At 70.0% G+C, this 56,257-nt stretch carries 50 protein-coding genes, 1 pseudogene and 1 riboswitch (1 of these 52 running past the window's edge); of the genes and pseudogenes, 29 read left to right on the top strand and 22 right to left on the bottom strand.

Annotation, left to right across the window (positions count from 1 at the left end; translation table 11 throughout):
- On the top strand, positions 1-372 hold the end of the coding sequence (locus JI739_RS13490) for a hypothetical protein (protein WP_201684432.1). It extends 987 nt beyond the left edge of the window; the window shows 372 of its 1,359 coding nt (coding positions 988-1,359); its start codon lies off the left edge, out of view; it ends in the stop codon at positions 370-372.
- A gap of 10 nt (positions 373-382) precedes the next feature.
- Here the strand turns inward: JI739_RS13490 and pyrF are convergent, their stop codons facing one another.
- Positions 383-1,210, bottom strand: coding sequence for an orotidine-5'-phosphate decarboxylase (gene pyrF, locus JI739_RS13485; RefSeq protein ID WP_201684431.1), 828 nt, complete (start codon positions 1,208-1,210; stop codon positions 383-385).
- 112 nt (positions 1,211-1,322) lie between these two features.
- Between pyrF and JI739_RS13480 the strand changes: the two genes are divergently transcribed.
- The 3 genes from JI739_RS13480 to JI739_RS13470 all read left to right on the top strand — a co-directional run bounded on the left by JI739_RS13480 (position 1,323) and on the right by JI739_RS13470 (position 3,744).
- Positions 1,323-2,006, top strand: a complete 684-nt coding sequence (locus tag JI739_RS13480; RefSeq protein WP_201684430.1) for a response regulator — start codon at positions 1,323-1,325, stop codon at positions 2,004-2,006.
- Positions 2,003-3,331 (top strand): sensor histidine kinase, encoded by a 1,329-nt coding sequence (locus tag JI739_RS13475; protein WP_201684429.1) that lies wholly within the window; start codon positions 2,003-2,005, stop codon positions 3,329-3,331. Before JI739_RS13480 ends, JI739_RS13475 begins: the two co-directional genes overlap by 4 nt.
- Positions 3,332-3,420: 89 nt before the next feature.
- Entirely contained in the window at positions 3,421-3,744 is a 324-nt protein-coding gene (locus JI739_RS13470) for a hypothetical protein (protein WP_201684428.1), read from the top strand.
- A 4-nt stretch (positions 3,745-3,748) separates the two neighbouring features.
- On the opposite strand, the gene JI739_RS13465 is transcribed toward JI739_RS13470, so the two are convergent.
- A complete protein-coding gene (locus JI739_RS13465) occupies positions 3,749-6,316 on the bottom strand; it encodes an ATP-binding protein (RefSeq protein WP_201684427.1) in 2,568 nt (855 codons plus the stop codon).
- Positions 6,317-6,497: 181 nt separating this feature from the next.
- Between JI739_RS13465 and JI739_RS13460 the strand changes: the two genes are divergently transcribed.
- Both JI739_RS13460 and JI739_RS13455 read left to right on the top strand, forming a co-directional pair.
- The gene (locus JI739_RS13460) at positions 6,498-7,274 is read left to right on the top strand and encodes a pseudouridine synthase (protein WP_201684426.1); all 777 of its coding nucleotides are present in this window, start codon (positions 6,498-6,500) and stop codon (positions 7,272-7,274) included.
- Positions 7,247-7,885, top strand: a complete 639-nt coding sequence (locus JI739_RS13455) for an MBL fold metallo-hydrolase (RefSeq protein ID WP_201684425.1) — start codon at positions 7,247-7,249, stop codon at positions 7,883-7,885. The genes JI739_RS13460 and JI739_RS13455 overlap by 28 nt, the downstream gene beginning before the upstream one ends.
- A gap of 18 nt (positions 7,886-7,903) precedes the next feature.
- Here the strand turns inward: JI739_RS13455 and JI739_RS13450 are convergent, their stop codons facing one another.
- Positions 7,904-8,827, bottom strand: coding sequence for a M48 family metallopeptidase (locus JI739_RS13450; RefSeq protein ID WP_201684424.1), 924 nt, complete (start codon positions 8,825-8,827; stop codon positions 7,904-7,906).
- A 32-nt stretch (positions 8,828-8,859) separates the two neighbouring features.
- Between JI739_RS13450 and JI739_RS13445 the strand changes: the two genes are divergently transcribed.
- From JI739_RS13445 to JI739_RS13435, 3 genes are all read left to right on the top strand, one after another.
- Complete coding sequence (locus tag JI739_RS13445; protein WP_435531610.1) at positions 8,860-10,212, top strand: AmpG family muropeptide MFS transporter; 1,353 nt, start codon at positions 8,860-8,862, stop codon at positions 10,210-10,212.
- A gap of 100 nt (positions 10,213-10,312) precedes the next feature.
- Positions 10,313-11,026: a response regulator gene (locus JI739_RS13440; protein ID WP_435531607.1), complete on the top strand. Its 714-nt coding sequence runs from the start codon at positions 10,313-10,315 to the stop codon at positions 11,024-11,026.
- Positions 11,027-11,045: 19 nt separating this feature from the next.
- A complete protein-coding gene (locus JI739_RS13435; protein WP_236589555.1) occupies positions 11,046-12,350 on the top strand; it encodes a sensor histidine kinase in 1,305 nt (434 codons plus the stop codon).
- Here the strand turns inward: JI739_RS13435 and waaF are convergent.
- The 5 genes and pseudogenes from waaF to radA form a co-directional block, all read right to left on the bottom strand.
- A pseudogene (gene waaF / locus JI739_RS13430) lies at positions 12,289-13,146 on the bottom strand (lipopolysaccharide heptosyltransferase II); the annotation flags it as partial. The gene JI739_RS13435 and the pseudogene waaF sit on opposite strands and share 62 nt — an antisense overlap.
- A gap of 223 nt (positions 13,147-13,369) precedes the next feature.
- Positions 13,370-13,591: a zinc-finger domain-containing protein gene (locus JI739_RS13425; protein WP_201684421.1), complete on the bottom strand. Its 222-nt coding sequence runs from the start codon at positions 13,589-13,591 to the stop codon at positions 13,370-13,372.
- Positions 13,592-13,594: 3 nt separating this feature from the next.
- On the bottom strand, positions 13,595-14,530 hold the full coding sequence (locus tag JI739_RS13420; RefSeq protein ID WP_201684420.1) for a branched-chain amino acid transaminase: 936 nt from the start codon (positions 14,528-14,530) through the stop codon (positions 13,595-13,597).
- A 38-nt stretch (positions 14,531-14,568) separates the two neighbouring features.
- Complete coding sequence (locus JI739_RS13415) at positions 14,569-15,012, bottom strand: glycerate kinase (RefSeq protein WP_201684419.1); 444 nt, start codon at positions 15,010-15,012, stop codon at positions 14,569-14,571.
- A 220-nt stretch (positions 15,013-15,232) separates the two neighbouring features.
- Complete coding sequence (radA, locus tag JI739_RS13410) at positions 15,233-16,612, bottom strand: DNA repair protein RadA (RefSeq protein ID WP_201684418.1); 1,380 nt, start codon at positions 16,610-16,612, stop codon at positions 15,233-15,235.
- A 504-nt stretch (positions 16,613-17,116) separates the two neighbouring features.
- Here radA and JI739_RS13405 point away from each other — a divergent pair.
- The 11 genes from JI739_RS13405 (at position 17,117) to JI739_RS13355 (ending at position 27,804) form a co-directional block, all read left to right on the top strand.
- Positions 17,117-17,569, top strand: coding sequence for a hypothetical protein (locus tag JI739_RS13405; protein ID WP_201684417.1), 453 nt, complete (start codon positions 17,117-17,119; stop codon positions 17,567-17,569).
- Positions 17,570-17,772: 203 nt separating this feature from the next.
- The gene (locus JI739_RS13400; protein WP_201684416.1) at positions 17,773-18,897 is read left to right on the top strand and encodes a hypothetical protein; all 1,125 of its coding nucleotides are present in this window, start codon (positions 17,773-17,775) and stop codon (positions 18,895-18,897) included.
- Positions 18,898-19,258: 361 nt separating this feature from the next.
- Positions 19,259-19,693, top strand: coding sequence for a homoprotocatechuate degradation operon regulator HpaR (gene hpaR, locus JI739_RS13395; protein ID WP_201684415.1), 435 nt, complete (start codon positions 19,259-19,261; stop codon positions 19,691-19,693).
- 87 nt (positions 19,694-19,780) lie between these two features.
- The gene (hpaE, locus tag JI739_RS13390) at positions 19,781-21,241 is read left to right on the top strand and encodes a 5-carboxymethyl-2-hydroxymuconate semialdehyde dehydrogenase (protein WP_201684414.1); all 1,461 of its coding nucleotides are present in this window, start codon (positions 19,781-19,783) and stop codon (positions 21,239-21,241) included.
- 2 nt (positions 21,242-21,243) lie between these two features.
- Positions 21,244-22,170, top strand: a complete 927-nt coding sequence (gene hpaD, locus JI739_RS13385; protein ID WP_201684413.1) for a 3,4-dihydroxyphenylacetate 2,3-dioxygenase — start codon at positions 21,244-21,246, stop codon at positions 22,168-22,170.
- Between the two features lie 5 nt (positions 22,171-22,175).
- On the top strand, positions 22,176-22,577 hold the full coding sequence (locus JI739_RS13380) for a 5-carboxymethyl-2-hydroxymuconate Delta-isomerase (RefSeq protein WP_201684412.1): 402 nt from the start codon (positions 22,176-22,178) through the stop codon (positions 22,575-22,577).
- A 25-nt stretch (positions 22,578-22,602) separates the two neighbouring features.
- The gene (gene hpaH, locus JI739_RS13375; protein ID WP_201684411.1) at positions 22,603-23,403 is read left to right on the top strand and encodes a 2-oxo-hept-4-ene-1,7-dioate hydratase; all 801 of its coding nucleotides are present in this window, start codon (positions 22,603-22,605) and stop codon (positions 23,401-23,403) included.
- A gap of 7 nt (positions 23,404-23,410) precedes the next feature.
- Entirely contained in the window at positions 23,411-24,226 is an 816-nt protein-coding gene (locus tag JI739_RS13370) for an aldolase/citrate lyase family protein (RefSeq protein ID WP_201684410.1), read from the top strand.
- A gap of 10 nt (positions 24,227-24,236) precedes the next feature.
- Positions 24,237-25,961 carry a dihydroxy-acid dehydratase gene (ilvD, locus tag JI739_RS13365; protein ID WP_201684409.1) on the top strand — a complete coding sequence of 575 codons (1,725 nt, stop codon included), beginning with the start codon at positions 24,237-24,239 and terminating at the stop codon, positions 25,959-25,961.
- A gap of 31 nt (positions 25,962-25,992) precedes the next feature.
- A complete protein-coding gene (locus tag JI739_RS13360; RefSeq protein ID WP_201684408.1) occupies positions 25,993-26,763 on the top strand; it encodes a class II aldolase/adducin family protein in 771 nt (256 codons plus the stop codon).
- 54 nt (positions 26,764-26,817) lie between these two features.
- Entirely contained in the window at positions 26,818-27,804 is a 987-nt protein-coding gene (locus JI739_RS13355) for a 2-dehydropantoate 2-reductase (RefSeq protein ID WP_201684407.1), read from the top strand.
- 21 nt (positions 27,805-27,825) lie between these two features.
- On the opposite strand, the gene JI739_RS13350 is transcribed toward JI739_RS13355, so the two are convergent.
- Both JI739_RS13350 and JI739_RS13345 read right to left on the bottom strand, forming a co-directional pair.
- Positions 27,826-29,250 (bottom strand): FAD-binding oxidoreductase, encoded by a 1,425-nt coding sequence (locus JI739_RS13350; RefSeq protein ID WP_201684406.1) that lies wholly within the window; start codon positions 29,248-29,250, stop codon positions 27,826-27,828.
- 77 nt (positions 29,251-29,327) lie between these two features.
- Positions 29,328-29,954, bottom strand: coding sequence for an EF-hand domain-containing protein (locus JI739_RS13345; RefSeq protein WP_201684405.1), 627 nt, complete (start codon positions 29,952-29,954; stop codon positions 29,328-29,330).
- A gap of 151 nt (positions 29,955-30,105) precedes the next feature.
- On the opposite strand from JI739_RS13345, the gene JI739_RS13340 reads away from it, so the two are divergent.
- The gene (locus tag JI739_RS13340; protein ID WP_201684404.1) at positions 30,106-30,681 is read left to right on the top strand and encodes a cob(I)yrinic acid a,c-diamide adenosyltransferase; all 576 of its coding nucleotides are present in this window, start codon (positions 30,106-30,108) and stop codon (positions 30,679-30,681) included.
- On the opposite strand, the gene JI739_RS13335 is transcribed toward JI739_RS13340, so the two are convergent.
- Both JI739_RS13335 and JI739_RS13330 read right to left on the bottom strand, forming a co-directional pair.
- Positions 30,678-32,006, bottom strand: coding sequence for a solute carrier family 23 protein (locus JI739_RS13335; protein WP_435531606.1), 1,329 nt, complete (start codon positions 32,004-32,006; stop codon positions 30,678-30,680). The genes JI739_RS13340 and JI739_RS13335 overlap by 4 nt on opposite strands.
- 56 nt (positions 32,007-32,062) lie before the next feature.
- Positions 32,063-32,971, bottom strand: coding sequence for a DMT family transporter (locus JI739_RS13330; RefSeq protein WP_201684403.1), 909 nt, complete (start codon positions 32,969-32,971; stop codon positions 32,063-32,065).
- Between the two features lie 79 nt (positions 32,972-33,050).
- On the opposite strand from JI739_RS13330, the gene JI739_RS13325 reads away from it, so the two are divergent.
- Together JI739_RS13325 and fghA are read left to right on the top strand one after the other, a co-directional pair.
- Entirely contained in the window at positions 33,051-34,157 is a 1,107-nt protein-coding gene (locus JI739_RS13325; protein ID WP_201684402.1) for an S-(hydroxymethyl)glutathione dehydrogenase/class III alcohol dehydrogenase, read from the top strand.
- 141 nt (positions 34,158-34,298) lie between these two features.
- Complete coding sequence (fghA, locus tag JI739_RS13320) at positions 34,299-35,153, top strand: S-formylglutathione hydrolase (protein WP_201684401.1); 855 nt, start codon at positions 34,299-34,301, stop codon at positions 35,151-35,153.
- 9 nt (positions 35,154-35,162) lie between these two features.
- Here the strand turns inward: fghA and JI739_RS13315 are convergent, their stop codons facing one another.
- On the bottom strand, positions 35,163-35,585 hold the full coding sequence (locus JI739_RS13315) for a MarR family winged helix-turn-helix transcriptional regulator (RefSeq protein ID WP_236589553.1): 423 nt from the start codon (positions 35,583-35,585) through the stop codon (positions 35,163-35,165).
- A 21-nt stretch (positions 35,586-35,606) separates the two neighbouring features.
- Positions 35,607-36,116, bottom strand: a complete 510-nt coding sequence (locus tag JI739_RS13310; RefSeq protein ID WP_201684510.1) for a flavin reductase family protein — start codon at positions 36,114-36,116, stop codon at positions 35,607-35,609.
- Between the two features lie 66 nt (positions 36,117-36,182).
- Between JI739_RS13310 and JI739_RS13305 the strand changes: the two genes are divergently transcribed.
- Positions 36,183-36,953, top strand: a complete 771-nt coding sequence (locus tag JI739_RS13305; RefSeq protein WP_201684399.1) for an alpha/beta fold hydrolase — start codon at positions 36,183-36,185, stop codon at positions 36,951-36,953.
- Positions 36,954-37,109: 156 nt separating this feature from the next.
- Here JI739_RS13305 and JI739_RS13300 read toward each other — a convergent pair whose 3' ends face one another.
- The 3 genes from JI739_RS13300 to JI739_RS13290 form a co-directional block, all read right to left on the bottom strand.
- Positions 37,110-37,532, bottom strand: coding sequence for a universal stress protein (locus tag JI739_RS13300; protein ID WP_201684398.1), 423 nt, complete (start codon positions 37,530-37,532; stop codon positions 37,110-37,112).
- 67 nt (positions 37,533-37,599) lie between these two features.
- Positions 37,600-38,427: a metallophosphoesterase gene (locus tag JI739_RS13295; RefSeq protein WP_201684397.1), complete on the bottom strand. Its 828-nt coding sequence runs from the start codon at positions 38,425-38,427 to the stop codon at positions 37,600-37,602.
- Positions 38,424-39,422, bottom strand: a complete 999-nt coding sequence (locus JI739_RS13290; RefSeq protein WP_201684396.1) for a LysR family transcriptional regulator — start codon at positions 39,420-39,422, stop codon at positions 38,424-38,426. The genes JI739_RS13295 and JI739_RS13290 overlap by 4 nt, the downstream gene beginning before the upstream one ends.
- Before the next feature lie 117 nt (positions 39,423-39,539).
- On the opposite strand from JI739_RS13290, the gene JI739_RS13285 reads away from it, so the two are divergent.
- Complete coding sequence (locus tag JI739_RS13285) at positions 39,540-39,956, top strand: hypothetical protein (protein ID WP_201684395.1); 417 nt, start codon at positions 39,540-39,542, stop codon at positions 39,954-39,956.
- A 224-nt stretch (positions 39,957-40,180) separates the two neighbouring features.
- Here JI739_RS13285 and JI739_RS13280 read toward each other — a convergent pair whose 3' ends face one another.
- The 3 genes from JI739_RS13280 to JI739_RS13270 all read right to left on the bottom strand — a co-directional run bounded on the left by JI739_RS13280 (position 40,181) and on the right by JI739_RS13270 (position 43,829).
- Positions 40,181-42,031 carry a phosphoenolpyruvate carboxykinase (GTP) gene (locus tag JI739_RS13280; RefSeq protein WP_201684394.1) on the bottom strand — a complete coding sequence of 617 codons (1,851 nt, stop codon included), beginning with the start codon at positions 42,029-42,031 and terminating at the stop codon, positions 40,181-40,183.
- A gap of 341 nt (positions 42,032-42,372) precedes the next feature.
- Positions 42,373-42,552 carry a hypothetical protein gene (locus tag JI739_RS13275; RefSeq protein WP_201684393.1) on the bottom strand — a complete coding sequence of 60 codons (180 nt, stop codon included), beginning with the start codon at positions 42,550-42,552 and terminating at the stop codon, positions 42,373-42,375.
- A gap of 74 nt (positions 42,553-42,626) precedes the next feature.
- Positions 42,627-43,829, bottom strand: a complete 1,203-nt coding sequence (locus tag JI739_RS13270; protein ID WP_201684392.1) for a threonine ammonia-lyase — start codon at positions 43,827-43,829, stop codon at positions 42,627-42,629.
- A gap of 114 nt (positions 43,830-43,943) precedes the next feature.
- Here JI739_RS13270 and JI739_RS13265 point away from each other — a divergent pair, with 114 nt between their 5' ends.
- Both JI739_RS13265 and JI739_RS13260 read left to right on the top strand, forming a co-directional pair.
- A complete protein-coding gene (locus tag JI739_RS13265; RefSeq protein WP_201684391.1) occupies positions 43,944-46,238 on the top strand; it encodes an ATP-binding protein in 2,295 nt (764 codons plus the stop codon).
- A gap of 22 nt (positions 46,239-46,260) precedes the next feature.
- Positions 46,261-46,521 carry a DUF3297 family protein gene (locus JI739_RS13260; protein WP_201684390.1) on the top strand — a complete coding sequence of 87 codons (261 nt, stop codon included), beginning with the start codon at positions 46,261-46,263 and terminating at the stop codon, positions 46,519-46,521.
- Positions 46,522-46,545: 24 nt separating this feature from the next.
- On the opposite strand, the gene recQ is transcribed toward JI739_RS13260, so the two are convergent.
- A complete protein-coding gene (gene recQ / locus JI739_RS13255; RefSeq protein WP_236589551.1) occupies positions 46,546-48,408 on the bottom strand; it encodes a DNA helicase RecQ in 1,863 nt (620 codons plus the stop codon).
- 57 nt (positions 48,409-48,465) lie between these two features.
- On the opposite strand from recQ, the gene JI739_RS13250 reads away from it, so the two are divergent.
- Positions 48,466-49,512 (top strand): homocysteine S-methyltransferase family protein, encoded by a 1,047-nt coding sequence (locus JI739_RS13250; protein ID WP_201684389.1) that lies wholly within the window; start codon positions 48,466-48,468, stop codon positions 49,510-49,512.
- Positions 49,513-49,526: 14 nt separating this feature from the next.
- Here the strand turns inward: JI739_RS13250 and JI739_RS13245 are convergent, their stop codons facing one another.
- The gene (locus JI739_RS13245) at positions 49,527-53,201 is read right to left on the bottom strand and encodes a response regulator (RefSeq protein WP_201684388.1); all 3,675 of its coding nucleotides are present in this window, start codon (positions 53,199-53,201) and stop codon (positions 49,527-49,529) included.
- Between the two features lie 89 nt (positions 53,202-53,290).
- Positions 53,291-53,374: riboswitch (S-adenosyl-L-homocysteine riboswitch) on the top strand.
- 40 nt (positions 53,375-53,414) lie between these two features.
- Here JI739_RS13245 and metH point away from each other — a divergent pair.
- Positions 53,415-56,144 (top strand): methionine synthase, encoded by a 2,730-nt coding sequence (metH, locus tag JI739_RS13240; protein ID WP_201684387.1) that lies wholly within the window; start codon positions 53,415-53,417, stop codon positions 56,142-56,144.
- Positions 56,145-56,257 lie beyond the last annotated feature (113 nt).

Here is a 56,257-nt window from a genome sequence, read left to right as displayed (position 1 = left end):
AAGTTCAAGGCACTGCGCCTGGCCGAGCTCAAGGCCTTGCAGGAAGCTGCAGCCCCGAGCCCGCAGGCCCGCCTGTTGTTGTTGGGGCAGCTGTGCGAAGCGCGTACGCTGCCGGCCCCGTCGGCACCCGGCTGGGCCGATGCGCTGGACATGCGCGGCCTGCAGCTCGACGCCTTCTGGTCCCAGGTCCCGCCGGAGCAGCTCATCACCTACTTCGACCGGGCCGTGCAATGCGGGGTCCAGGCTGTGAGCCAGGCTGGCGAGGAAGCCCTCAAGAAAAGATCGCTGGCCCAGGTGCAGGTGCGCTCGCTCGAGCCGCTGGTGCAGGCCAGGCTGAAAGCCCTGGCCCCGACGACCCGCGCCGCCAGATAGCCCTGCAGCTTCAGCCGCCGCGTGCCGACTGCAGCAGCTCCCGCGTGCGCAGCGCCTCGCTGCGCGCGGCGTCGGCGAAGTCGTCACCGGCCGAGGCGTAGAGGATGGCCCGCGAAGAAGCGACCACGATCGGCGCATCGGGGCGCCAGCCGGCCTTGACGGTGGCGGCGGCGTCACCGCCCTGCGCGCCCACGCCGGGGATCAGCAGTGGCACCTTCGCCGCCACCTGCCGCACCCGCTCGATCTCGGCCGGATAGGTGGCGCCGACCACCAGGCCGAGCTGTCCGTTGAGGTTCCAGGGGCCTTGCGCCAGCCGGGCGATGTGCTCGTACAGCAGCGGCTGGCCATCGACGCTGGCCAGCCGCTGGTTCTGCAGGTCGTCCCCCCCGGGGTTGGACGTGCGACACAGCAGGAAGGCCCCCTTGCCCTCGTAGCGCAGGTAGGGCTGCACCGAATCGAAGCCCATGAAGGGCGAGAGCGTCACCGCATCGGCCCCGTAGCGCTCGAAGGCCTCGCGCGCGTACTGTTCGGCCGTCGAGCCGATGTCGCCGCGCTTGGCGTCCAGGATCACCGGCACCTGCGGCGCCTGCCGGCGCATGTGGGCCATCAGCCGTTCCAGCTGGTCCTCGGCGCGATGGGCCGCGAAATAGGCGATCTGCGGCTTGAAGGCGATCACCAGGTCGGCGGTGGCGTCGACGATGCGGGCACAGAAGTCGTAGATGCGCCCGGCGTCGCCCTGGAGAGCGCCAGGAAACCGCGCGGGTTCAGGGTCCAGCCCGACGCAGAGCATGGAGCCGTTGCGCTGCTGGGCCTGCAGCAGCATCTCGATGAAGGTCATGGCGGGGCATTGTAAGAACGCGGGTCGGACCTTCTTCTCGCATGGGCGGCTGTGCTTGCAGCCGGGGGTGGGTGTGGGCATGCTGCATTGCGACACAGCTCCGGAGCCGGTCATGCGCGTGCTGCTGATCGAAGACGATCCCATGATCGGCCACGGCCTGTGGCGGGCGCTGGAGGCGCACGGCTTCTCGGTGGACACCCTGCGCGAGGGCCAGCTCGCGCAAGGTGCGCTGCGCGATGGCGACTACGCCTGCGTGCTGCTGGACCTCGGGTTGCCCGATGGCGACGGCCTGGGACTGCTGCGCCGGATGCGCGGACAGGGCGACGCCACGCCCGTGGTGGTGCTCACCGCGCGGGACGGCGTGGGCGACCGCATCCTCGGGCTCGATAGCGGCGCGGACGACTACCTGGTCAAGCCCTTCGATTTCGGCGAGTTGCTGGCGCGCATGCGGGCGGTGATCCGGCGCCGGGACGGCAGCGCGCACTCACTGATCGGGCATGAGGAACTGGCGCTGGACCTGACCACCCGCGAGGTGGTGCGGCAGGGCCGGCGCGAGCAGTTGTCGGCGCGCGAATTCGCCCTGCTGCATGCGCTGCTCGAGCGCCCCGGCGCCATCCTGTCGCGCGAGCAGCTGGAAAGCCGCATCTATGGCTGGGGCGAGGAGGTGAGCAGCAACGCCGTGGATGTCCTGATCCATGGCATGCGGCGCAAGCTGGGCGCCACGGCCATCCGCAACGTGCGCGGCCTGGGCTGGCGGGTCCCGATGCCGGGGACGGCACCGCCGGCACGCGAATGACGCCCGCGGCGCGAGGCGGCGGCCGCTCCATCCACTGGATCCTGCTGTCATCGCTGGTCCCGCTGTTCGTGCTGGTCGGGGCGGCGTCCGCGTGGATCGCCTACTCGAGCAGCAGCCGGATGGTGCACGAGTACATGGACGAGCAGATGCGCCAGCTGGCGACCTCGATCGCGAGCCAGCCCGACCCGACGCCGCCGATGCCGCCTTCACTGGCGCGCGCGCACGAACGCGGCAGCCTCGTGGCCGTGGTCATCGGCCCGGGCCGCCCGGCGTCGCCGGCGCTGCCGCCCCTGCCCGGCGAGCCCGGCTTCCACACGCTCCAGGACCGCGGGGTGCCCTGGCGCACCTATGTCACCCCCGCGCGCGAGGTCGACGGGCTGCAGGTCTCGGTGCTGCAAAGCGGCGCCTTCCGCAACTCCCTGGCGGCCGGCCACACGCGGGAGGTGGTGCTGCCGGTCCTCGTGCTGCTGGTGGCGGCGCTGCTGGCGCTGTGGGGAGTGGCGCGCCGCATCACCCGGCAAGTGCAGGAAGTGGCGGCGCAGGCGGCGCGTCGGGACGAAGAGCACCTGGGCGAGCTGCCGCTCGAACAAGTCCCCCGGGAGATCGTGCCGTTGGTGGCCGCCTTCAACCTGCTGCTGGGCCGCCTGCGGGACGCCTTCGCGATCCAGCCGCGCTTCGTGCAGGATGCGGCCCACGAGTTGCGCACGCCGATCGCCGCCATCGCCCTGCAGGTCGAGAACCTGCAGGGCGACATGCCGGCCGGCGCCTGTACCGAAAGCCTGCGCCACCTGCAAGCCGGCGTGCGGCGCGCGCAGCGGCTCGTCAACCAGCTGCTCAAGCTCACCCGGCGCGAGGCCGACCACCCGGTGCCGCTGACGACGGTGGACCTGCGCGACCAGGCCAGCGAGAGCATCAGCTCGCTGATCGCCCTGGCTGACCAGCGCCGCATCGACCTCGGCCTGGTCGCGCCCGCCGGCGCCCTGCCGTTGCCCCTCACCTGCAACAGCGACGACCTGCGCAGCGTGCTGGACAACCTGATCGAGAACGCCCTGTACTACACGCCGGAGGGCGGCGTGGTGGACGTGCGGCTGTTCACCCTGGACGGCCGGGCGGGTTTCGAGGTGGTCGATACCGGCCCGGGCATTCCGCCGGCCCTGCTGGAGCGGGTGTTCGACCGCTTCGTGCGACTGCCGGGCTATGGCGCCCACGGCAGCGGACTGGGCCTGTCCATCGCGCGCGGCGCCGCGCAGCGCTGCGGCTTGCGCATCGTGCTTGGCAACCGGTCCGACCGCACGGGGCTGGTGGCGCGCGTCGAGCCGCTTTGAGCGGCGCCACTCATTCTTCGCTAAGTCGGTGCTCACCGTCGCCTAAGCCTGCGCGCCTACGGTGTCGTACCGATCGAAGGAGCCACCCCATGACCCGCTTACTAGCCCTCACCCTCTCCGCCGCCGCCATCAGCCTGCCGGGCGCGGCTTCCGCAGACATGTTCTTCGGTGGCGACAAGGTGCAGCCGCCGGTGGAAAGCAGCCGCACCCGCAGCGAGGTTCGTACCGACGTCATGGGCGCTGGCGCCGATTACCGCAACCTGATCGTCGAGCGCTACCCGTTCCCGCTGGAGCGCCCCCGCGGCACCCTGCAGCGCAGCGACGTGCGCAATGAGACCCGCCCGGCCGTGCGCAGCGGAATCCTTCCGGAGGGCGAGGCGGACCCGTACCTGCCGAGCAGCAGCCATCAGTGAGCGCCTACAGGCTCGCCAGCGTGCGCTCGAGGATCTGGATGTCCGCCGGCTTGGCCAGGTGGACGTCGAAGCCCGCCGCGCTCGAGCGGCGCCGGGCTTGGTCGTTGGCGTAGCCGGACAGCGCAATGAGGCAGGTGTGGCGCAGCGCATCGGATGCGCGAAGCGCCTGCGCCACCCCGTAGCCGTCGATCTCGCCCGGCAGCCCGATGTCGGAGATGACGACGTCGGGCCTGAACTGGTGGGCGGCCACGACGCCCGATTCACCGTCGAAGGCGAGCTTCACCTCATGGCCGTTCATCTCCAGCAGTTCGCCCAGGGACCGGGCGGCGTCCTCGTTGTCCTCGATCACCAGCACCCGCAAGGCCTTCTGCCCGGGTAGCAGGCGGTCGACCGCCTGTGCGCAGTCCAGCTGCTGTGAATGGGCCAGCGGCAGGCGCAGCGTGAAGGTCGAGCCGTGCCCGACCCCGTCGCTGTCGACGGCCACGCCGCCGCCGTGCAACTCGACCAGGCCCTTGGTGAGCGCCAGGCCCAGGCCCAGGCCGCCCTTGGAGCGAGCCAGGTCCTGCCGCGCCTGGCTGAACGGATCGAACAGGCGCTGCATCAGCTCCGCATCCATGCCGACTCCGGTGTCGACCACGCGGACCATCGCCATGCGGCGGCCCGCATCGGCCTCGACGTGTACCTCGACCTGGCCACCGCGCTCGGTGAAGCGGCCGGCGTTGTTCAAGAGGTTGCCGATCATCTGCGCCAGCCGCACCGGGTCGCCATCGACCCAGATCGGCTGCGGCGCCGTCCGCACGTGCAGGCGCAGGCCGGCGGTCTCGAGGCTGGGCCGGTAATCGTCGGCCGTCTGCCGCGCCACCGCGGCCAGGTCGCAACGTTCCTTCTGCAGGGCGAGCTTGCCGCGGGCGATGCGGGAGACGTCGAGCAGGTCGTCGATCAATCGGGCCATATGGCCCACCTGCCGCTCGATCACCGCCCGCGCTCGGTCATGGCGGGGCTCGTCGCCACCCAGTCGGCGCAGGATCTCCACGGCGGTGCGCACCGGCGCCAGCGGATTGCGCAGCTCGTGCGCCAGCAGCGCGATGAACTCGTCCTTGCGCCGGTCGGCCTCGTGCAGCGCCTGCTGCGCATCGAGCTGCTCGGTGATGTCGGTGTTCGTTCCGAACCAGCTCACGATGCGGCCGGAGGGATCGCGCAGCGGAAAGGCCCGCGAGAGGAACCAGCGGTAACTGCCGTCGCGCCCCCGCAGCGGGAAGGTGTCCTCCCACGGGCTGCCGCTTTCCACGTGGCGCCGGAACTTCTCCAGCGCCCGGTCGCGATGGTCCGGATGGTGGTAGCGGCCCCAGCTGCCGGCTGCGGCTTCCCCGACACTCATGCCGGTGAACTCGAACCAGCGCCGGTTGAACCACTGGAAGGCGCCGTGGCGGTCGGTCATCCAGGCCAGCTGGGCGATGTTGTCGGCCAGGGCCTTGAACCGCATCTCGCTCTCGCGCAGGGTGGCCGAGCGCTCACGCAGCAGACGCGAGGCCGAAGACAAGGCCGTGGCCACGGCGTCGGCCTCGCGGATGTGCATATCGGGCACGTCGATCTCGTGGCCGGCACCCAACTCACCGGCGGCATCGCTCAGCGCCTGGAAGGATCGGCTGATGCCGCGCCCGATCAGCCGGGCCAGCATCAGGCCAGCGCCGAACAGCACCACGATGCCGGCGCCCAGCAGCGCCGAAGTGCGGGCCATGTCATCGATCAGGGCGGCACGCGGGATGCCGATGGCCACGCCCCAGCCGGTCTGCGGCGAACGGCTGAAGTACGAGAAGACCGGCACGCCATCCAGCGTGGTGAACTCGCCGCTGCCCTCGGCCCCCTGCTCCAGCTGCCGCGCCAGGCCGGCGGCGACCTTGCGGCCGACGAACTCGTCGGGCGCCTGGGCCCGCGCGACCAGCGTGCCTTGGCCATCGAACACCGCGGCGAACCAGTCCGGCGGCAGCCCTTGCGACTGCAGCATCTGCTGGAAGCGCTGCACCGGGACCTTGATGCTCAACACGTAGCGCAGTTCGCCGGCCACGTGCACGGGCACGTCGACGCTCATGCCGCTCAGCGGCAGCTCGGACCCCGGCTGCAGGTTGGAGATGGCGGGCTGGCCGGTGCCAAGCACCGCCTCCACGCGCGCCGGTTCGGGCGTGTCCGGCAGCGCGACATCCCGCGCCAAGGCGGTGTTCAGCAACTGCCGACCCTGGGCGTCGCGCAGCACGAGATGGCTGCCCAGGCCGACCTGGCTCAGCACCTCACGTCCCTGCTGGTGGAAGCGCGCCAGGTCGCCCGAGGGCAAGGCTGCCGAGGTCGCCAGCGACTGGGCCACCGCCTGCACCTTGAGCAGGTGGTTGTCGGTCGCCTGCGCCAAGGCGCGGGCCGTGAGCATGGTGCTCTTGTCCAGCTCGGCGCGGCTCTGCCGGTACTGATGCCCGAACAGCGCCAGCGCGCCCAGCACGCCAGGCAGCAGGCAGGCCAGCACCAGCCAGATCAGGTAAGTCCGCACGGTCCAGCGACCGGAACGGCTCGTCGTCAAACTCATCGGGTCCTTCTCGCTCCTCGCGAAGCGGCGGACTGTGGCAGCACCTGCCGGCAGAGGCAAATCGGACGGGCTTACCCCTATGGCTGAGCAAGGGAAAACCCCGGTCGACCACCCCGCTGCGGGACCCCACCGGGGCACAATTTGCCGCCCACAAACCTTGCCGGCACGACCTTCCCGACGCATGAGCTCGCTCCACCTGCCGCTGATCCACCTCGACGCCGAGCTGGTCGCGATTGACAAACCGCCCGGCCTGCTGGTGCATCCGAGCCAGCTGGATGCGCACGAGCAGGTCACGGCCGTCCAGCTGCTTCGGGCCCAGCTCGACGCCCCGGTCTGGCCCCTGCACCGGCTGGACAAGGCGACCAGCGGCGTGCTGCTGTTCGGCCGTTCGGTCGAGGTGGCGCGGACCTGGGGTCGGGCCTTCGAGGCGGGCCGCGTGCGCAAGCGCTATCTGGCGCTGGTGCGGGGCTGGCCGGCGGAGATCGGCTGTACGCAGCAGCCGCTGGCCCGCGACCCCGAGCGTCCCTCGGCGGGGCAGCCGCACCTGCCGGCATGCACCCGCTGGCGCCGGCTCGCCTGCTTCGAGTGGCCCTTCCAGGTGGACGCGCGGCATGCGTCCAGTCGCTATGCATTGGTCGAGGTCGAGCCGACGACTGGCCGACGGCACCAGATCCGCCGGCACTTCAAGCAGCTGGGGCATCCGCTGGTGGGCGACAGCACGCACGGCAAGGGCGCCCACAACCGCGCGGTCGCCCGCTGGCTCGGGCATTCCCGGCTGTGGCTGCATGCGCTGGCGCTCGAGTGGACCGACGGTCCGAGGCCGCTGCGCCTCGCGGCGCCTTGCGGTCCCGAATGGCAGGGCCTGCTGCCGGCCGGGGCCGCCACGCACAATCTCCCGCCCATGCCCGACCTTCCGACGGACTCCCCACGATGCTGCGATACCTCACCATCCCCGTGACCGCCTTTGCCCAGAACTGCTCCCTGGTCTGGGACGAAGACTCCCGGCAGGCCGCGGTGATCGATCCCGGCGGCGACCTCGACCGCCTGCTGGCCGAGGTGCAACGCCTGGGACTCTCGCTGGAGCAGATCTGGCTGACCCACGGCCACATCGACCATGCCGGCGGCGCCGGCGAACTGGCACGGCGACTGTCGCTGCCCATCATCGGCCCACATCCGGCCGACCGCTTCTGGCTCGACGGGCTGGCACAGCAAAGCATGATGTTCGGCTTCGCGCCGGCCGAGCCGGTGGCACCCACCCGGTGGCTGCACGACGGCGACACCGTGAGCGTGGGCGCCCACTCACTGAACGTGCGGCACTGTCCGGGGCACACGCCGGGGCACGTGGTGTTCCACTCACCCCAGATCGACCGGGCCTTCGTCGGCGACGTGCTCTTTGCCGGCAGCATCGGGCGCACCGACTTTCCGCAGGGCGATCACGACACGCTGATCGCCAGCATCACGCAGCGCTTGTGGCCCCTGGGCGACCAGACGGTGTTCATCCCCGGCCATGGTCCCGAAAGCAGCTTCGGCCGCGAGCGGCGCAGCAACCCCTACGTGCGGGGCACCTAGGAGCCTGGGCCCCCGGCCTCAGCGAATGATGGGGATGCCCGCGGAGGCGGGTGGGCGGCGGCCGGCGTCGCCCACCGCGGCCCCCCCCGAGCGCACGGCCTGCTCGTAGAGGCCGCGCACGCGCGGAATGTTCTGCCGCAGCCGCGCCATGCGCTCGGGCCCGCTCGGATGGGTGGACAGGAACGCCGGTCCCTGGCTGCCGCCCGAGGCCCGGCCCATCTTTTCCCACAGGCTGAGGGCAGCCTCCGGGTTGAAGCCCGCGCGGGCAGCGATTTCCAACCCGACCAGGTCGGCCTCGGTCTCGTCCTCGCGGCTGAAACGCAGCGACAGCAGCTGGGTGCCCACGTCGGCGGCCATGTTGCCCAGTTCCCCGAGCCCCAGGATCTGCGCCAGCACCGACAGGCCGATGCCGGTGCCCTGGGTCTTGGCGATGCGCTCGCGCGCGTGCTCGCGCAGCGCGTGCGCCATCTCGTGCGCCACCACCATGGCCAACTCGTCGTCGGTCAGCTGCAGCTTCCAGGGCAAGCCGGTGTAGACGGCCATCTTGCCGCCCGGCATCACGAACGCGTTGATCTGGTCGCTGCGGATCAGGTTGGCTTCCCAGCGCCAGCCGCGGGCCCGCTCGTTCCAGCTCACGGCATGCGGAATCAGCCGACGGGTGATCTGGCGCAGCCGCTCCAGCGTGGGTTCGCCGTCGGGCGCCAGCACGCCCTTGGCACGGGCCTGCTGGATCAACTGGGCGTACTCCTGCGCGGCCGCCTGCTCCAGCTCGGCCGCCGGCACCAGGTTGCGCAGCCGCGACGACTGGCCGACGTCGACCTGCCCCAGCGCGGGCGCCGCGACGGCGGCCCCGGCCATCAACAGGAAGGCGCGGCGCGGCTGCCACGCGCCGCCTCCGTGGAGAGTGGACGAGTTGGCCTTGGCGTAGCAGAGCTGGCACATGCGGCCCATGATAATGAGCCGTGTCCAAGCCCCTGTCAGACAACATCACCGCCCCCGCGCGAACCGGGCGATTCGACGAGTGGGTCAGCGCCCTGCGCGTGTACCTGGAACCGGCCACCTGGCGCATGCTGTTCCTCGGCTTCTCGGCCGGCCTGCCGCTGCTGCTGGTGCTGGGCACGCTCAGCTTCCGCCTGCGCGAGGCGGGCATCGATCGCACCACCATCGGGTATCTGTCGTGGGTGGGCCTGGCCTACGGCTTCAAATGGGCCTGGGCGCCGCTGGTGGACCGGCTGCCGCTGCCGGGCCTGACGCGCTGGCTGGGACGCCGGCGCAGCTGGCTGCTGTTGTCGCAGGCGGCGGTGGCCGCCGGCCTGGTCGGCATGGCGCTGGTCGACCCGCGCACCCAACTGCAGGCGGTGGTGGGCTTCGCGCTGCTGGTGGCCTTCGCCTCGGCCACGCAGGACATCGCCCTGGACGCGTTCCGCATCGAATCGGCCGACACCGAACGCCAGGCGGCGCTGGCGGCGGCCTACCAGACCGGCTACCGGCTGGCCATGATCTGGTCCGGCGCCGGCGTGCTGTGGCTCGCCGCCAGGGCCGAGCTGCCCGCCGCGGCGGTGGGCGCCGCCGGGCACCAGCAGGCGGCCTGGCAGCTGGCGTACCTGGTGATGGCCGCGTCCATGGCCGTGGGCCTGCTCACGGTGCTGCTCTCGCCCGAGCCGCTGCGCCGCGCGCTGCCGCCGCCGCGCAACCTGGCCGGCTGGATGCGCGAGGCCGTGGTCGAGCCCTTCGCCGATTTCATCCGCCGCTACCGCTGGCAGGCCGCCCTCATCCTGGCGCTGATTGCCGTGTACCGCATCAGCGACGTGGTGATGGGCATCATGGCCAACCCGTTCTACGTCGACATGGGCTATTCCAAGGACGAGGTCGCCGCGGTGTCCAAGGCTTATGGCGTGGCCATGACCCTGCTGGGCGCTTTCGTCGGCGGCGTGCTGGCGCTGCGCCTGGGGGTCATGCGGGTGCTGATGCTGGGCGCGGTGCTCAGCGCCGGCAGCAACCTGTTGTTCGCCTGGCTGGCCGGGCACGGCCACGACCTGCGCGCGCTGGTGCTGGTGATCTCGGCCGACAACCTGGCCTCGGGCATCGCCTCGGCGGCCTTCATCGCCTATCTCTCGGGACTGACCAACGTGAGCTACTCGGCCACGCAGTACGCGCTTTTCAGCTCGATCATGCTGCTGCTGCCCAAGTGGCTGGCCGGCTTCTCGGGCCAGTTCGTCGACCACTTCGGCTACGGCAGCTTCTTCATCACCACCGCCTGCCTCGGGCTGCCGGTGCTGGTGCTGGTGGCGCTGGCGGCGCGGGTGCGGCCGGCCGCGCCATCCTGAGGCGCAGCACGCCGGGTTTACCTTTCTTTACGGTGGCGACAAGCGCGCGTGCCTGCCGGCCCGCAGCATCGGCGCGATACCCGTCGCTACCATGCCCGACATGCCGAACCTGCTGATGATCGAAGACGACGCCCGCCTGGCCCAGATGGTGGGCGAGTACCTGCAGAAGTCGGGCTTCGGCATCACGCATGCGGCCGACGGCCGGGCCGGGCTGGCACTGCTCGACCCACCCCCGGCCACCGGCCTGCCGGACCTGGTGATCCTCGACCTGATGCTGCCGGACATGGACGGCCTGGAAGTGTGCCGGCGCCTGCGCGCCCTGCCCCACGAGGCGAGCCGGGTTCCCGTGCTGATGCTCACCGCCAAGGGCGACCCGCTGGACCGCGTGATCGGGCTGGAGCTGGGTGCCGACGATTACCTGCCCAAGCCCTTCGAGCCGCGCGAGCTGCTGGCCCGCATCCGCGCCGTGCTGCGCCGACGCGGCGAGAGCGCACCGGCGGCGAACCGCGTGATGCGCTTCGGCTCGCTGGAGATCGACCGCGACGCTCGCACCGTCGCCCTCGCCGGCAGGCCCTGCGAGCTCACCTCCTACCAGTTCGACCTGCTTGCAGCCCTGGCCGAGCGGGCCGGCCGCGTGCTCACCCGCGACCAGATCATGGAAGCGGTGCGCGGGCGTGAGCTGGAGGCCTTCGACCGGTCCATCGACGTGCACATGGGGCGCATCCGGGCGGCCATCGAGGACGACGCCAAGAACCCGCGCCGCATCCTCACCGTGCGCGGCGTGGGCTATGTCTTCGCCAAGCAGCAAGACTAGAAAAACCACCGAGGACGTGATGCCCATCACGCGGTTTCCGCTCTACCTGCGCATCTGGCTCGCCGTGGTGGCGGCCGTGGCCCTGATCAGCGGGGTGGTGGGCTGGTGGTGGCAGGCCGCGCGCGACGAGCGGCCGGCGCGGGAGATGATCATCCGCAGCGAGTCGGGCGAGGTGCTGGGACAGTCGCGCGGGCGGCCGTTGTTCGTTCCAGGCGAGGGGCTGGAATTCCGGGTGCCGCTGGACGACGGCAGCACCGTGTACGTGCAGCTGCCGGTGCGGCCGCGCCCTCCCGGAGGCGGGCCGCCGCCGCGGCCCTGGTTCCGCGGCACCACCGGCTTTTTCTGGATGCTGGCCTTCACCGCCCTGGCCGTGGCCATCGGCAGCTACCCGGTGGTGCGACGCCTGACCAGGCGGCTGGAGGCCCTGCACAGCGGGGTGGAGCGCTGGGGCGCCGGCGACCTGAGCGCACGGGTGGACGAATCCGGCTCCGACGAGGCCGCCCACCTCGCGCGCCGCTTCAACCACGCGGCCGCGCGCGTCGAGCAGCTGGTGCAAAGCCAGAAATCCCTGCTGGCCAACGCGTCGCACGAATTGCGCTCGCCCCTGGCGCGTATCCGCATGGGGCTGGAGCTGATGAACGGCGGCGGTGACCCGCGGGCCGCGCGGTCGGAGATCGCCCGTGACATCGCCGAGCTGGACCAGCTGATCGACGAGATCCTGCTGGCCAGCCGGCTGGACGCGCGCGACCTGGACCTGGGGCCGACCGAGCCGGTGGACCTCACCGGCCTGGCGGCGGAAGAATCCGCCCGCACCGGGGCCGAGCTGCTGGCGGCGGCCGAAGAGCGGCCAGTGCTGGTGCAAGGGATTCCCCGCCTGCTGCGGCGACTGGTGCGCAACCTGCTGGAGAACGCGCGCCGCTACAGCGACGGCCCGGTCACCGTCGAGGTCGGGCAAGAAGGCGGCGATGCCGTGCTGCGGGTTCGCGACCAGGGCCCCGGCGTGCCGCCCGCGCTGCGGGAACGCATCTTCGAGCCGTTCTACCGGCTGCCCGGCGCCAGCGAACGGGCCGGCGGGGTGGGCCTGGGGCTGGCGCTGGTCAGGTCGATCGCGCAGCGGCACGGCGGCAGCGTGCGCTGCGACGGCCAGCCCGGCGGCGGTGCGTGCTTCAGCGTGCGACTGCCGGCGTTGGCGAGCTCGCAGCCAGGGCCGCCAGCGCCCGCTGCGAATCCAGGTCGACCAGGCAGCGGTGGTGACCCAGCGGGCACTCGCGCTCGAAGCACGGCGCGCAATCGAGCGGCGGCTGGTAACCCGGGTCCTGCTTGAGCCAAAGCACCCGTGCCCGCTCGTTCAGCGGTGGCGTGTGCAGCGGGCTGGTGGACCCGAACAAGGCCACCTGCGGCACGCCGAAGGCGGCGGCCACGTGCATCAGGCCCGAGTCGTTGCTGACCATGGCCCGGGCGGCGGCGATCAGGGCGAAGGCCTCGGCCAGTGCGGTGCGCCCGGCCAGGTTGCGGCAGCGCCCTGCGGCGGCCTGCGCGATTTCCTCGCACAAGGCCGACTCCTTGCCCGAGCCGAGCAGCAGCACCGGCGCGTCCAGCGCCGCTGCGAGCTGCGCGTAGTGCGCGGCCGGCCAGCGCTTGGAGCCGCCGAACTCGGCGCCCGGCGCGAAGGTGTAGAAGCCCTGTGCCGGCAGGCCGTGCGCGTTCAGCACCCGCTCCAGCTCGGCAGCCGGCAGGCTCAGCTGCGGCCGGTCGGCCGCCACATCGGCCTCGCCGCTGAGCGCCGAGTAGAAGGCCACCATGGGCGGCTTGCTGGCCGGGTTCTTCAAGCGGTGCGTCAGCAGGCCCACCCGCGCCTCGCCCAGGTAGCCCACGCGGCGGGGAATGCCCGCCAGCAGCGGCAGCAGCGCGCTCTTGAACGAGTTGGGCAGCACGTAGGCCGTGTCGAAGCGCCCGTGCAGCTCGCGCCCCAGCCGCCGCCGCGCCGCCCACTGCAGGCCGCCGTGCTGGAACGGAAACTCGATCACCTCGGACACCTGCGGCATGGCGCGGTAGACCGGTGCCACCCAGGGGAGCGCGCCCACCGTGAGGCGCTCGCCGCGCGCGGCCAGGCGGCGCATGAGGGGTTCGGTCATCACCGCGTCCCCGATCCACTGGGGAGACACGACGAGCGTCCCCCCCGGAGTGGCCTTGCGGCCAGGCCCCGTGAATCCCCCCGAGGGGGGCGCCACCGATGGCCCGGCGAAGCCGGTTCCATGGTGGCCGCTGGAAGCGGGCGCGCGGGCTGCGTCCGCGGTGGACGGAGATGCCTTCATCCGACTGGCCTTCTCCGGCCCATCCCGGTCAATGGCCTGCCGCGTGTTCGCCAGGCTTGAGGGCGTACACGGTGCCGCAGTACGGGCACTTGGCCTCGCCGCTGCTCGCCAGGTCGAGGTACACGCGCGGGTGGGTGTTCCACAGCTTCATGTGGGCCTTGGGGCTGGGGCAGAAGACGCCGCCGTTGCCGTTGAGGTCGGTGGCCAGCAGCTCGATGACCGTTTCCTTGCGTGGGACGGTGGTGCTCATCGCCTAAACCTTGGTCAACCAGTGGGCGTACTTGGGGTTGCGGCCGTTGACGATATCGAAGAAGGCCGACTGCAGCTTCTCGGTGATGGGGCCGCGCGAGCCGGCGCCGATCTGCACGCGGTCGAGCTCGCGAATGGGCGTGACCTCGGCGGCGGTGCCGGTGAAGAAGGCCTCGTCGGCGATGTAGATCTCGTCGCGCGTGATGCGCTTCTGCACGATCTCGAAGCCCAGGTCGGCGGCGATGTGGAAGACGGTGTTGCGGGTGATGCCGTTGAGCGCGCCGGCCGACAGGTCGGGCGTGTAGATGCGGCCGTCCTTGATCACGAAGATGTTCTCGCCCGCGCCTTCGCTCACGAAGCCCGACGAATCGAGCAGCAGGGCTTCGTCGTAGCCGTCGTCCACGGCTTCCATGTTGGCCAGGATGGAATTGGAGTAGTTGGACACCGCCTTGGCCTGCGTCATCGTGATGTTCACGTGGTGGCGGGTGTAGCTGGAGGTCTTGACGCGGATGCCGCGCTTGATGCCCTCTTCGCCCAGGTACGCGCCCCAGGCCCAGGCCGCGACCATCAGGTGCACCCGGTTGCCCTTGGGGCTCACGCCCAGCTTTTCCGAGCCGTACCAGGTGAGCGGGCGCAGGTAGCAGCTTTCGAGCTTGTTGGCCCGCACCACCGCACGCTGCGCCTCGTTGACCTCCTCCTTGGTGAAGGGGATGGTCATGCGCAGGATCTTGGCGCTGTTGAACAGGCGGTCGGTGTGTTCCTTCAGGCGGAAGATCGCGGTGCCCTGCTCCGTGTTGTAGGCCCGCACGCCCTCGAAGGCGCCGCAGCCGTAATGGAGGGTGTGGCTCAGCACATGGATCTTGGCGTCGCGCCAGTCGACCATCTCACCGTCCATCCAGATCTTGCCGTCACGGTCGGCCATGCTGGGAACAACGCTCATGCTTCGTCCTTGGGGATCGTTGGGAAAAGTGTTCGATTTTAGGGGGCGGCCGGGGTGTCGCCCGCCGGCGCCGGTGCCGGCTCGGCCTCGACGGGCGGCCGGTAGAGGGACCACTTCACCAGCCGGCCATCGAGAAATTCGCAGGTGACGCTCGAGCCGCCGGGGTCGGTCCAGCGATAGACCTCGGGCTGCTGGTCCTTGGGCGAAAGCAGTTCGCCCAGGGACCGGGTCATGGCCATCACGTGCATCAGCGTGACCTTGGGCTTGAGCTTGACGTTGAGCATCACCGCGCTGGCCACATAGCCGATGGGCCGCTCGGCCGCCTGCTTGAGCACGTGCATGAGTCGGGTGAAATGCAGCAGCAGCCACATCAGCAGCGCACCACTGGCGACGGCGAAGCCGGGCCAGCCGTAACGGTCCCAGGCGAAATAAATGACGGCGATCCCCGCCAGGGGGATCAGGAATCGTTGGAAGCGGTTCATGGCCGGAATTGTCTCGCGCCCTCCGCCGGCCCCGACTGCGGATGCTGCGTAGCCGGCCTACGCACGGTCTCGCAAGCGGCAGGAACTCGACGTCCGCCTGGAGAAGAGAAGGCCAGGCCGCCGCGCAGCGGCAGGCCCTTCCAGCAGCTACCGCGGAACCGGCTTTGCCGGGCCGCTGGTTGCGCCCCCCGGGAGGAGGCGCCGCAGGCGCTTCGGGGGGTCAAGTGATCCCCCGCACGACCTCCATCGCCTCCTCGATCCGCTCGACCGGGTGGATCGTCAGCCCCTCCAGTTCGCGGCTGCCCTTGCGCGGCGCGTTGGCCTTGGGCACCACGGCCACCGAGAACCCCAGCTTGGCCGCCTCGCGCAGCCGCTCCTGGCCGCGCGGCGCCGGCCGCACCTCGCCCGCAAGCCCCACCTCGCCGAAGGCGATGAAGCCGCGCGGCAGGGCCCGGCCGCGCAGCGAGGAGGTGATGGCCAGCATGGCCGCCAGGTCGGCCGCCGGTTCACTGATGCGCACGCCGCCCACCGCGTTGACGAACACGTCCTGGTCCATGCAGGCCACGCCGGCATGCCGGTGCAGCACCGCCAGCAGCATGGCCAGCCGGTCACGCTCCAGGCCCACCGACAGCCGGCGCGGGCTGGGGCCGCCGCTGTCGACCAGCGCCTGGATCTCCACCAGCAGCGGGCGCGTGCCCTCCAGCGTCACCAGCACGCAGCTGCCGGGCACCGGTTCGCTGTGCTGCGACAGGAAGATGGCGCTGGGATTGGCCACGCCCTTGAGGCCTCGTTCGGTCATGGCGAACACGCCGATCTCGTTGACGGCGCCGAAGCGGTTCTTGATGGCGCGCACCAGGCGAAAGCTCGAATGCGTGTCGCCCTCGAAGTACAGCACCGTGTCCACGATGTGCTCCAGCACGCGCGGGCCGGCCAGCGCGCCTTCCTTGGTCACGTGGCCCACCAGGACCACGGTGGTGCCGCCGGCCTTGGCCGCGCGGGTGAGGTGGGCGGCGCATTCGCGCACCTGGGCCACGCTGCCCGGCGCGGAGCTGAGCTGGTCGGAGTAGACGGTCTGGATCGAGTCGATCACCGCCACCGCCGGCTGCGCCGAAGCGAGCGTGGCCAAGATCTTCTCCAGCTGGATCTCGGCCAGCACCTTCACTTGCGAGCGGTCCAGCCCCAGGCGGCGCGAGCGCAGCGCCACCTGGGCGCCGGACTCTTCGCCGGTGATGTAGAGCGTGCTCACGCCGGAGCGCTGCAGGCCGTCCAGCGCCTGCAACAGCAGGGTGGACTTGCCGATGCCCGGATCGCCCCCGATCAGCACCACCCCGCCTTCGACCATGCCGCCGCCCAGCACCCGGTCGAGCTCGTCGATGCCGGTGGGCGTGCGCGCGACCTCGGCCGCCTCGATGTCGGCCAGCACCGCCAGCTCGGCGCTCTTGGCCAAGGGCGCGAAGCGGTTGCGCACGGGCGCGGCGGGCGCCTCGGCGATGCCCTCGACCAGGGTGTTCCAGGCCTCGCAGTGCGGGCATTTGCCCAGCCAGCGCGGGCTGGTGCCCCCGCACTCGGAGCAGGTGTAGACGGTTTTTTCCTTGGCCATCGGGCGATTGTCGGCGGCGCGCGCTGGCGCTTGCCCGCACTGGTCAGGCCAAGCCGCCATCGAAGGCCATCTGCACCTGGCAAGGTACTGCCCACCAAGCTGAGACTGCGGATCCCCTGGTAAACGCTGACCGTGTCAGCTTCGGCAGGGGTTCGATCTCGAAAGCCAACTACAACCTGCCCCGGCAGGAGACCGCCCCCACCAACCAAGCCAACCTAGGCCTCGGAAACCCTGTCATCCGGAACGCGACAAATCCCGCGCCCACATCCGTCCGCACGCGTCCACGCAGGAATCCACATGCAACCGATCCACTTCCCACCCGTTCGCGCCCGCGATACCAAACACCCGCACGGCCGCGACACCAAAGCCCCCTTGTTGCCACGCGGTGCGGCAGTCTCCCGCCGGACCGCCCTTGCGGCGCGCTCTCTTCCAGAGCCAGGCCGTCTTCTCACCACTCGGCGCCCGGCTCAAGGCAGCCGGGGCTTGGCCAGGGTCCTGGAGCACATGGCGCTCGAAATGCCCGAAGCGCGCGGCGCCATCGAGCAGTTCTATGTGCGCATGGCGACCGCCGACGACGAATCCGACCTGTCGCACGTTTTATTCGCCCTCGGCCGCGAGCTCGGCGGAGCGCAGATGCCGGACCGCATTCGAGACCAACTGCTCGATCAGGTCCCGCTCCTCGTACTTGCCTGGCGGGAGACTCGGCCTGACCTCGAAGCGCGGCGGGTGGGGGTCAGCTTCACACGTAGGCTGCTGATACTGGCGGATCCGGTCCTAGTTGCCCGACAAGCATCCGCACTTATCGAGCGGGTACTGGACCGTACGCGCTGGACCAGGTCGCCTCAATCCATGACCCTCGAGCTCGACGACCTGTTGTTGAGTTTGCACTTTGCGGATGGGCCCTACGTGACCAGGCTGCGAGAGCGACTCGAGCCGTTCTCAGGGAACTTCCACTGACCGCCTATCGGGCGGCCATTGGCATTGCAAATTTGCTTGGCAAACAACAGAGGCACTACCTGGGCCGGATGCTGGCTGGCACAGACGAAGCAAGATTCGCCGCCACGTGGCTCGGGTTGACCGACCGGCTGCACCCAGCACCTTGGCGCGGTCCGGAGTGCCGCTTCGAGTTAACCAGTTCGGCCCTACAGGAGACGATCGACTTGCTGGTCACCGTCCTCGACACAGTGGCGGCGCAGCGCAGCACGAGCTCGGCACCGAACGCCCGAACCCGGACTTGGTGTGCCGGAATGGCACTGGCAATGCAGATACAGCGGCACGGTCGGTGGCCCGGCTGGCCTGAAGAGCACGTCCCCTCCTGGTTTCCCGAGTCGGACCCGGCGACCTGGCCCGCCGGCGACCGGCAGGCGGACACACCGCCATGGCGCATTGAAATCGCCCGGGGTTACAACTTGATGGACTGGCGCGCCCCTGCGCCGCGATTGAACGCTGCGCTCCTGCCCCAGGACGAGGCGGCCCGCGCCGACCTGCACCGAGCCTTCCGCATGCTGCTGACCGGTGCGGAAGAACTCCACCAAGACCCACGGGTGTTCGCCACTGAACTGCTGGAGCCACAAGAGCGCATCGAAGCACTGATCGAGTGGGCCGGCCAGCCGCGAAATGCCGAGGACCCGTGGCGGTTCACGCCGGCGCGCGCTCTGCTGTGTCAGCAACTTTTGTTGCTGGCCCCGGGCGCTCCAGCGGCACCGGCGACTTCCAGCACGGGTCGGCCCGCCAGCGCCAGCGCGTCCCGAGCGGACGGCTTGCAGCTCGGCGCTGGCTCGCTGCGCTCGATGACGCTCGCTTGCGCCCCTGGCCGAGCCAGCGCCATCGAGTCCCTGGACGACGACGAGACCGATGCGCCGCGCCTGAGGGCACCCGACTCCAAGCACGGGCACAGCGCTACGGTCCCGCTTCCGCAGCTGTTCCGTGGCGAGCAGGCGGCCGACCGGTGGCAGAGGACAGCACGCGTCGCGGCCGCCACGGAGCTGCTGCGCTTTTATGACGCCTTTATCGAGCGCGCGCACGCGGCCGAAGGCCAACCGGGCTCCCTCAGCCCGGGCTTCGCCCTGCGCACGCTCAAACGTGAGCTGTTTTACCTGTCGGCTGCCGCCCAGCAGCGCGCCGCCATCGCGCAGCTGCTCGGGCCCCATCTGGAGCTGGTGCGGCAGCGATTGCGCGTCGGCGCGCAGGGCCTCGAAAGCGGCGCAAATGCGTCGCGATCAACGGGCATATCCCTGGCCACCCCACCCATGACCAGCCGTTCACCGGCCACCGGCATGGATTGAGGCTCGAGGCGAGCCCTTGGCGGCGCGCCACATCGAGACGGGTCGGCGCGCAGCACGCTACGCCGCGAACGGCGGGTCACTGCAGGCCATCGAGCGCCTGCAGCAGCAGGGTGGACTTGCCGATGCCCGGATCGCCCCCGATCAGCACCACCCCGCCTTCGACCATGCCGCCGCCCAGCGCACTCGGAGTAGGTGTAGACGGTTTTTTCCTTGGCCGTGGGGACGATTGCCCAGGGTGGCCGTGGCCTTCAGGACTTGCGCACGGGACGCGACCCCGGGACGCGACATGAGGGAAACGTCGCGCTTGCCGCGAATCCTTTTTCATTTAACATGTTAAGCAATTCAGTCCGGACCCCACCGCATGTCAGCGCGCTTCACCCACCGCAACCTGCCGCGCCTGCTGCTGCAGGCCCGCGAGGCCGTGATGGCCCACACCCGGCCCAGCCTGCGCGAGCACGGCCTGTCCGACCAGCAGTGGCGGGTCTTGCGCGTGCTGGGCGAGCACGGCACGGTGGAGACCGGGCGCATCGCGCGCGAGGCCTTCATCCTGGGCCCCAGCCTCAGCGGCGTGCTGGCGCGCATGGAGCGCGACGGGCTGGTGCAGCGCGAGCGCGACCCGCAGGATCAGCGGCGTACCGTGGTCGAGGCCACGGCGCGAGGAAAGGCGCTGGTGCAGGCACTCAGCGATGGCATCGAGGCGCACTATGCCTGGATGGAAAAGTCGCTTGGCCGGCAGAACCTGCGGCAGTTGTATGAGTTGCTCGATCGGCTGATCGAGCTGGAGCAACCCGGATGAAGACGCCCTCCCCCCGGCAAGGTGTTCTTGCCCTGACCCACCCCACCGAGGGCGCTGGCGCCCTCCGCGCATCACCAAAGGCCACGCATGACACGCATCGACCACCTGATCGCCGGCAAGCGCGTTGCCGGCCGCGATTATTTCGAGACGCTGAACCCGGCCACCCAGGAGGTGCTGGCCGAGGTGGCCGCCGGCGGCGAAGCCGAGGTCGATGCCGCGGTCGCCGCCGCGAAGGAAGCCTTCCCCCGTTGGGCCGGGCTGCCCGCGCCGCAACGGGCCAGGCTGGTGCGCCGGCTGGGCGAGCTGATCACGCAGCACGTGCCCGAGCTCTCGCGCACCGAGACTGACGACACCGGCCAGGTGATCGCGCAGACCGGCAAGCAGCTGGTGCCGCGCGCGGCCGACAACTTCCAGTACTTCGCCGAGATGTGCACCCGGGTGGACGGCCACACCTACCCGACCGACACGCACCTGAACTACACGCTGTTCCATCCCGTGGGCGTGTGCGCGCTCATCTCGCCCTGGAACGTGCCCTTCATGACCGCCACCTGGAAAGTGGCGCCCTGCCTGGCGTTCGGCAATACCGCGGTGCTGAAGATGAGCGAGCTGTCGCCGTTGACGGCGGCCCGCCTGGGCGAGCTGGCGCTGGAGGCGGGCATTCCGCCCGGCGTGCTGAACCTGGTGCACGGCTTCGGCAAGGACGCGGGCGAGCCGCTGGTGCGGCACCGGGACGTGCGCGCCATCTCCTTCACCGGCTCCACCGCCACGGGCAACCGCATCGTCAAGGAGGCGGGGCTGAAGAAGTTCAGCATGGAGCTGGGCGGCAAGAGCCCGTTCGTGATCTTCGACGACGCCGACCCCGCGCGCGCACTGGATGCGGCGGTGTTCATGATCTTCTCCAACAACGGCGAGCGCTGCACCGCCGGCAGCCGCATCCTGGTGCAGCAATCCATCTACGCCGAGTTCGTGCAGAAGTTCGCCGAGCGTGCGCGCCGCATCACCGTGGGCGACCCGCAGGACGAGCGCACCATCGTCGGCCCCATGATCTCGGCCGGCCACCTGGCCAAGGTGCGCGGCTACATCGAACGCGGCGTGCAGGAAGGCGCCACGCTGGTCTGCGGCGGGCTGGACACGCCGCAACTGCCGGATCGGGTGAAGAAGGGCCACTACGTGCTGCCCACGGTGTTCGCCGACGTGGACAACCGCATGGCCATCGCCCAGGACGAGATCTTCGGGCCCGTGGCCTGCCTCATTCCGTTCAAGGACGAAGCCGACGCCATCCGCATCGCCAACGACATCGACTACGGGCTGTCCAGCTACGTCTTCACCGAGAACATCGGTCGCGCGCACCGCGTGGCCGCCGCCATCGAGGCCGGCATGTGCTTCGTCAACAGCCAGAACGTGCGCGACCTGCGGCAGCCCTTCGGCGGCACCAAGGCCTCGGGCACCGGGCGCGAGGGCGGCACCTGGAGCTACGAGGTCTTCCTCGAACCCAAGAACGTCGCGGTGTCCCTGGGCTCGCACCCCATCCCCCACTGGGGAGCCTGACCATGGGCACGCTCGCACTCGCCGCCAAGATCACGCACGTGCCCTCGATGTACCTGAGCGAGCTGGACGGCGCGCGCAAGGGCTCGCGCCAGGACGCCATCGACGGGCACGTCGAGATCGGCCGCCGCTGCCGCGAACTGGGCGTGGACACCATCGTGGTGTTCGACACGCACTGGCTGGTCAACGCCAACTACCACATCAACTGCGCGCCCCGCTGGAAGGGGCTGTACACCAGCAACGAGCTGCCGCACTTCATCAGCAACCTGCCCTTCGAGTTCCCGGGCAACCCGACGCTGGGCCGGCTGCTGGCCGAGGTGGCCAACGAGATGGGCGTGGAGACGCTGGCGCACGACGCCACCACCCTCAATCCCGAGTACGGCACGCTGGTGCCCATGCGCTACATGAATGCCGACCAGCACTTCAAGGTGGTGTCGGTGTCGGCCCTGTGCATGGCCCACTACCTCGATGACAGCGCGCGCCTGGGCTGGGCCATCCGGCGCGCCGTGGAAGAGCGCTACGACGGCACGGTGGCGGTGTTCGCCAGCGGTTCGTTGTCGCACCGCTTCGCGCAGAACGGGTTGGCCCCCGAGTACGGCTTCAAGATCTGGAGCCCCTTCTTGGAGACGCTCGATCGCGACGTGGTGCGGCTGTGGGAACAGGGCGAGTGGAAGACCTTCTGCGGCATGTTGCCGGAGTACGCGGCCAAGGGCCACGGCGAAGGCTTCATGCACGACACCGCCATGCTGCTGGGCGCGCTGGGCTGGTCCGACTATGACGGCCGGGCCGAGGTGGTCACGCCCTACTTCGGCGCCTCGGGCACGGGGCAGATCAACGCCGTGTTCCCGGTCACGCCGCAGTCCGGCGGCGCCATCCCCAAGGCGCGCGCCTCCTCGGCCGAGGGCTACACCGCCATCAGCAGCCGGCTCTGAGCCCCATGCCGCACCTGGTCATCCTCTACACGCCCAACCTCGAGGGCAAGACCGATCTGGACGCGCTGTGCCGCAGCCTGGCCGACGCCATGCTGGCGCTGCGCGACGAAGCCGGAAAACCCGTGTTCCCCACCGGCGGCACCCGCGTGCTGGCCTACCCCGCGCGGCACTACGCGGTGGCCGACGGCCGGCGCGACTATGCCTTCATGTACCTCAACCTGCGCATGGGCCAGGGCCGCAGCGACGCGGTGAAACGGGCGGCAGGCGACACGCTGCTGGCCACCGTCAAGCGCCACTTCGCGCCCATCTTCGACGACGAGCCGATCGGCATCACCGTGCAGGTCGACGAAAGCCCGGGGCAGGTGTACGACGGCAAGCACAGCTCGCTGCACGGCTTGTTTCCTTGATCTCCTTTTTCCCACCCCCCCGTCCATGCTCACTCCCGACCAGATCCAGGCCCTCGCCGCCGAACTCCACCAGAGCGAACGCACCCGCGTGCAGGTGGAGCACTTCAGCAAGCGCTTTCCCGGCATGACGCTCGAGGACGGCTACGCCATCTCGCGCGCCTGGGTGGCGATGAAGCGGGCCGAGGGCCGGCAGGTGCGTGGGCACAAGATCGGACTGACCTCGCGCGCCATGCAGCTGTCCAGCCAGATCGACGAACCGGATTACGGCACCCTGCTCGACGACATGTTCTTCGAGCCGGGCGCCATTCCCACCAGCCGCTTCATCGCGCCGCGGGTGGAGGTCGAACTCGCCTTCGTCCTCAAGCGCCGGCTGCAGGGCGAAGGGCTCGGCGTCGATGACGTGCTCGACGCCACCGAGTACGTGCAGCCGGCCATCGAGATCATCGACTCGCGCATCGAGCAGTTCGACCGCCATACCCGCGCCATGCGCCGGGTGCAGGACACCATCAGCGACAACGCCGCCAATGCCGGGGTGATTCCCGCCGGCCGCAAGGCGGCGCCGCGCGAACTCGACCTGCCCTGGTGCGGCGCCATCCTGCGCTGCAACGGCGTGGTCGAGGAGACCGGGCTGGCCGCCGGCGTGCAAGGGCACCCGGCCATCGGCGTGGCCTGGCTGGCCGGCAAGCTCGCCCCCTGGGGCGAATGCCTGGAAGCGGGCGAGCTGGTGCTGGCCGGCTCGTTCACGCGACCCGTGGCGGCGCGTGCCGGCGACCGGTTCGAGGCCGACTACGGCACGCTGGGCCGCTTCGAGTTCCATTTCGCCTGAGACCACCATGCAGACACTCGTGAACCCCTTCAAGGCGGCGCTGGCCGCCAAGCGCCCGCAGATCGGCCTGTGGCTGGGCCTGGCCAACGCCTACACCGCCGAGATCTGCGCCGGCGCCGGCTTCGACTGGCTGCTGGTGGACGGCGAGCATTCGCCCAACGACCTGCAGACGCTGCTGGGCCAGGCCCAGGCGATCGCCGGCTACCCGACGACGCACGCCGTCGCCCGGGTGCCGGTGGGCCACGGCCACGCCGGGCAGGCGCTGATCAAGCAGTACCTGGACATCGGCTACCAGACGCTGCTGGTGCCCATGGTGGAAACGCCCGAGCAGGCGGCGGCCATCGTGCGCTGTGCCCGCTACCCGGGCGACGGACTGCGCGGCATGGCCGGCGCCCGCGCCTCGCGCTGGGGGCGCATGCCGCGCTACGCGCAGGAAGCCAATGCGCAGGTCTGCATGCTGCTGCAGATCGAAAGCCAGGCGGGCCTGGACCACCTCGACGCGATCGCCGCGCTGGACGGCGTGGACGGCGTGTTCATCGGCCCCACCGACCTGGCCGCGTCCCTGGGCCACGGCGGCAACGCCGGGCACCCGGCGGTGCAGGAGGCCGTCGAGGACGCCATCGGGCGCATCGGGCGCTCGGGCAAGGCCGCTGGCATCCTCACCGCCGACGAGGCGCTGGCACGGCGCTACCTGTCGCTGGGCGCCACCTTCGTCGCCGTGGGCCTGGACACCAACCTGCTGGCACGCAGCACCAGCGCGCTGGCGGCGCGGTTCAAGAGCGATGTGCCGGCGCCCGCACCCGTCGCCGGTTCGACCTACTGAGGACCCGGCCATGAGCGGATCGGATTCGAGCACCCCGCGCCGGCTGCGGTCGGCCACCATGCACGAAGGCCTGCTGCGTGCCAGCTCGCGCGGCTTCCTGCATGCCCTCGGGCAGGACGACGACGACATCGCGCGCGCGCACATCGGCGTGTTCCACACGGGCGGCGAGATGAGCCCGTGCAACGCCAACCTGCGCGAGCAGGCGCAGCATGCCAAGACCGGCATCTACGCCGCCGGCGGCATGCCGCACGAATGCCCGGTGGTGTCGGTCTCCGACGGCCTGACCATGGCGCATTCGGGCATGCGCTTCTCGCTGATCTCGCGCGAGCTGATCGCCGACAGCGTGGAGGCGTCCACGCGCGGCCACCAGTGGGACGGCATCTTCGCGATCGGCGCCTGCGACAAGAACCTGCCCGGGCTGATGATGGGCATCGTGCGCTGCAACGTGCCGGGCGTGTTCGTGCACGGCGGCGCGGCGCTGCCCGGACGGCTGCACGGGCAGGACATCAACGCCGTGCACAACTACGAGACCATCGGCCGCGTGCTCACCGGCGACGCCACGGCCGAGGACCTCGCGGCCGTGACCCACGCCTGCATCCCGACCGCGGGCGCCTGCGCCGGCCAGTTCACGGCCAACACCATGGGCATGGTGTCCGAGGCGCTGGGGCTGGCGCCGATCGGCTCGTCCATGATCCCCGCCGTCTACAGCGAACGCGCGCCGATGCTGAGGCGTGCCGCGCGCATCCTGATGCGCGCGGTGTCGGGCGACGCCCCGCTGCCGCGCGAGGTGGTGACGCGCCAGGCGCTGGAGAACGCCTGCGCCGTGGTCTCGGCCACCGGCGGCTCGACCAACGCGGCGCTGCACCTGCCGGCCATCGCGCACGAGGCCGGCATCCGCTTCCACCTGGACGACGTGGCCGAGGTGTTCGCCCGCACGCCGCTGATCGGCGACCTCAGCCCCGGCGGACGCTTCCATGCGCGCGACGTGCACGAGATCGGCGGCGCCGGGGTGATCCTGCGCGAGCTGCTGCGCGGCGGCTTCCTGCACGGCGACGCGCTCACCTGCACCGGCCGCACGCTGGCCGAGGAACTCGCCCACGCCCCCGATCCCGACGGCGAGGTGGTGCGCCGCGTCGAGAACGCCCGCGCCGCCGAAGGTGGGGTGGCGGTGCTCAAGGGCAACCTTTGCCCGGACGGCGCCCTGCTGAAGACCGCGGGCCTGGCCACCTTGGTGTTCAGCGGCCCGGCCCGTGTCTTCGAGTGCGAGGAAGACGCGCAGGAGGCGGTGCAGCACCGGCGCTACCAGGCCGGCGACGTGCTGGTGATCCGCAACGAAGGCCCGCGCGGCAGCCCGGGCATGCGCGAGATGCTGGGCATCACCGCGCTGCTCTATGGCCAGGGCATGGGCGACCGGGTGGCCCTGCTGACCGATGGCCGCTTCTCCGGCGCGACCCGCGGCCTGTGCATCGGCTACGCCGGGCCCGAGGCCGCCGACGGCGGGCCCATCGCCGCCCTGCGCGACGGCGACCGCATCCACATCGACGCCCGGCCACAGGCCCGGCGCATCGAAGTGGACCTCACCCCCGAACAACTGGCCACCCGCCTGGCCGAGCGCCTGCCGCGTGCGGCGCCGCGCGGCGGCCTGCTGGAGAAATACGCCGCCACCGTCCGCCCCAGCCACCAGGGGGCGGTGACGCACTCCGGCGGGGTGGTCTGGCTGCGCGACGAAACCTGATCGATCCCGGCACACCAAGGAGTACAAGCCCATGAACGCCGCCGACAAGCCCGCCGCCGCACCTGCCGGCATGCACCCCGACGAGTGGCAGGCCCGCGTGCAGCTGGCCGCCTGCTACCGCGTGTTCGACATGCTGGGCTGGGTGGAGATGATCTACAACCACATCACGGTGCGGCTGCCCGACAGCGTCACCGGCGGCCAGAAGCACTTCCTGATCAACCCGTTCGGCCTGCATTACAGCGAGGTCACGCCGGACAACCTGGTCAAGGTCGACCTGCAGGGCAACAAGCTGCAGGACACGCGCTGGTCGGTGAACCCGGCCGGCTTCACCGTGCACGCCGCCATCCACGAGGGCGTGCCCGAGGCCCACTGCGTGATGCACACGCACACCACCGCCGGCGTGGCCGTGGCCTGCACCCAGGGCGGGATGGCGCAGAACAACTTCTATTCGGCGCAGCTCGGCGGCCTGGTGGCGTACCACGACTTCGAGGGCATCACCATCCACGCCGACGAAGGGCCGCGCCTGCTGGCCAGCATGGACGGCAAGCCGCTGGTGATCCTGCGCAACCACGGTCTGCTCGCCTGGGCACCCACGTTGCCGCTGGCTTTCGTGCGGCTGTGGACGCTGCAGCGCGCCTGCGAGATCCAGGTGGCGCAGGCGGCGCTCGGCCCGGCCATTCCCATTCCCGAGGCCGTGGTGCGCAAGACCTCGGCCGACGCACTGCAGTGGGACGTGCGACTGGGCGCCGGACAGGACGTGTTCGACGCCATGGTGCGGCGCCTGCCGCGGCCTGTCCTCTAGGACCCTGGGCCGGCGAGGTATCGTCGGGCGATCATCGGACGGAGGTCGGAATCCATGAAGGTCTGCATTTACGGGGCTGGGGCCATCGGCGGCTGGATGGGCGTGAAGCTGGCGCAGGCCGGCGCGCAGGTGAGCGTGGTCGCACGCGGCGCCACGCTGCAGGCCCTGCGCACCCAGGGACTGCGCCTGGAGTCGCAGTCGCAGCTGCTGGGTGCGCCCGTGCGCGCCAGCAACCAACCCGCCGAGCTGGGTGAGCAGGACCTGGTGGTGATCGCCGTCAAGGCGCCGGCCATGCCGGAAGTGGCGCGCGGCATCGGGCCGTTGCTGGGGCCGCGGACCCTGGTGCTCACCGCGATGAACGGTGTTCCCTGGTGGTTCTTCGAGGGCTTCGGCGGCACGCTGGCGGGGCACCGGCTGCAAAGCATCGACCCCGGGGGCGAGATCGCGCGACGCATCCCCGGCTCGCAGATCATCGGCTGCGTGGTGCATGCCAGCTGCGCCCTGCTGGAGCCGGGCTTCGTCAAGCACCACTTCGGCAACCGCCTGATCATCGGCGAGCCCTCGGGCGACCGGACACCGCGCCTGCGGCTGCTGCACGAGTGGCTGGTGAAGGCCGGCTTCGAGACCGACCTGTCCGCGCAGATCCAGAAGGACGCCTGGTACAAGCTGTGGGGCAACATGACCGTCAACCCCGTGAGCGCGATCACCGGCGCCACCACCGACAAGATCATGGCCGACCCGCTGGTGCGCGACTTCATCTCGCGCGCCATGCTCGAAGCGCGCGAGATCGGCGCGCGCATCGGCATCCCGATCGAGCAGGAGCCCGAGGACCGGCACCAGATCACGGCCAGGCTGGGCGCCTTCAAGACCTCCATGCTGCAGGACGTCGAGGCGGGCCGGCCGATCGAACTGGACGCGTTGCTGGGCGCGGTGCGCGAGCTGGGGCAGCTCACGGGCGTAGAGACGCCCTTCATCGATGCGTTGCTGGGCCTTGCGCGCCTGCATGGCCGTGAGCGCGGGCTGTACGAGCCGGCCGGTTAGCGCGGCTCTCGCCGCAAGCGGCTAGAGCGAGAAGATCTTCCCCGGGTTCATGATGTTGTGCGGGTCCAGCGCCCGCTTGATGGTGCGCATCAGAGCCACCGCGCCTTCGCCGGCTTCCTGGGGCAGAAAGGCCATCTTGTGCAGCCCCACGCCGTGCTCGCCGCTGCAGGTGCCCTCCATGGCGAGCGCGCGGGCGACCAGCGCGCGATTGAGTGATTCGGCCCGCTCGCGCTCGCGCGCATCGTCGGGGTCGATCAGGTAGCCGAAGTGGAAGTTGCCGTCGCCCACGTGCCCCACCAGGAAGTACGGCAGCCCGCTGGCGTCGGCTTCGCGCACGGATTCGAGCAGGCAATCGGCCAGGCGCGAGATCGGCACGCAGGTGTCGGTGGCGATGGCGCGGCAGCCGGGGCGTGACTGGATGGCGGCGAAGTAGGCGTTGTGGCGCGCGGTCCACAGGCGGGTGCGCTCCTCGGGCGTGGTGGCCCATTCGAAGGACTGGCCGCCGTGGCCGGCCGCGATCTCCTGCACGGTGCGGGCCTGCTCCTCGACGCCGGCGGGCGAGCCGTGGAATTCCATCAGCAGCATGGGCTCTTCGCGCAGGGTGAGCTTGCTGTGCGCGTTGACCATGCGCACGGTCTGCGCGTCGATCAGCTCGACGCGGGCGATGGGCACGCCCAGCTGGATGATCTCGATGGTGGTGCGGACCGCCTCCTCGATGCCCGGAAAGGAGCAGATCGCCGCCGACACCGCCTCGGGCAGCGGGTAGATGCGCAGCGTGGCCTCGGTGATCACGCCCAGCGTGCCTTCGCTGCCGACGAACAGGCGCGTGAGGTCGTAGCCGGCCGAGGACTTGGGCGCGCGGGTGCCGGTGCGCACCACCTCCCCGCTGGCGGTGACCACTTCCAGTGCCAGCACGTTCTCGCGCATGGTGCCGTAGCGCACGGCGTTGGTGCCGCTGGCGCGGGTGGCGCACATGCCGCCCAGCGTCGCGTCGGCGCCAGGGTCGATGGGGAAGAACAGGCCGGTGCTGCGAAGCTCCTCGTTGAGCTGCTTGCGGGTGACGCCCGGTTGCACGGTGACGGTGAGGTCGTCGGGCTGGATGGCCAGCACCCGGTTCATGCGACCCAGGTCGATGCTGATGCCGCCCTGCACCGCCAGCAGATGCCCCTCCAGCGAGGAGCCGACGCCGAAGGGAATGACCGGCACCTGCCACCGGGCGGCCAGGGCCACCACGTCGGCGACATCCTGGGTGGACTGTGCGAACACCACCGCCGCCGGTGGCGGCACGCTGAAGGACGACTCGTCGCGGCCGTGCTGTTCGCGCACGGCCATGGCCGTGCTCAACTGCTTGCCGAAGCGGTCCTGCAGGGCGGTGACGAAATCGGGCGGGACCTCGCGCGGGCGGATCTCGGGGACGAAGGGCTGGGAGTGGGTGGCAGCGGTCATGGCAGCGTCCGGCGGGGAATGAAGGACGGCCGGCAGTGTATGCCCGGCCGCGGGGCGCCGCCGCCAGCAGCCGTTGTTCAGCGGGGGATCAGGGCGTCCTCGTACTCGAAGCGGCTGACGCGGCCGTCGCCGTTGCGATCCATCTGTTCGAAGCTCAACGGCGACACGCGCAGGAACTGCGCTTCGGCCCGGGTCAGTTCGCCGTCGCCGTCACGGTCCGCGGCCATGAAGGAGGCGGCTACGTCGGTGGGCGTGATGGGACCCGCCAAACCGCCCGGAGCAGGTGCGGCGCGGCCGGGCGCAGGCAGGACACCGCCCGCGCCCGGCACGACGGGGACCACCGGGGCACCACCCGTGCCGCCGCCGATGTCCACGGCGCCGGGGGTGGGGATGCTCGGCGAGGGGATGCCGCCAGGGAACGGCAGCGGAGAGGGCAGGTTGCCGGGCGCGGGCGAGGGAAGCGTGCCCTGCACAGGGGACGGCAAGCCGCCGGGGAACGGCGACGGCGATGCGAGTCCGCCGCCGGTCGCGGCGCCCGGATTGACACGGCCGATGCCCGCGCTCGCGCCGGCCGCACCGCCAGCGGCACCGCCGCCCCCCGCTCCGCCCGCGCCGACTCCGCCGACGGCCTGGGCCAGCGCGGCCACGGTGAACAGAGGGGCCAGGGCAGCCCCGAGGGCAACAGTGAGTCGGCGCGCACGCATGCAGGTCTCCCGCCCGGACGCCGGGCCAGCTCCGATCCTGGCGTCGCCCGCGCGCCGGCCGTATCCGCTGACCTTGCAAGCCCGCGTAGGACGCCGACCCGCCGCGCCAGCCCGCCACAATCGGCCGATCGACCACGCATCGGAGAGTCCCATGGGCCAACGCCTCACCCAGATCGCCACCCGCACCGGAGACGACGGCAGCACCGGGCTGGGCGACAACACCCGGGTGCCGAAATCGAGTCCGCGGGTCCAGGCCATGGGCGACGTGGACGAGTTGAACTCGCACATCGGCGTGCTGCTGTGCGAGACCATGCCCGAGTCCGTGCGCGAGCTGCTGGTGCAGGTGCAGCACGAGCTGTTCAACCTCGGCGGCGAGTTGTCGATCCCGGGCTTCGAGCTGCTCAAACCCGAGGCGGTGGCGGCGCTGGACCGGGCGCTGGCCGAGCACAACGCGCAACTGCCGCGCCTGCAGGAGTTCATCCTGCCGGCGGGCACGCGCGGCGCGGCCCTGGCGCACGTCTGCCGCACGGTCGCCCGCAGGGCCGAACGCAGCGTGGTCGCGCTGGGGGCGGTGGAGACCGTGCGCGAGGCCCCCCGCCAGTACCTCAATCGCCTCTCCGACCTGATGTTCGTGCTGGCCCGCGTGCTCAACCGCCTCGACGGCGGCGACGACGTGTACTGGCGCAGCGAGCGGCTCGCACGCGCGCAGGACCCGTCGGTCGGTTAACGCACCGGCGCGTCACCCGCCGCGGCCGTGGCGGCCGACGGCCGGCTGCGGCCGAACAGGGCCCACAGCAGGATCGCGCCGAAGGTGGCGGTGCCGATGCCGCCCAGGGCGAACTGGCCGAAGCGCAGCGTGAAGTCGCCCGTGCCCAGCACCAGGGTGATGGCCGCCACCATCAGGTTGCGGTTGTCCGAAAAGTCGACCTTGGCGTCGACCCAGATCCGGGCCCCGGCCGCGGCGATGAGGCCGAACACCACGATGGAGACGCCCCCCATCACCGGCAGCGGGATGGCCTGGATCACCGCGCCGAACTTGGGCGAGAAGCCGAGCACCAGCGCGATCAGCGCGGCCACCAGGAAGACCGCGGTGGAGTAGATGCGCGTGGCCGCCATCACGCCGATGTTCTCGGCATAGGTGGTGACGCCGGTGCCGCCGACCGAGCCGCTCAGCGCGGTGGCCACGCCGTCGCCGATGAAGGCCCGGCCCATGTAGACGTCGAGGTTGCGCCCGGTCATGGCGGTGACGGCCTTGATGTGGCCCAGGTTCTCGGCCACCAGGATCACCGCGACCGGCGCGATCAGGAGCATGGCCTGCCCGCTGAATGCCGGTGCCGCGAAGTTGGGCATGCCGAACCAGGCGGCGCTGGCCACGCCGGACAGGTCCAGCGGCTTGCCCAGCCCCAGTCCGTTGGTGAGGACGGCGTACAGCACGCTGGCCAGGATCAGGCCCACCAGGATCAGCAGGCGCTGCAGCATGCCGCGCGCGAACACGGCGACCAGCGCCACCGAGAGGAAGGTCAGCGCCTGCATCCAGGCGTCGAAGCCGCTCTGGGCCATGTTCTTGATGGGGATGCCGGCCAGGTTCAGGCCGATCACCGCCACCACCGAGCCGGTGACCACCGGCGGCATGAAGCGCTCGATCCAGCCGGTGCCGATGGCGTGGACCACGGCGCCGATCAGCGCGTAGAGCACGCCGCAGGCGATGATGCCGCCCAGGGCCACGCCGATGTTCGGGTTGAGCCCCTTGCCCGCATAACCGGTGGCCGCGATGACCACGCCGATGAAGGCGAAGCTCGATCCCAGGTAGCTGGGCACGCGCCCGCCGGTGACGATGAAGAAGATCAGCGTGCCGACGCCGCTCATGAGGATGGCGACGTTGGGATCGAACCCCATCAACAGCGGCGCCAGCACCGTGGCGCCGAACATGGCGATGACGTGCTGCACGCCCATCACCGCGGTCTGCGGCCACGGCAGCCGCTCGTCCGGCGCGATCACCCCGCCCTGCGCGATCACGCCCATGGGCCGCGCGGTCCAATCGAACATCCCCATCGTCCTGCTCCTCGCTACAAAAAGAGAAGCAATGGTAGAGCCGGCCGCGCGCCGCCTCAAGTGCGACGCGTCGGCGCCCGGTTCACCAGCACGATGCCGATCGCGACGCCGGCCAGGGCGACCACCAGTTGCCCGGTGAGCGGTTCGTCGAGCAGGACCACGCCGAGCACCAGCGCGAACAGCGGCGCCAGGAAGGTGAAGGCCGACAGGCGGGTGGCCGGGTAGTGACGCAGCAGCCACATCCAGGCGAGATAGCTGGCGAAGGCACCGATCAGCGTCTGCAGGGCGATCGAGCCCCAGGCCCAGGCGGGGTACGACAGCGACCAGCTCTCGCCCCAGGCCAGCGACAACAGCGGCACCACCGCCGCCGTGACGCCGCCCTGGTAGAACAGCATCTTCTCGGCCGAGGTCGATGCCAGGCGGGTGCTGCGGATCACCAGCGTGGTCAGGCCCCAGAACAGGCCCGCGAGCAGCGCCAGGGCGTCGCCGCGCAGTTGGCGCGGTCCGGCCACCGGCTGCGTGAAGCCTTCGGCGAAGGCCAGGGCCACGCCGCCGAACGCCAGCGCGAGCCCCGTCCACTGGAGCGTCCCGAGCCGCTCCACCGGCACCAGGCGCGGCAGCAGCAGCGCCACCACGAAGGGCGCCGTGTACACGAACACCGTGAGGCGCGAGGCCGTGGTGTCGCGCAGCCCGAGATAGATGCAGACGAACTCGGCAGCGAACAGCGCGCCGGCCAGCAGGCCCGCGCCCAGGGTGCCGTCGCGATTGAACAAGGGCACGCCACGCCAGCGGCACCACAGCCACAGCACCGCGGTGGCGCCGGCGAAGCGCAGGCTGGCCTGCCACAGGGGGGGCACGGCCGGGAGCGTGGCCTTGATCAGGATCTGCTGGAAACCCCAGAACAGGCAGCAGGCGAGAACGACGGATACGGCGAAAGTGTCGAGGTGTTCCTGGCGGGTTCTCATCTGGAAATGGCGGTGCGGACGAGTTCATCATGATGCGACACTTCGCGTTTTCCCGAAGCAACCCGAAGAGGCCACACCCATGAAGACCCGAGCCGCCGTCGCCTGGAAGGCAGGCGAACCCCTGACCATCGAAACCGTCGACCTCGAAGGCCCACGCGCGGGCGAAGTGCTGGTCGAGATCAAGGCCACCGGCATCTGCCACACCGACTACTACACGCTCTCGGGTGCCGATCCCGAAGGCCTGTTCCCCGCCATCCTCGGGCACGAGGGTGCCGGCATCGTGGTCGACGTGGGGCCCGGCGTGACCACGCTGAAGAAGGGCGACCACGTCATTCCCCTGTACACGCCCGAGTGCCGGCAGTGCAAGTTCTGCCTGTCGCGCAAGACCAACCTGTGCCAGGCCATCCGCACCACGCAGGGCAAGGGCCTGATGCCCGACGGCAGCAGCCGTTTCAGCCTGGACGGCAAGCCCCTGCTGCACTACATGGGCACCAGCACCTTCAGCAACTACACCGTGGCGCCCGAGATCGCGCTGGCCAAGATCCGGCCCGACGCGCCTTTCGAGATGGTCTGCTACATCGGGTGTGGCGTCACCACCGGCATCGGCGCGGTGATCTTCACCGCCAAGGTGGAGGCCGGCGCCAACGTGGCGGTGTTCGGCCTGGGCGGCATCGGCCTGAACGTGATCCAGGGTGCCAAGATGGTGGGCGCCGACAAGATCATCGGCATCGACCTGAACCCGGCGCGCGAGGCGATGGCGCGCCAGTTCGGCATGACGCACTTCATCAACCCCAGGGAGGTGGAGAACGTGGTCGATGCCGTGGTGCAACTGACCGATGGCGGCGCCGACTACAGCTTCGAGTGCATCGGCAACACGCAGGTCATGCGGCAGGCGCTGGAGTGCACGCACAAGGGCTGGGGCCAGAGCGTGATCATCGGCGTGGCCGAGGCGGGCAAGGAGATCAGCACCCGGCCCTTCCAGCTGGTGACCGGTCGCCAGTGGAAAGGCTCGGCCTTCGGCGGCGCCCGCGGCCGCACCGACGTGCCACGCATCGTCGACTGGTACATGGACGGCAAGATCAACATCGATGACCTCATCACGCACAAGCTGCCGCTGGAACGGATCAACGAAGGATTCGACCTGATGAAGCGGGGTGAGTCGATTCGCAGCGTGGTGGTGTATTGACCCCCCCGAAGCGGCCTGTCGGCCGCCTCCCCCCAGGGGGCGCCGCCAGCGGCCCGGCGAAGCCGGTTCCGCGGCGGCACTGGAAGGGCCTGGCGCTGCGCGCCGCCCTGTCTTGCCGCTGCTTCGTTCTGGAGGATTGAGATGGAAGTCTTGAGCGAGCACCGCTGCTTTGGGGGCACGGTGCGCTTCATGCGGCATGACTCGCGGGTGATCGGGTTGCCGATGCGGTTTTCGGTGTTCCTGCCGCCGCAGGTGGCCGAGGGGCGGCCGTTGCCGGCGCTGTTCTACCTGGCGGGTCTGACCTGCACCGAGGAGACGTTCATGGCCAAGGCGGGCGCGCAGCGGGTGGCGGCGGAGCTGGGGCTGGTGCTGGTGGCGCCGGATACCAGTCCGCGTGGCGCGGGGGTGCCGGGGGAATCAGACCATTGGGATTTCGGCGTGGGGGCCGGCTTCTACCTGGACGCGACTCAGCCCGCGTGGCGCACGCACTACCGCATGGAGAGCTGGATCTGCGACGAGCTGGTGGAGCTGGTCACGCGCGAATTGCCGGTGGACCGTTCGCGAATCGGGATCTTCGGCCATTCGATGGGTGGTCATGGGGCGCTGACGCTGGCGCTGCGGCACCCCGGCTTGTTCCGCACGCTGTCGGCGTTCGCGCCGATCAGCGCACCCAGCGCCTGCCCCTGGGGCATCAAGGCCTTCAGTGGCTATCTGGGCGAAGACCGCGCGGCCTGGGCGGCGCACGATGCGAGCGAGCTGATGGCACGCCAGTCGGCTGCGCCCTACCCCGGTGGGATCCTGGTGGACCAGGGACTGGCCGACAAATTCCTCGGTGACCAGCAGTTGCTGCCCGAGCGCCTCGAGCAGGCCTGCAACCAGGTGGGGCAGCCCTTGCAGCTGCGACGCCACGCGGGCTACGACCACGGCTACTACTTCATCTCGACCTTCATGGAGGAGCACCTGCGCTTCCATGCGCAGGGCCTTCGCACGGCTTGAGCCGGGTGGCTACAGCGCGGCGAGCCGCGAAAGCAGCCGGCGCAACACGCGGGTCTCGCCGGCGCCCAGCGCACGCAGGATGCGCGCTTCGTGCAGGCGCGCTTCCTCTACCAGGGGTCTGACCACGCGCCGCCCGGCGGCGGTGACCGCGACGCGCGTGCATCGCTGGTCATCGGGGTCCGCGCGCAGCAGCACCCAGCCCTGCTCGGCCATGCGTTGCACGAGCTTGGTGACGGTGGGTTGCTTGGACATCACCTCGCGTGCGAGCTGGCCGACGGTGAGCGCCTCGCCGTCATGAAGGGCGGCCAATACGCGCCACTCGATCGAGCTCAGCCCGGCAGCGCGCACGTGCTCGTCGAAGTCGCGGTACAGCGCATGGTGGGCCTGCCCGAGCAGGTGGCCCAGGTAGTTATCGACGAATCGCTCCGCCATGGACACCCCCCATGCCCGCCACTACAGCGGAAGTTCAGTGAAGAAACGCCCGCCGTGGAACAACAGCGGGGCCGCGCCTTCGCGCCAGGTGCAGCGCTCGACTTCGCCAACGAAGATGACGTGGTCGCCTTCGTCGTAGCGGCTGCGGTTGAAGCATTCGAAGGTGGCGGCGGCGCCCACGATCAACGGCGCGCCGCCCGCGCCGGGGACCGACTGCACGCCGCTCCAGCGGTCCGCTCCTTTGGCGGCGAAGCGTTCGGCCAGCGGCTTCTGGTCGGCCGCCAGGACGTTGATGGCGTAGTGCGACCCGGCCCGGAACGCAGCCAGGGAAGCCGCGGCCTGCGAGAGGCTCCAGAGCACCAGGGGCGGATCGAGCGATACCGAGTTGAACGAGTTGGCCGTCAAGCCGATGGGCAGCCCATCGGGCGTGCGCGTGGTGACGATGGTCACGCCGGTGGCGAACGTGCCCAGCGCCGCCCGGAATTCGTGAGCCGAGAACGAGGGCGTCTGGGCGCGGCGGGAGGGACTCATGGCAGGGCTGACTTGCATGAAATTTCATGTAGTATGCCCCGAAGCAGAGGACTGCGGGGGGACTCCATGAGCTTGCCTACCTTCACGACGCTGGGCGCCGGCCATACCGTGCTGATGCTGCACGGAATAGCCGCCACGCACCTGGCGTTCGCGCCGCAGGTCGAGTCGCTGGCCATCGCCGGCTACCGGGCCGTGGCCTGGGACATGCCCGGCTACGGCGTGAGCCCGCCGATCGAGCCGTACACGTTCAAGGGGCTGGCCGAGCGCTGCATCGCGCTCATCCAGGCCTTGCAATGCCGCGGCGTCACGCTGATCGGCCACGACATGGGCGGGATGGTCGCGCAGGAGGTGGTGGCGCGCAGGCCCGAGCTGGTGGATCGGCTGGTGCTGTGTGGCACCAGCGCATCCTCTGCCGGCTTCAATGCCCAGCTGGTGCAACATCCCGCGACCGCGCTCGATCATGGCGGCAGCATGGGCGACGTGGCGCAGATGCTGGTGCCGCAGATGGTGGGCCCCAGTTCATTGCCCGAAGGCGTGCGGCTGGCCCAGCATGCGATGAGCCAGGTTCATCCCTCGACCTTTCGCCGCGCACTGCAGGCGCTGGCGAACTTCGACCGCGGCGCCAGCTTGGATCTCATCCATGTACCGACCTTGCTGGTCGCTGGTGAGCAGGACCGGCACGCACCGCCGCGGGTCATGAAACAGATGGGCCAACGCATCGCCAGCAGCACCTACTACGAGATGCGCGGCATCGGCCACCTGCAGAACCTCGAAGCACCCGACGACTTCGACGCCGCCGTGCTCAACTTCCTGGCTCTGCCGCGTCTTTTGCATTAGGCGCACCGAGCGAGCACCCCGGCACGAAAAGCGTTGTCCTGACGCAAGTGCCAACACAAAGCGGTAGGCCGCTCCAGTGCCACCGCGGAACCGGCTTTGCCGGGCCGCCGAGTGGCGCCCCCCAGGGGGGCGGCGCCGAAGGCGCTTCGGGGGGGACTATCTCACCAGCAGCACGGGCACCGTGCAGTGGGCCAGCACGCGATTGGCCACCGAACCCATCACCAGCCGACCGAGCGCGCCGTGGCCGTGCGAGCCCATGATGATCAGGTCGTAGCCGCCCTTTTCCGCGAACTCGGCGATGGTCTCGCCGATGGAGCCGGGCTTGTAGGTACCGGAGGCGCGCAGGCCCGCCGTGGTGAGGCGCTCCACCACCGGGTCGATGACCTTCGCGCCTTCCTCGGCGTAGTAGTCATGCGTGGCCTGGCTGCCCACGACCGAGGCGGCGTGATTGGGCAACGGGATCTGGGCGTTGAAGACGGTGTATTCGTGCGAGGGGTCGAACAGCGTGCGCTGGTTGACCACGTACTCGACCATCTTCTGGGTGTATTCGCTGCCGTCGGCGGCAAGCAATATTTTCATGGGATACCTCCAACAGTCAGGGCCACCGAGGCTAGCACGGTCTCCCGGCGCTCTGGCTCTGTGGCGCTCAGGCCTCGACGCCGCTGGACAGCCGGGCCGTGTCGATGACCCACTGCTCCCGGAATCCGTCCTGCTCCCCCTTGCTGGCATAGCCCAGCGTGTTGGCGACCACGCGACAGCCCTGCACCACGTAATCGTGCGGGCAGTGCAGGTGGCCATGCAGCCAGAGGTCGGCGTGCGGGAACAGCTCATCCAGGGAGTTGCAGAACGCCGCTGTGCCGGGCGTGAGCCCGTAGCGGGGGTCGGCGCTGCGCAGGCTGGGCGCGAAATGCGTCACCACCACCGTGGTGCCGTCGAACGACCGGGCCAGTGCGTCGCGCAGCCAGGCCTGGCACTGCAGCCCAAGGTCACGCCAGGCATCGGCCAGCAGCGGCTGTCCCCGGTAGGTGCCGCTGTAGCGCTGCAGGTAGAAATTGGCCGCCCGCATGGCCTTGGCCCGGGCCTTCTCGCGGGCTTCTGGCGGCAGCGGCCCGGTGAGCGCTTCGAAGTCCGTCCACAAGGTGGTGCCGACGAAGCGAATGCCCTGGTGCACGAGGACCTCGCGCTCCAGCCAATCGATCCCCAAGCGGTCGCAGGTGTCGCGCAGGCGCTGGTGGGTCTCGTCGAAATCGAGGCTGTCGTACTCATGGTTTCCGGGCACGAACAGCACCGGCGTCGGCCAGCCATGCCGGGGCGAAAAGCGCTCGAGGCCGAAGTCGTCCCCGGTCAAGCCGCTGCCCGGCTGGTAGGACCCGATGTCCCCGGCCAGCACCAGCAACTCGGCCCCGGGAGCCGGGCGGGCTTGGAACTGCGGATGAGCCTCCAGGTGGAGATCGGACAGAAGCTGGATTTTCACGGCGCGATTGTCGGGGCGCGTGGCCGCTCCAGCGTGTCGCCCAGCATCGCCAGGCCCCGTGCCGCCGCGTCCGACACCGCCTGGCGCAGCCAGCGATGGTCCGCGCGGGCGCTCATGCGCCGGTGCCACAGCGAATCGACGTGCACGCGCGGCACCTCGAAAGGCAGGTCGCGCCAGGTCAGCTCCTGGATGCTGCCGGTCACCCGCAGGAAGTGCAGTGGCAGCACGGTGAGCAGGTCCGAGCGTGCGACGACCTGGCCGGCGGTGAAGAACTGGTTGACGGTCAGCACGATGCGGCGCTTGCGGTTCAGGGCTGCCAGCGCCTCGTCGATGAAGCCGTACGGACGGCCCGAGAAGCTCACCAGCAGGTGGTGGGCCTGGCAGTAGGCGTCCAGCGAGAGCTCGGCCGTGGCCAGGGGATGGTCGCGGCGCATGACGCACACGTACTGGCCGGCGTACAGCCGCTGGTGCTCGAAGGCGGCGATGGTGCCCGCCTGCGCCTGGGCCGTGAGGTCTGCCAGCACCGCACGGAAGTAGCCCACGGCCAGGTCGAGATGCCTCTCGTCGAGCAGGCGCCGCGGATCGCGCGTGGTCAAGGGCAGCACCCGCATGGAAATGCCGGGCGCATCGCGCTCCATGATCTCGACCAGTCCGGGCATGAGCTCGGCCGCGGTCGCGTCGGCCATCGCCAGCAGGAAGGTGTTGTTCGCCTCGGCCGGCACGAACTCACCCGGGGCGATGCTGTTCTCCAGCTGGCGCAAGGCATCGCTGACCGCCGGCCACAGCGCCAACGCCCTCGGCGTGGGCTCCACCCCGTACCCGCTGCGCACCACCAGGCGGTCGCCCAGGAAGTCGCGCAGCCGGGTCAGCGCGTTGCTGACCGCCGGTTGCGTCATGGACAGATTCCGTGCCGCGCGGGTCAGGTTGCGCTCGGCCATCACTTGGTCGAAGACCCGCAGCAGGTTCAGGTCAAGGGTGCGAAAGTTGAGATCCATATGTCGCGTGAATGGAATTCATCACCAATCTAAAGTTTGAGAATATCAGGGGCAACCCTAATATCCCGTCCATGCGCACCGGCACCCGCCGTTGGCGCTTCAAGAGAGGAAAGCCACATGTCGAGTTTTGTACAAGTCGATTACCCCGCCGAGCACCCCGGCCTCGTCCGCCTCGGTAACGCCTACACCTTCTTCAACCGCGCCTGGCGCGGCGCCGCGCACGGCAGCCTGGCGCTCACGGCCATGGTCGCCGCTGCCCTGGTCCTGGCGAATCATGTCGTGGACACCTGGACCGACGGTCACCTGCTGGCGGCCTGGATCCTGATGTGGCTGATCGCCTTCGGTGCGCTGGCGCTGTTCGCGGCCCCGACCAAGCGGGCCCGTCGCGCTGCCAGCTCGGCCGTTGCGCGTTGGCGCGCCGAGCAGGCGCAAGCTCAGGAAGACCGCCAGACGCTGGAGCTGGCGATGACCGACGCCCGCGTGATGGCCGACATCAGCCGCGCCATGGACGCCCAGGCTCGCGTCGGCCACTGAGCAAGCGGCCATGGTGATTGCATGGCTGGCTCTGCCAGGGTGGTTGCTGCGTGGGTTGTTGCGCCGTCTGCCGCGCCCCCTGCTGGCGCGGCTGGACGCCTGGTCGCATCGCAAGGCCCAGCAGCGCGCCGCTCGCCGCAAGCGAACGAGCGCCGCGCGCTGAGTGCAAGAGAAGAAAAAGCCACCTTGAAGGTGGCTTTTTCGTTGGCTTCCTGGCGATGCGATCAGGCCGCCAGGCGCTCCTCGATCCGGGCCTTGGTGGCCGTCAACTCGGATGGCAGGTGGTAGGCCAGCTGCTCGAACAGTTCGGTGTGCAGCGCCAGTTCAGCTTGCCAGGCGGCCTTGTCGATGTCGGTGACCGTCTTGAACTGCTCACGGCTGAAGTCCAGGCCCGTCCAGTTCAACTCCTCGTAGGCCGGGCTGACGCCGAATACGTGGTCGTTGCCCTGCGCCTTGCCTTCGATGCGGTCGATCATCCACTTGAGCACGCGCATGTTCTCGCCATAGCCGGGCCAGACGAACTTGCCGTCGGCGCCCTTGCGGAACCAGTTGGTCGTGTAGATGCGCGGCAGGCGAGCGCCGCTGGCCTGCAGCTTCTTGCCGAGGTTCAGCCAATGCTGGAAGTAGTCGGACATGTTGTAGCCGGCGAAGGGCAGCATGGCGAAGGGATCGCGCCGCACCACACCCTGCTGGCCGAAGGCCGCGGCCGTGGTTTCGGACCCCATGGTGGCCGCCATGTAGACCCCTTCGACCCAGTCGCGCGCCTCGGTCACCAGCGGCACGGTGGTGGAGCGGCGGCCGCCGAAGATGAAGGCGTCGATCGGCACGCCGCGCGGGTCGTCCCAGGCCTCGTCCAGCGCCGGGTTGTTGGTCGCAGCGACCGTGAAGCGGGCATTGGGATGGGCCGCCTTGGCGCCGGTTTCCTTGGCGATGGCCGGGGTCCAGTCCTTGCCTTGCCAGTCGAGCGCATGCGCCGGAGCCGGGCCCATGCCCTCCCACCACACGTCGCCGTCGTCGGTGAGCGCCACGTTGGTGAAGATCACGTCACGGCCGAGGCTGGCCATGCAGTTCGGGTTGGTCTCGAAGTTGGTGCCCGGGGCCACGCCGAAGTAGCCCGCCTCGGGGTTGATGGCATACAGGCGCCCGTCCGAACCCGGCTTGATCCAGGCGATGTCGTCGCCGACGGTCGTGACCTTCCAACCGTCGAAGCCCTTGGGCGGGATCAGCATGGCGAAGTTGGTCTTGCCGCAGGCGCTGGGGAAGGCGGCCGCCACGTGGTACTTGCGGCCTTCGGGGCTGGTCACGCCCAGGATGAGCATGTGCTCGGCCAGCCAGCCCTCGTCACGGCCCATGGACGAGGCGAGGCGCAGCGCAAGGCACTTCTTTCCGAGCAGGGCGTTGCCGCCATAACCGGAGCCATACGACCAGATCTCGCGCGTTTCGGGGTAATGGACGATGTACTTGGTCTTGTTGCAAGGCCAGGACACATCCTGCTCGCCGGGCTGCAGCGGTGCGCCGACCGTGTGCACGCAGGGCACGAATTCACCGTCGACGCCCAGCACTTCGTGGACGGCCTTGCCCATGCGCGTCATGAGGCGCATGTTCACCGCGACGTAGGGGCTGTCGGAGAGTTCGACGCCGATGTGCGCGATGCGCGAGCCCAGCGGTCCCATGGAGAACGGCACCACGTACATCGTGCGCCCGCGCATGCAACCGTCGAACAGCGGCTGCAGCTTGCTGCGCATTTCGTGGGGGTCGACCCAGTTGTTGGTCGGGCCCGCGTCTTCCTTCGTGCGCGAGCAGACGAAGGTGCGGTCTTCGACGCGGGCGACATCGCTCGGATCGGACCAGGCGAGATAGGAGTTGGGGCGCTTGGCCGGATCCAGCCGCTTGAGGGTGCCGGCGTCCACCAGTTGCTGGCACAGGCGGTCGTATTCGGCCTGGCTGCCATCGCACCAATGGATGGCATCGGGCTTGCACAGGGCGACCATGTCAGCGACCCAGGCGATCAACTTGGCGTTGCGCACCCAGGACGGGGTGTTGAGGCCCAGCCCCTGCATGACGGGAGAGTTCATTCCAAAGCTCCTGAAGTGAAAACCGGATTTCCAAAAGGAGCGTGCTCCCGGCGAAGAAGCGGCACCTTTTGGGGATCAGGCTCGGTTCAGTCGGCGGGCGGGGCTATCTACGGTGGCGTCGGACAGGCAGGTGACGCTCCGCGGGTCGGCTGGGGCCTCGATTTTAGGTAGGCGGCCACTCGGCAGGACTGCGTGCAAAAGCAATTCCATGCAAAACCTGCATGAGGTTATGCATGCCACCTCAGGGCTGAGCGCACAAGAAAAAAGCCCGCGCCTGCCGGGGAGCAGGGCGCGGGCTGTGCCACGGATGAGCCGTGGGCCGGGCGGGGCAGACCCCCGGGTCAGGCCAGGTAGATGGCGATCCAGGCCAGCAGGAACATCAGCACGCCGCCGACGATCGGCAGCACGATGGGCACCGCGTGGATCACGCCTTCGACGGCGTCGTGCGGCTCGTGCGTCTCAGCGGCAGCGGGGCTGTGGCCATGGCTCTCGTGGCTGTGGCGGGGTGCAGGCTCGGACATGGTTGTTCCTCGTTGTCGGATCGGCGGACGGACAAAACCGGCGATTTTAATGGGCGCGACCGGGCCGCCCGGCCTTAGAGCTGCTGGGCCTGGAAGCCATCCTGGTGCAGGGCCTGCAGCACCGCGTCGATGTGCGCGCGGTTGCGGGTCTGGATGACCAGCTCGATCTCGACGTTCTGCGCCGCGAGCATGGTGAAGGCCCGCTGGTGATGCACTTCGGTGATGTTGGCGCCGGCGCTCGCGACGGTGGCCGTGATGCGTGCGAGCGATCCGGGAACGTCCCGGGCGCTCACCCTGACGCGGGCCAGCCGGCCGGCCCGCACCATGCCGCGCTCGATGATGGCTGCCAGCAGCAAGGGATCGATGTTGCCGCCGCACAGCACCAACCCCACCTTGCGGCCCCGAAAGCGTTCCGGATGCTTGAGCAGCGCCGCCAGCCCGGCCGCGCCGGCGCCTTCCACCAGCGTCTTCTCGATCTCCAGCAGCATGACGATCGCCTGCTCGATGTCACCTTCGTCCACCAGCTCGATGTCGTCCACCCAACGCTCGACCAGGCGTCGTGTGCGCTCGCCAGGCGTGCCCACCGCGATGCCTTCGGCGATCGAGCTCTGGCCGACCGGCAGGTGGGTGTGCTTGACCGCGTTGTACATGGTGGGAAAGCGCAGCGCCTGGACGCCGATCACCTCGATCGTTGGGCTCAGCGCCTTCAGGGCCGCCGCCATGCCGCCGATCAGGCCGCCGCCGCCCACCGACACCACCACGGTCTGCAGGTCCGGCACCGCCTGGAACATCTCCAGGGCCACGGTCCCCTGGCCGGCGATGACCGCGTCGTCGTCGTAGGGATGCACGAAGGCCAGCCCCTGGTCCTGCGCCAGGCCCAGCGCATGCGCGCGGGCCTCGTCCAGCGTGTCGCCGTGCAGCACGACCTCGGCACCGAAGCCGCGGGTGCGCTCCACCTTCACCCCCGGGGTGAAGCGCGGCATGACGATGACGGCGCGAAAGCCCAGCCGTTGCGCGTGGTAGGCCACGCCCTGCGCGTGATTGCCGGCGCTCATGGCGATCACCCCGGCCGGCGGGTCCGGCGCCTCGGCGAGCGTGGCCAGCTTGTTGCAGGCCCCGCGTTCCTTGAACGACGCGGTGAACTGCAGGTTCTCGAACTTCAGCCAGATCTGGCAGCCGGTCAGTTCGGACAGCGTGCGCGACTCCACGCAAGGGGTGTCCAGGATGTGGCCGCGCAGGCGTTCGGCCGCGCGGCGGATGTCGGCCAGCTCGATCATGGGCTGCGATTCTGCGCCTCACCCCACCAGCGCGGCGGGTTCCCCGGCGCCGCGCAATCCATGTAGCATGGCCCGCACCGTCGCCAGCGGCGTTGGTTGCCGGAGGCATCCCACATGGTCAAGCGTTCTGAGGTGCAGGTCCTACCCTCGCCGGGGCTGAAAGACGCCCCGGTGCTGGACATGATGTGCTCGCATTTCGTGCTGACCCTGGCCGCCAAGCAGGGTGGCAAGTTCAACGTGCGGCGCGACCTGAACGGGCTGCTGTCGCTCGCTGGCCGCCACATCGCCTGGCCGGTCTCCACGCTGGCCCGGCTGCGCGAGTTCCTGGCCCGCCGCTGCAAGGACAACGAGTTCTGGCGCGACCACGAACGGCTCTCCGCGCGCGAGTTCCTCGAGCGTCACGGCATCTGGCGCGGCCCGTACGAAGAGGGCACCCTCTTCTTCTATCTGGACGAGTACGCCAAGGACCAGCCGAAGGATCTGCTGTCCGTGCTCAGCGTCACCTGCGACTGGCTCACGCACGCGCTCAAGAAGCAAAGCACGCTGGTCGAAAAGAACATCGACGCGCTGTCCGGGCTGCTCCAGCTGAACCGGGCCGAGCGCGCGCTGCTGCTCTACGGCACGCTGGCACGCTACCAGCGTGACCTGCGCAGCATCCTGGTGGAGTTCAAGGTCAACAACGCACCCGAGGCATACGCCGCCATCGCCGAGATCGCCGGCGTGCCGCCCAACGACGTGGGCGAGGCCTTGCGGGCCGGCTCGCGCCTGGAGCGCATCGGCCTGGTGGAGAACCTGATCTCCGAGCACAACATCACCGACTTGGCCGACCTGATGAAGGTCAGCGAGAAGCTGCCGCCGGTGCTGATGCGCGAATACCGCGACCAGGCCGAGCTGATGGCGGTGTTCACCCGCCCTTCCAGCAAGAGCTCGCTGGGCCTGCACGATTTCGCCTTCGTGCAGGACGATGCCCAGGTGCTCTGTGCGCTGCTGCGCGCGGCCGTGGCGCGCAAGGAGCCGGGGGTGAATGTGCTGCTGTACGGCCCGCCGGGCACCGGCAAGACCGAGCTGGCCAAGGTGGCGGCGCAGGCCGCCGGCCTGGAGTTGTTCGAGGTGGAGTACGCCGACCGGGACGGCAACTCGCTATCCGGCCGGGATCGCTACCGGTCGCTGCAGATCGCGCAGGTGTTCCTCAAGGGCAGCGCGCAGGCAGCGTTGCTGTTCGACGAAGTCGAAGACGTGTTCCCGCCGATCAGCTCGGAGGCCGCGCAGCTGATGGCGCGGGCCGAGCAGGTGGTGGCGCCGTCCAACCACAGCGTCAGCGGCAAGGCCTGGGTCAACCAGATCCTGGAGACCAATGCGGTGCCCACCATCTGGGTCACCAACCGGATCGAGCAGATCGACCCGGCGTTCCGGCGGCGATTCGCCTATCACCTCGAGTTGAAATCGCCTCCGCCCGGTGCACGTGAGCAGCTGGTGCGCAAGACCCTGGAAGGCGTGGCGGTGTCCGACGAGTTCGTGGCCAAGCTCACCGAGCGCAAGGGCCTGACCCCGGCGCAGATCCGCACCGCCGTTCGCTTTGCCGGGCTGGCGCACACCGAGGCGGCGGGCGTCGAAACGTTGATCGAACGCCAGCTGCGCAACGCCGACCAGGCCCTGGGCCTGCGCGCCTCGGGCGCCGGCGAGCGCCGCAGCGTGACGCACTACGACCTGGACATGCTCCACGTCGAGACTCGCTTCGAGGTGCCGCGCATCGTGTCGGCCCTGAAGGCGAGCGGCCATGGCTCGCTGTGCTTTTACGGCGCGCCGGGTACGGGCAAGACCGCGCTGGCCGAGTACATCGCGCAGCACCTGCAGCGACCGCTGATGATCCGGCAGGCCAGCGACCTCATGAGCAAGTTCGTCGGCGAGACCGAGCAGAACATGGCGGCCATGTTCCGCGAAGCCGAGGCCGAGAAAGGCGTGCTGCTGCTCGACGAGGCGGACAGCTTCCTGCAGGACCGGCGCGGGGCCCAGCGCACCTACGAGGTGACCGAGGTCAACGAGATGCTGCAAGGCATGGAGCGGTTCTCGGGCGTGTTCATCTGCACCACCAACCTGCTCGACCGCCTGGACCAGGCAGCGCTGCGGCGCTTCACCTTCAAGATCAAGTTCAAGCCGCTGACGGCGCCGCAGCGCGAGCGGATGTTCGTCACCGAGGCACTCGCGGGCGATTCTGGGCGCCTCACGCCTGAAATGACGGCGCGGCTCGCCAACCTGGAGCAGCTGTGCCCGGGTGATTTCGCCGCGGTCAAGCGCCAGATCGTGATCCTCGCGGCCGACTTCAGCCCCGAGGAGTTTCTCGAGCAGCTCGAAGCCGAGCACCGCATCAAGCCCGAGGTCCGCGAGGCCCGCCCGATCGGGTTCCGCTAGTCGTCTCGTGGACAATCTCGCGATGACCGAACCGACGCCGACCACCCGTCCCGAGCTTCCCGACCACCTCAGCGCCAACCCTCGCAGCCCGCACCATGTGGCCGCCGTGTTCGAGCACGACATCGGCATCCGCTTCAACGGCAAGGAGCGCCACGACGTCGAGGAATACTGCGTGAGCGAAGGCTGGATCAAGGTGCCCGCCGGCAAGACACTCGACCGGCGCGGCCAGCCGCTGCTGATCAAGCTCAAGGGCCAGGTCGAGCCGTTCTACCGGGAGGCCTGAGCCCCCTCGGCGGGTGGCCCCGGCTCAGCGCGCCGTCGCCACCACCCGCAACACCTCGTCCCCATACGCCTCGAGCTTCTTCGTCCCCAGCCCGCTGATGCCGCGCAGGTCGTCGAGGCTGCGCGGGTCTTGCGCCGCGATGGCCGCCAGCGTGGCGTCGTGGAAGATCACATAGGCCGGCAGGTTGTGCGCGCGGGCCACCTCGCCGCGCCAGGCCTTGAGCGCTTCGAAGCGTTCACGCCCGCCGAGCGTGAGCCCGGCCTGCACGCTGTCGGCCCGCGCCCGCGCATCGCCCGAGCGGCGGCGCGGCACGGCCTGCGCGATGGCCTGGCGCAGTTGCACCGGCACCTCGCCGCGCAGCACCGCGCGTGAGCCGTCGGTCAGGCGCAGGGTGTTGAAGGCCTCGGCGTCCACCGCCACCGCACCGATCGCGATCAGTTGCCGCAGCAGCCCGCGCAGTTGCGCCTCGGTGAATTCGGCGCCGATCCCGAACGTGCTCAGGCGCTCGTGACCGAATTGCCTGACCTTGTCGGTCGGCTTGCCGCGCAGGATGTCCATGACGTGCCCGGCGCCGAAAGACAAGCCGCTCATCTGCTGGACCCGGTACAGGGTGGACAGGAGCTTGCGGGCAGCGTCGGTGCCGTCCCAGACCTGGGGTGGCGACAAGCAGTTGTCGCAGTTGCCGCAGGGCCGACTGGCCTCGCCGAAGTAGGCCAGCAGGCGCACGCGGCGGCAGTCGGTGGCTTCGGCCAGCGCCAGCAGCGCGTCGAGCTTGCCGCGCAGGGCCTGCTTGAAGGCTTCGCCCGCCGGGCTCTCGTCGATCATGCGGCGCTGGTTCACCACGTCCTGCAGCCCGTAGGCCATCCACGCGTCGGCGGGCAGGCCGTCGCGCCCGGCGCGTCCGGTCTCCTGGTAGTAGCCCTCGATGTTCTTGGGCATGTCCAAATGGGCGACGAAGCGCACGTCGGGCTTGTCGATGCCCATGCCGAAGGCGATGGTGGCGACCATCACCAGGCCTTCCTCGCGCAGGAAGCGGTCCTGGTGCTGCTGGCGGATGCCGGCGTCCAGCCCCGCGTGATAGGGCAGCGCGGCGATGCCTTCGTGCACCAGCGCCTGCGCCACCTCTTCGACCCGCTTGCGCGACTGGCAGTACACCACCCCGGCCTCGCCCGCGTGCTCGGTGCGGATGAAGCGCAGCAGCTGCTGGGTGGGGTTGGTCTTTTCGACGATCGTGTAGGCGATGTTGGGGCGGTCGAAGCTGCTGACGAACCGGCGTGCCTCCTGCAGCTGCAGCCGCTCCAGGATGTCCTGGCGGGTCAGGTCGTCCGCGGTCGCCGTCAGGGCGATGCGCGGCACCGACGGATAGCGCTCGTGCAGGACCGCCAGCGCGCGGTACTCGGGGCGGAAGTCGTGTCCCCACTGGCTCACGCAGTGCGCCTCGTCGATCGCGAACAGGGCCAGCAGGCCGCGCTCGCACAAGGAATCGAGCTGCGCCAGGAAGCGCGGCGTGGTCACCCGCTCGGGTGCCGCGTACAGCAGGGTCAGCTCGCCGCGCAGCATGCGCTTCTCGACCTCCGCGGCCTCGCTGGCGTTCAGCGTCGAGTTGAGGAACGCGGCCTCGACCCCGGCTTCGTGCAGCGCGCCGACCTGGTCGTGCATGAGGGCGATCAGCGGCGACACCACCACGGTCACGCCCTGGCCGCCGCGATGGCGGACGATGGCGGGGATCTGGTAGCACAGCGACTTGCCGCCGCCAGTGGGCATGAGCACCAGGGCGTCGCCGCCGGCGGTCACGTGCTCGACGATATCGGCCTGCGGGCCCCGGAACTGCTCATAGCCGAAGACCTCGCGCAGGACGGAAACAGGGGTCGGATGGGGAGGGCGCAAGATGCCAGCGATTGTCCACGCAAGCGGCCCCCACCCCCGGCTTCCTACAATCGCCCGATGCAACTTCCCGCCTACACCCGCGGCCAGGCCCTGCCGCAGCTGCTGTCCGAACGCATCGTGGTGATCGATGGCGCCATGGGGACCATGATCCAGCGCTTGCGGCTGTCCGAAGCCCAGGTGCGGGGCGAGCGGTTCCGGGAGCACGGCAAGGACGTGCGCAACAACGGCGAGCTGCTGAGCCTCACGCGCCCCGACGTCATCCGCGACATCCACCAGGCCTTCCTGGCGGCCGGCGCCGACATCATCGAGACCAACACCTTCGGCGCCACCTCCATCGCCCAGGACGACTACGCACTGGGCCCGCTGGCGCGCGAGCTCAACCTGGCATCGGCGCGCATCGCACGCGAGGCGGCCGACCGCTTTTCGGCGCCCGGCAAGCCCCGCTTCGTGGCCGGCGCCCTCGGCCCGACGCCGCGCACCGCCTCGATCAGCCCGGACGTGAACGACCCCGGCGCCCGCAACGTCGATTTCGAGCAGCTGCGCGCGGCCTACTTCGAGCAGGTGCAGGCGCTGGTCGAAGGCGGCGTCGACCTGCTGCTGGTCGAGACCATCTTCGACACGCTCAATGCCAAGGCCGCCCTGTTCGCGATCGACGAGTATCTCGAGCAGTCCGGCGAACGCCTGCCGCTGGTGATCAGCGGCACCGTGACCGACGCCTCCGGTCGCATCCTCAGTGGCCAGACCGTCCAGGCGTTCTGGTACAGCGTGCGCCACGCGCAGCCGCTGGCGGTGGGCCTGAACTGCGCGCTGGGCGCGGCCCTGATGCGGCCGTACATCCAGGAGCTGTCGCGCGTGGCCGAGGACACCTACATCAGCTGCTATCCCAACGCCGGACTGCCCAACCCCATGAGCGAAACCGGCTTCGACGAGACGCCCGAGGTCACCGCCCGGCTGCTGCGGGAGTTCGCCGCCGAGGGCCTGATCAACCTGGTGGGCGGCTGCTGCGGCACCACGCCGGACCACATCACCGCCATTCGTGACGCGATGGCGCCGCTGCCGGGGCGGGCCCTGCGAAACGGGCTGCCCCAGCCCGAGGCCGGCTGAACGCCTGACGCGCTTCAGCCGGGCTGCGTCGCGCGGACCGTGCCGAGCGCCGCAAGCGCCTGCTCGATGGCCTCGGCCACCGCGCGCAAGGCCTCGTCCGCGTCCCCGCTTCGCGTCAGGTCCTGCGACAGCAGCTTCTCGGCCCGTGCTGCCGCCGCCGCCAGCTGGTCGGCGCCCATGGTCGCGGCCGATCCCTTGAGCGTGTGCAGCAGCCGTGTCGCCTCTGCCTGGGGCACGCTGTGCAGCAGCGTGGGCAGCCGAGCGGCGATGCCGGCCAGGCTCTCGGCGAAGCTGGGCACCAGGCGCGCGTACAGGGCATCGTCTCCGCCCAGGCGACCCACGGCGCCCAGGCGGTCCAGCACGCTGACCCGATCGTCGGCTCCGACCGCCACGCCGTCGGCGGCCGCGACCGGCGCCGCCACGCCTGCGGACGGTCGCACGTGGCGCAGCAGCGTGTCGACCAGCTCGTGGATGTCGAAGGGCTTGCCCACGTGGTCGTTCATGCCCGCTGCCAGGCATTCGAGCCGGTCGCTCTCCATCGCGTTGGCAGTCATGGCGATGATCGGCAGGCGCCAGTTGCCCAGCTGCTCGCGTACGGCCCGCGTCGCGGCATGGCCGTCCATCTCGGGCATCAGCACGTCCATCAGCACGGCGTCGAAGGCCTCGGCCTGGTCGCGGATCAACGCCAGGCCCTCGCGTCCGTCCGAGGCCACGGTGACCCACGCACCCTGGCGCGCCAGCAGCTCACTGGCCACTTGCTGGTTGGTGGGGTTGTCCTCGACCAGCAGCAGGCGCAGCCCGGCGAGCGGCCGTTCCGGCGCGCCGGGCGGCGGCGGCGCCGCGGCCGGCGGCCCCGGTGGCGCCAGGGCATCGCGCAGCATGCTGGCCGTCACCGGCTTGACCAGAAACCCGTCCAGCAGCGCCTGTTCCTCCGGTGGGCGCTGGTCCAGCATCTCGCGACCGTTGGCCGTCACCATGATGATCAGCGGCGCCCGGGCAGCCGCCGGAAGCCGGCGAATGCGTTGGCTGGCCTGCCATCCATCCAGGTCGGGCATGCGCCAGTCGATGAAGACCGCGTCGTAGGGCTCCTCCAGGCCGGCGTGGGCGATGTGCTCGAGCGCCTCGTGGGCATCCGCCGCGAGATCGCAGCGCCAACCCAGGCTGGCGGCCATGACGCCCAGGCTTTCGCGCGCCTCGGGGTTGTCGTCGACGATCAGGACGCGGCGCTCGCCCCAGGTGACGGGCGGCGCCTCGGCCGCCGCCACGGGCAGCACCAGCTCGAACCAGAAGCGGCTGCCCTGGCCCGGCTCGCTGTCGAGCCGCAGTTCGCTGCCCATGAGGCCGAGGAGCTTCTTGCAGATGCCCAAGCCCAGGCCGCTGCCCCCGAACTCGCGCGCCGTGGACTCGTTGGCCTGGTCGAATTCGTTGAAGATGCGCTCGCGCTCCTGCGGCGCGATGCCGATGCCGGTGTCGCGGACCGCCACCTCGACACGCACCAGGTCATCGCAGCGCTCCACCAGCCGAAGGCTCAGCACCACCTCGCCCTTTTCGGTGAACTTGATCGCGTTGCCGCCCAGGTTGATCAGCACCTGCCGCAGCCGCAGGTCATCGGCCACCCAGCGTGGCGGCAGCAGCGGATCGACCTCGAACAGCAGCTCCAGCTCCTTGGTGCCCACACTGCCGGCGTAGATCACGGACAGGTCGCGCAGCAACTCGTCCACCGAGAACGGGCGCGGCGCCAGGCTCATCTTGCCGGCCTCGATCTTGGCCAGGTCGAGGATGTCGTTGAGCAGCGTGAGCAGGGAGCGGGCCGCGCGGTTGGCCTTGTCCGCATACTCGCTCTGGCGGCTGTCCATCGGCGTGGTGCGCAGCAGCGCCAGCATGCCCAGCACGGCGTTGAGCGGGGTGCGGATCTCGTGGCTCATGCTGGAGAGGAAGCGGCTCTTGGCCTGGCTCGCCTGCAGCGCCAGGTCGCGGGCCCGGCGCAGCTCGGTCACGTCCAGGGCCAGCTCGAAGAAGCCGCGCACCTGGCCCTCGTCGACGTCGGGGATGTAGTGCAGCTGCCAGGCGCTGAACCGCCCCGACGCATCGCGCGTGGCGACCTCGTCGTACTGCGCCTGCCCTTGCAGCACCCGCTCGACCAGCGGCAGCAGCCGCTCGTAGTGGACCGCGCCGAAGATGTCGGCCGACAGCTCCTGCCCCTGCAGTTCCTCGGGCGTGCGGCCGAAGGCGTCGCAGAACCGCCGGTTGACGAAACGGCAGCGCCGTTCGTGGTCCCAGTAGGACACGCGCGCCGGGAGGTTGTCGGCGATCACGCGCATCAGGTGCTCGCTCTCGCGCAGCCGCAACTCGGCGAGCTTGCGCCGGGTGATGTCGGAGGCGATGCAGATGAAGCCGTTGATCTGCCCGTCGCTGTCGCGCGTGGGCTGCAGCTCGGTGTCGGTCCAGAAGCGCACGCCCTCCCGCATCTGGTTGCGCAGCTCGAGCCGGCGCGATTCGCGCTGCGCGATGGCCGCGGCCAGGATGCGGCGGGAGTGCGCGTCGGCCCCGGCCACTTCCGGCAGGTCCACCGCCAGCCGGCCGATGCACTCGTCGGCGTCCAGCCCGGTGAGCCGCTCGAAGCCGGCATTGGCCCAGGTGACCCGGCCGTCCAGGTCCAGCCCATAGACGGCGCTGGAGGTGCGCTCGACGGCGCGGGCCATCCGCTGGAGATCGGCGGTCATTTCGGCCGCCATGCGTCCGGCGCGATCGCGCGCCGACATCAGCAGGTAGGCGGCCAAGGCCAGCAAGGCACTGAGCAGCGCGCCGGCCACCCCGATCACCCAGGGCAAGGCCAAGCCTGGCGCCAGGTGCAACTCGGGGGTGCTCGTCACCTTCAGGGTCAGCCGCCGGTCGACGACCATGAGCGGCTGTTCCATGGAAAAGCGGCTGCGCGGCTGGCCCTGTTCCACCCGCCCACCCGGCCGGCTGTCGAACAGCAGCTGTCCGGGCTGATCACCGGGACCATCGAAAAGTCGCAGGTGCAGCCCGGCACCGGTCGCCCGGGCCAGGCCGCCCAGGACGTCCCCGATGTCCAGGTCCACGAAAAACAGGCGCGCCACCGGATCCTGTCCGATGATGGGAATCAGCAGCATCCAGCCCGTCCCGTCCGCGCCGGCGGGGCGCACCGGACCGCTGAGGGTCAACAGCCCGGTCCGCATGGCCTGCTGGAGCGCCTGCTGGCGCGGCGCATCGGAATCCAGCTGCCAGCTGGGGGCGCGGGCCGCGCCGGCCTCGAAGTAATGGGTGACCCGCAACCGCGGCGGCGTCGACGGATCGCCGGTGGCCTCGATGATCCCGTAGCTGCGTACGCCGGGGAAATAAGGATCGAGCCCCCGCAGGCGCATGTAGTCGACGAACTCCTGGCCGGTCATGTCCTCCGCGAGCTGGAAAGCGGCACGCGTTTCCACCAGGATCTGCTCGGCCGTCGAGACGCGCCGGTCGAGCCCCATGCGGAAGCGATCGACCTGGGCATCGAAACGCGCCTGGGTCTCGGCACGAAGGGCCGAGACGGCGCTCAGGACACCGCCCGCCGTCAGGGCCAGCCCGCCGACCAGCAGCCAGACGCTGACCAAGCCGCTGCGCGCGGCGCGTGGGGGCGCCGCCGGCACGGCGTCGGGCGCTCGCAGAAGGCTGGACAGAAGGTTCATGTCGGGGAGCTATTGTCTCCAGCTGCTCAGTTTGCCCCAGCCGGGCTGCGGCACGCGAGGGCGGCGCAAACCGGCCAGTAGAATTCGGGTTCCTCAAGGAGCGTTGCAGCGCCGGCCCCACACACAGCCAGCGTCAGGCTTGAGGGCAGCATCCGCAACGGCGCTCACCTCGCATCATTCCGGGCACCGCACCCGGCTTTCAGGCAGGTGACCATGCAAGATCCGAATCCATCCTCCATTCCCCCGCTTCGGCTAGCCGGGCTCGAGCCGCTATCCATCGGCGCCGGCAGCCTCTTCGTGAACATCGGCGAGCGCACCAACGTCACCGGTTCGCGCGCCTTCGCCAAGCTGATCCTCAATGGCCAGTTCGAAGAGGCCCTGGCCGTGGCGCGGCAGCAGGTCGAGAACGGCGCCCAGGTCATTGACGTGAACATGGACGAGGCCATGCTGGACAGCCAGGCGGCCATGGTGCGCTTCTTGAACCTGATCGCCAGCGAACCCGACATCGCCCGCGTGCCGGTGATGGTCGACAGCTCCAAGTGGGAGGTGATCGAGGCCGGGCTGCGCTGCCTGCAGGGCAAGGGCATCGTCAACTCCATCAGCCTGAAAGAGGGCGAACAGGCCTTCTGCCGGCAGGCCCGCCTGGTGCGCCGCTATGGCGCGGCAGCCGTCGTGATGGCGTTCGACGAGCAGGGCCAGGCCGACACCTTTGCCCGCAAGACCGAGATCTGCGCGCGGGCCTACCGCATCCTGGTGGACCGGGTGGGCTTCGCGCCCGAAGACATCATCTTCGACCCCAACATCTTCGCCATCGCCACCGGCATCGAGGAGCACGACAACTACGCGGTCGACTTCATCGAAGCGGTGCGCTGGATCAAGCAGAACCTGCCGGGCGCCAAGGTCTCGGGCGGCGTGTCCAACGTGAGTTTCTCGTTCCGCGGCAACGACCCCGTGCGCGAGGCGATCCACACGGTGTTTCTCTACCACGCCATCCGCGCCGGTCTCGACATGGGCATCGTCAACGCCGGCATGGTCGGTGTCTACGACGATCTCGACCCCGTGCTGCGCGAACGGGTCGAGGACGTGGTGCTCAATCGACGCCCGGACGCCGGCGAACGCCTGATCGAGGTGGCCGAGGCGGCCAAGGGCGCGGCGCGCGACGACAGCCGCCGCAACGAGTGGCGCAACGCACCGGTGGAGCAGCGGCTGTCGCATGCGCTGGTGCACGGCATCACCGACCACATCGTGGCCGACACCGAAGAGGCCTGGCAGGCGGTGCTCGCACGCGGCGGCCGGCCGCTGCATGTGATCGAAGGGCCGCTGATGGACGGCATGAACATCGTGGGCGACCTGTTCGGCCAGGGCAAGATGTTCCTGCCCCAGGTCGTGAAGTCGGCCCGCGTGATGAAGCAGGCGGTGGCGCACCTGATCCCCTACATCGAGCAGGAGAAGCTGGCGCAGGAGGCCGCCGGCGAGGACGTGCGGGCCAAGGGCAAGATCGTCATCGCCACTGTGAAAGGCGACGTGCACGACATCGGCAAGAACATCGTCACCGTGGTCCTGCAGTGCAACAACTTCGAGGTGGTGAACATGGGGGTGATGGTCCCCTGCCACGAGATCCTGGCGCGGGCGAAGGTCGAGGGCGCGGACATCGTGGGCCTGTCGGGCCTGATCACGCCCTCGCTCGAGGAGATGCAGGTGGTGGCCAGCGAAATGCAGAAGGACGACCACTTCCGCCTGCGCAAGATTCCGCTGCTGATCGGCGGCGCCACCACCAGCCGGGTGCACACGGCAGTCAAGATTGCGCCGCACTATGAGGGGCCCGTGGTCTACGTGCCCGACGCCTCGCGCAGCGTGAGCGTCGCGCAGAACCTGCTGTCGGACCAGGCGGCGCGCTACATCGACGAGGTCAACGCCGACTACGACAACGTGCGCCGGCTGCACGCCAGCAAGAAGCGCACGCCGCTGTGGCCGCTGGCGCAGGCGCGGGCCAACAAGACCCCGATCGCCTGGGCCGGCTACCAGCCGCCCCGGCCCAAGTTCCTGGGCCGCCGCGTGTTCCGCAACTTCGACCTGGGCGAGCTCGCGCGCTACATCGACTGGGGACCGTTCTTCCAGACCTGGGACCTGGCCGGCCCCTTCCCGGCCATCCTCAAGGACGAGGTGGTGGGCAGCGAGGCGGTGCGGGTGTTCTCGGATGGCCAACGCATGCTCAAGCGGCTGGTCGAAGGCCGGTGGCTCACCGCCCAGGCCGTGATGGGCTTCTGGCCCGCCAACAGCGTCGACGATGACGACATCGCGCTTTACACGGACGAATCGCGCGAACACGTGGCCATGACCTGGTGGGGCCTGCGCCAGCAGGCCGAGAAGCCGGTCGTGGACGGCGTCACCCGCCCCAGCCGCTGCCTGGCCGACTTCGTGGCGCCGCGTGGCGTGGCACCCGACTACGTGGGCATGTTCGCGGTCACCGCCGGCATCGGCGTGGACAAGAAGGAGCGCTACTTCCTGGACGACCTCGACGACTACTCGGCCATCATGCTCAAGGCCCTGGCCGACCGCCTGGCCGAGGCGTTCGCCGAGTGCCTGCACGAGCGGGTGCGCAAGGACCTGTGGGGCTATGCGCCGCAAGAGGCGCTGTCGTTGGAAGACCTGATCGCGGAGCGCTACGCCGGCATCCGCCCCGCACCCGGCTACCCGGCGTGCCCGGACCACAGCGTCAAGCGCGACATGTTCGACCTGCTACAGGCGCACGAGGTGGGGATGGAGCTGACCGAGAGCCTGGCCATGATGCCGGCGGCCAGCGTGAGCGGCTTCTATCTGAGCCACCCGGACAGCGTGTATTTCAACGTCGGCCCGATCGGCCAAGACCAGTTGGAAGACCAGGCCCGCCGGCGTGGGGCGGACAAGGCGGTGCTGGAGCGGCTGCTCGCGCCCAACCTCTGAACCGGCGGTGGGGCTCTCCATCCGGCGGCAGGGGCGGCTCGACGAAGCCATGCCGCGGGCCACGGTGGCCACGCCGTCCGCCAGGCGCTGTGATCCGGCCTGCGAGTGGCGCC

Origin of the sequence: Ramlibacter aurantiacus (genome assembly GCF_016722895.1) — a bacterium.
Taxonomy (GTDB): Bacteria; Pseudomonadota; Gammaproteobacteria; order Burkholderiales; family Burkholderiaceae_C; genus Ramlibacter; species Ramlibacter aurantiacus.
The sequence above is the reverse complement of the archived record's forward strand: the minus strand, read 5'-3'. Positions and strand labels throughout refer to the sequence as shown.

Bases quoted from the DNA above. Each gene is read 5' to 3' on its own strand.
- JI739_RS13355 (WP_201684407.1), top strand. From the start codon at position 26,818: ATGAAGGTCTGCATTTACGGGGCTGGGGCCATCGGCGGCTGGATGGGC.
- fghA (WP_201684401.1), top strand. From the start codon at position 34,299: ATGGAAGTCTTGAGCGAGCACCGCTGCTTTGGGGGCACGGTGCGCTTC.
- JI739_RS13335 (WP_435531606.1), bottom strand. From the start codon at position 32,006: ATGGGGATGTTCGATTGGACCGCGCGGCCCATGGGCGTGATCGCGCAG.
- JI739_RS13360 (WP_201684408.1), top strand. From the start codon at position 25,993: ATGAACGCCGCCGACAAGCCCGCCGCCGCACCTGCCGGCATGCACCCC.
- JI739_RS13325 (WP_201684402.1), top strand. From the start codon at position 33,051: ATGAAGACCCGAGCCGCCGTCGCCTGGAAGGCAGGCGAACCCCTGACC.
- JI739_RS13315 (WP_236589553.1), bottom strand. From the start codon at position 35,585: ATGGCGGAGCGATTCGTCGATAACTACCTGGGCCACCTGCTCGGGCAG.
- JI739_RS13330 (WP_201684403.1), bottom strand. From the start codon at position 32,971: ATGAGAACCCGCCAGGAACACCTCGACACTTTCGCCGTATCCGTCGTT.
- JI739_RS13435 (WP_236589555.1), top strand. From the start codon at position 11,046: ATGCCCATCACGCGGTTTCCGCTCTACCTGCGCATCTGGCTCGCCGTG.
- JI739_RS13380 (WP_201684412.1), top strand. From the start codon at position 22,176: ATGCCGCACCTGGTCATCCTCTACACGCCCAACCTCGAGGGCAAGACC.
- JI739_RS13345 (WP_201684405.1), bottom strand. From the start codon at position 29,954: ATGCGTGCGCGCCGACTCACTGTTGCCCTCGGGGCTGCCCTGGCCCCT.
- hpaE (WP_201684414.1), top strand. From the start codon at position 19,781: ATGACACGCATCGACCACCTGATCGCCGGCAAGCGCGTTGCCGGCCGC.
- JI739_RS13305 (WP_201684399.1), top strand. From the start codon at position 36,183: ATGAGCTTGCCTACCTTCACGACGCTGGGCGCCGGCCATACCGTGCTG.
- JI739_RS13260 (WP_201684390.1), top strand. From the start codon at position 46,261: ATGACCGAACCGACGCCGACCACCCGTCCCGAGCTTCCCGACCACCTC.
- JI739_RS13300 (WP_201684398.1), bottom strand. From the start codon at position 37,532: ATGAAAATATTGCTTGCCGCCGACGGCAGCGAATACACCCAGAAGATG.
- JI739_RS13405 (WP_201684417.1), top strand. From the start codon at position 17,117: ATGGCGCTCGAAATGCCCGAAGCGCGCGGCGCCATCGAGCAGTTCTAT.
- JI739_RS13460 (WP_201684426.1), top strand. From the start codon at position 6,498: ATGAGCTCGCTCCACCTGCCGCTGATCCACCTCGACGCCGAGCTGGTC.
- JI739_RS13280 (WP_201684394.1), bottom strand. From the start codon at position 42,031: ATGAACTCTCCCGTCATGCAGGGGCTGGGCCTCAACACCCCGTCCTGG.
- JI739_RS13310 (WP_201684510.1), bottom strand. From the start codon at position 36,116: ATGAGTCCCTCCCGCCGCGCCCAGACGCCCTCGTTCTCGGCTCACGAA.
- pyrF (WP_201684431.1), bottom strand. From the start codon at position 1,210: ATGACCTTCATCGAGATGCTGCTGCAGGCCCAGCAGCGCAACGGCTCC.
- hpaD (WP_201684413.1), top strand. From the start codon at position 21,244: ATGGGCACGCTCGCACTCGCCGCCAAGATCACGCACGTGCCCTCGATG.
- hpaR (WP_201684415.1), top strand. From the start codon at position 19,259: ATGTCAGCGCGCTTCACCCACCGCAACCTGCCGCGCCTGCTGCTGCAG.
- JI739_RS13285 (WP_201684395.1), top strand. From the start codon at position 39,540: ATGTCGAGTTTTGTACAAGTCGATTACCCCGCCGAGCACCCCGGCCTC.
- JI739_RS13290 (WP_201684396.1), bottom strand. From the start codon at position 39,422: ATGGATCTCAACTTTCGCACCCTTGACCTGAACCTGCTGCGGGTCTTC.
- JI739_RS13475 (WP_201684429.1), top strand. From the start codon at position 2,003: ATGACGCCCGCGGCGCGAGGCGGCGGCCGCTCCATCCACTGGATCCTG.
- JI739_RS13425 (WP_201684421.1), bottom strand. From the start codon at position 13,591: ATGAGCACCACCGTCCCACGCAAGGAAACGGTCATCGAGCTGCTGGCC.
- JI739_RS13480 (WP_201684430.1), top strand. From the start codon at position 1,323: ATGCGCGTGCTGCTGATCGAAGACGATCCCATGATCGGCCACGGCCTG.
- JI739_RS13440 (WP_435531607.1), top strand. From the start codon at position 10,313: ATGCCGAACCTGCTGATGATCGAAGACGACGCCCGCCTGGCCCAGATG.
- JI739_RS13275 (WP_201684393.1), bottom strand. From the start codon at position 42,552: ATGTCCGAGCCTGCACCCCGCCACAGCCACGAGAGCCATGGCCACAGC.
- hpaH (WP_201684411.1), top strand. From the start codon at position 22,603: ATGCTCACTCCCGACCAGATCCAGGCCCTCGCCGCCGAACTCCACCAG.
- JI739_RS13350 (WP_201684406.1), bottom strand. From the start codon at position 29,250: ATGACCGCTGCCACCCACTCCCAGCCCTTCGTCCCCGAGATCCGCCCG.
- JI739_RS13245 (WP_201684388.1), bottom strand. From the start codon at position 53,201: ATGAACCTTCTGTCCAGCCTTCTGCGAGCGCCCGACGCCGTGCCGGCG.
- JI739_RS13370 (WP_201684410.1), top strand. From the start codon at position 23,411: ATGCAGACACTCGTGAACCCCTTCAAGGCGGCGCTGGCCGCCAAGCGC.
- JI739_RS13250 (WP_201684389.1), top strand. From the start codon at position 48,466: ATGCAACTTCCCGCCTACACCCGCGGCCAGGCCCTGCCGCAGCTGCTG.
- ilvD (WP_201684409.1), top strand. From the start codon at position 24,237: ATGAGCGGATCGGATTCGAGCACCCCGCGCCGGCTGCGGTCGGCCACC.
- JI739_RS13415 (WP_201684419.1), bottom strand. From the start codon at position 15,012: ATGAACCGCTTCCAACGATTCCTGATCCCCCTGGCGGGGATCGCCGTC.
- JI739_RS13270 (WP_201684392.1), bottom strand. From the start codon at position 43,829: ATGATCGAGCTGGCCGACATCCGCCGCGCGGCCGAACGCCTGCGCGGC.
- JI739_RS13265 (WP_201684391.1), top strand. From the start codon at position 43,944: ATGGTCAAGCGTTCTGAGGTGCAGGTCCTACCCTCGCCGGGGCTGAAA.
- metH (WP_201684387.1), top strand. From the start codon at position 53,415: ATGCAAGATCCGAATCCATCCTCCATTCCCCCGCTTCGGCTAGCCGGG.
- JI739_RS13465 (WP_201684427.1), bottom strand. From the start codon at position 6,316: ATGAGTTTGACGACGAGCCGTTCCGGTCGCTGGACCGTGCGGACTTAC.
- JI739_RS13420 (WP_201684420.1), bottom strand. From the start codon at position 14,530: ATGAGCGTTGTTCCCAGCATGGCCGACCGTGACGGCAAGATCTGGATG.
- JI739_RS13450 (WP_201684424.1), bottom strand. From the start codon at position 8,827: ATGTGCCAGCTCTGCTACGCCAAGGCCAACTCGTCCACTCTCCACGGA.
- JI739_RS13470 (WP_201684428.1), top strand. From the start codon at position 3,421: ATGACCCGCTTACTAGCCCTCACCCTCTCCGCCGCCGCCATCAGCCTG.
- radA (WP_201684418.1), bottom strand. From the start codon at position 16,612: ATGGCCAAGGAAAAAACCGTCTACACCTGCTCCGAGTGCGGGGGCACC.
- JI739_RS13340 (WP_201684404.1), top strand. From the start codon at position 30,106: ATGGGCCAACGCCTCACCCAGATCGCCACCCGCACCGGAGACGACGGC.
- JI739_RS13455 (WP_201684425.1), top strand. From the start codon at position 7,247: ATGCTGCGATACCTCACCATCCCCGTGACCGCCTTTGCCCAGAACTGC.